Source organism: Ruegeria sp. BC8 (assembly GCF_056535705.1).
Genome location: NZ_JBQFIV010000002.1, coordinates 57,672 through 115,342 on the forward strand (window position 1 = coordinate 57,672; position 57,671 = coordinate 115,342).

Sequence of the window (57,671 nt, forward strand, 5' to 3'; positions counted from 1 at the left end):
CAGCAAAAAAAACCAAAACGCAACTTGTATCGATGGCAAATCAACGCCACGGAAAATCCAAAATGCCACGGTGCTCCGGCCCCAAGAAGACTTCAGCCGGGTGGGATTGCGACCAGCCATTGCAAGCAGTTGGCTATGTCGAAGCTTTTTGCTTCTGTCCTCCGAGAATAGTATGCAGCCTAGGTGGCGCATCGGCACCCGCCCAGTCGGTGATATCGATGCAGCGGAAATCCCCACATGCAACAGTGAATCTGGACCCGTTGACAGCTTGGACCTGCCCTGGCAGCCCAATGAAGTAACCGTCTTGTGGGTGCGGGGCAGCCAAGTTCAGGGTCAGACGTGTTCCGTCCGCGGTGTAAGTAAAAGCTCCTGGATAAGGCGGGCCTGCAGCGCGGATCAATCGCTCTATCTCCGCTGCGGGCTTTGACCAATCGATATACCCATCCTCAGGGCGCCGCCGTGCGCAGACACTGGCTTTGCTTTCGTCCTGGGGTTCCGAAGGGATCTCGCCTTCAGCAATTCGCGTAACCAACGGCGGCAACATCTCGGCCAGTGCGCTTATCTGTTTTGCATACAGGCTTGCAGCTGTTTCTTGGTTTGGATCAATTTTGATCAGGCGTTGATCTGCAATTGGCCCGGTATCTGCACCGTCGCCCAGCCAGAACAATGTCGCACCCGTTTCCCTCTCGCCCAAAAGGATCGTCCATGGAATTACGCCACGCCCGCGAAGACGGGGTAGAGCCGAAGGATGGAAACCTAGGCAGCCTATCCGTGGAATACCCAGAAGGGCTGGGCTGCAGAGTTGCGACCACCCGATCACAAGCACGAGGTCAGGATCGATGCTGGAGATGAGGGCCAGAGTTTCAGGTGCTTCGGACTTTGGCGTTCGATGCAGGGGCACCTCATACTCAGTGCAGATAGGCTCGAGGTCAAAAAAATCGGAATGCCGATGCGACAAGTCGAGCGGGAGTGTAATGACCAGATCTGGCACATGGCCCGCCGCACATAGGGCATTCAGCGCCTTTGCCGAACCCTCAACCGCACCGATAAAGACTGTTCTCAAAGTGATGGCCTCCTGATGTTCTGACATGGTGCCGGGACTAACCAAACCGCGACCGAGCAGGCGCTCTGTCCGATGAAAAATGGGAAGTCGTCAGCGCACTGCTTTGTTGATCCTAGCTATCACCTCTGACGCCAAGCTTTCGGGGCGGTACCCGTGCGGCTCGCGCGTTGAACTAAACACTCCATACTCCTGAAAGTTCTTGACCCGCGTTCGCAAGTTACAAAAAGCACTGCCAGCAACCAAAACGTCGCCTTTTCGATTTAACTGTATGAATTTACTCGGGTTAACCTGCCATGTAACGGAACCCCTGTAAACCGCTGTCCGCTGACACCAACTAAGGCGTGAAAGGCAACAAGGACCGAGGCAAAGTTGGTCTTAAAGGGTGAGATTTAATTCCGGACTCTGGTTGGCGACGCGTCTGATCTATTTTAGTCGCGAGACATCTAGCCTGTGCCTTTGTCGCTCTAATTCCTGAAAGCGCAGGACAATCCGCGGGCGAGTATCAGGGTACTTTGGGTTTGATTGTACAAACCAGCCGGGATGGTGAGTGCTGAGCTCCTCTAGTTGTTGTTTTGGATTTTCCGTGGCGTTGATTTGCCATCGATACAAGTTGCGTTTTGGTTTTTTTTGCTGGAAGCTTCTTGAGGTTTTTAGTGTTGCCGAGGTGGTCGCGTATGGCGAGCTCGGGTGGTTGTGGTGATGAACGGTGTTGCAGTTCCCAGTCTTGGACAGGTTTTGCCCTGCGAAATGATCGCGTTTCGCGCTCGTGGAGAGGGGAAGGCTGTGTCGGGACGCCTAAGTCCGGTTCGAAACGGTTTATTTTCTGAAGGTGGTCCGGTGTCGGCCATTGGCCTGGACCTTTCTCTTTCGCGATATGGACTGACCTGTGCCGATACTGGAATGGTCCGTGAGGGCCGTTTGCACCGACCTGTTCTGTCGCCGACGGATCCTATGATTCGAGGCAGAACGAATCCGAATGGGAAACAAAGAGCAATATGAGCAGGCATTGTGCGCGCGTGGTGCGTGTATGAGGGCTGAACAAGATTTGTTTACGGAGATCGATTTGAGATGAAAACGTTGGTGAAGAATTTTTTGCCGGAAAGCCAAGTCGACCGGCTGCGCAATGCCCGTCTTCTTTTGAAGGAGTCCGGAGCGGCCCGATTGGCCACGTCGGTTCAGACAAGCGGTCTGAAATTTGCCTCGTCCGCCAAACCCCTTGCCACGGCGTATTATTCCTTGTTGTCACGGCAATTTAGGCGCGAGGAACGAGCGGTTCTGCTTGGGCTCGCAAAATATCATGCGGAACTTCAAGAGGATGATGCCAACGTCTTTTTGATGCGCCGGAATGTGCACCGTCTGGAGAAAGGTCTGTTGATGCGGCCTCGGCGTCCGGTGTTTGCCAAGGACTACATTCTCGAAACGGTTAACGTTTACCGCAAGATCGTTTCCGAACCTTCGCACGCTGACGAAAGTACGGCCGAGTCTCTGCTTTGGGCTCACGACGTTTTGCGTGCTTATTTTGGTGCTGTGGCTGCTGACCCGGTCCTTGATCATGCGCGTGAGGTATTTGAGAAATGCCCGGCACCGGCCGGCAACAGCGCCGAGGCGAAACGGATCCCTTACAAGCGTCTTCTTGATGATCATCCGGTCTCGTACGAGCAGCTGGAGCAATTGGCTCTTAAGCGTCGATCGGTGCGGTGGTTCGAGCAAAAGCCAGTACCGCGTGAATTGCTGGACAAGGCGTTTACGGTGGCCGGTTTGTCGCCCAGTGCCTGTAACCGGCAACCTTTCCGCTTTCTCGTGTTTGATGATCCTGAAACTGTCGAACAGGTCGCATCGTTGCCCGGGGGAACCATTGGGTGGAAGCACAATATACCCGTGATGGTGGTCGTTCTGGGGTCGCTTGATGCGTTCTACAGCGAAAAGGACCGGCACGTGATTTACATTGATGGCTCCCTTGCTGCGATGTCTTTCTCATACGCGCTGGAAACCCTCGGATTGAGCTCTTGCATCTGCAATTGGCCGGATATTGAGGCCCATGAAAAGCGCGCGCAGGAAGTTCTGGGTCTGAAGGGGTACGAACGGCCGGTGTTCTTCATGGCGGTGGGTTACCCGGATCCCGAGGCTATGGTCGCCTATTCGCAGAAACGGCCGCTTGAGGTTATGCGCGAGTACAATCCGCCCATCAATCGATCGTAGGTTGCGGCATTCGGCCCGCGTTCGACCTTGGCGGTCAGTGCGGGTCAGGCATGCGCTCTTTGGTTCATGAAAGTGCGTTTGGGTGACCTTAGCGACTCCTTTATGGAGGCAGAGGTCTGCCTTGCTGCCACATCCATTGGCCTAAGGGTCGCACGGGGCGATACCAATGGTAACGGTTTAAGTTCCCGTGAAATATTGTGGCCACGTTCCAGTATCGCTGCAATTTCGAGGTATGACAGTATACGGTCCTCCTAAGGGGGAGCACGCATGAGGTTTCGATGAAAGAAACAGTCAAGGATCAAGTCGGCGTGTTGCTCACATCGGCAGGACGACGGGTTGAGTTGTTGGAGTGCTTTCGGACTGCCGCACGTGGGCTCGGGATCGACTCGCGTGTGTTTGCCTGCGATCTTGCACCTGATCTTTCGGCGGCCTGTGCGCGAGCCGACGGAGCATACGCGGTACCACGATGCGATGATCCTTCGTATGTTGATGTTGTTTTGGCAATTGCGGCTGAGACAGGTGCAAGACTGGTCGTTCCGACAATCGACCCGGAGCTGGCGCCGCTGGCCGAGGCGGCCGAGGACTTTGCTCAAATCGGCGCTCGGGTTCATGTCTCAGACCCCGAAACAATCTCGGTGGTCCGCGATAAGGCCCGAACCGCCGAGGTGCTGAGTGCCGCGGGTGTCCCAGTGCCCTGCACGCACGCATTGGAGGCTTTGCGCGCCAAGCCGGACCTCCTGTCCTGGCCGGTTTTTCTCAAGCCGTCGGGAGGCAGCGCAAGTCGTGGGTTGGCTGTGATCAACCATCCTGGGGATTTACCAGATCATACTGATGAACCCATGATCGCGCAGGATTGTCTCGGAGGACCGGAATACACAATCAACATGTTTGTCGACTCCCGTGGTGAACTCAGAACAGTGATCCCGCATATCCGGTTGTCGATACGCGCCGGGGAAGTCGAGAAGGGTCGCACTGAACGGCGTGCTGACCTGAAGGCGATTGCAGAGGGCATTTCTGCCGCCCTTCCTGGTCTGCGCGGTGTATCATGTTTTCAGGTGATCGACGATCCCGAGCATGGTCCAAAGGTCCTTGAAATCAATGCTCGGTTCGGCGGCGGCTATCCACTTGCCGATGCAGCAGGGGCAACCTTTGCCCGCTGGCTCTTGGAAGAAGTCACGATCGGTACTTCAGCTGCGCATGACAACTGGACCGACGGGGTTGAAATGCTGCGTTATGACGCCGCCGTTTTCCGGGGGCTATCTTGATCGTATTCGATTTGGACGACACGCTGTATCTCGAGCGGGATTTTGCGTTCTCCGGCTATGCATCTCTCGATAGTTACATTGAAGAAACAACGGGATGTGTTGGCTTTGGTGCTTGGTGCCGGGCCGCGTTTCTTGCGGGTTGGCGTCAACGGATTTTCGACGAGGCGCTGGCAGCGCTTGGCCTGCCTAAGGATGACGGGATGATCGATGATCTTGTTACAAGGTATCGCAACCATACCCCGCAGATTGCACTTTGCGACGATGCAAGGCGATGTCTTGACCGGCTTTCTCCGTGCACAGACCTAGGGCTGATCACCGATGGCCCTGAGCGGATGCAACGGGCCAAGGTTTCGGCGCTTGGGATTGCCCCGCAATTTAAGGTGTTGCGGCCAACCGCTGCGTGGGGGCCTGAATTCTCGAAACCGCATCCACGGGCATTTCTGGAAATGGAGGCGGCGGCTGGTGGGGCTCCTCTTGTTTATGTTGCTGACAACGCACTTAAGGATTTCGTCACACCGCGAGCGCGAGGGTGGCACGCGATCCAGATTTGCCGCGAAGGCCGCGTCCATACGGCACCACCGCCTGATAAGGCATACGCGCCCCATGCCCAGATAGAGAGCCTGGATGAATTGGAAGCAACGTTGGAAAAGCTTGGGAGAGCTATCCCGACGGCACGCTAGGCCGCCTCCGTCACGAGCTTCGTGAGATTGTCTGGCACCAAAAACCAATGATACGTCACGGCTTTCTGCCCATGAACTTGTGGATATCGTCGCGCTTCATGGCTTTGAGTATGGGGTGCTTGGCGGCTTCCTGTTGAATAACAGATCACCGGTCCCGCTTCGTTTCTCCAAGGGTGTTAAGAAGCGCATCCCATTGAGCGGCGACGCGTGGCACTGTGAATCTGGTGCTACTCTTTCGCGCTTCATTTGCCAGTTTTGCGCGGAAGTCCCGGTTGGACAGCAAACGGCGCAGCGCGTTTGCCAACTCCTCAACATCACCGTCGGGAACGAGCAGGCCGTCTACACCGTCGGTTACCATCTCGGCCGGTCCGAAAGGGCAGTCGAAACTCACTACGGGCATCCCTGCCGCCATGGCCTCGCCAAGAACGTTGGGAAATCCCTCAAAGCGCGACGAGAGCACAAAAGCATGACCTTCCCTGATCCATGCACCAGGCGTATCGGTCTGGCCAGCAAGGAAGATACGCTCGCTGCCGCCACATGCGGAAATTCTGGATGCTAGGCTGTCACGCAGTGGTCCATCACCAAAAATCTTGAGCTGCCAGTCGGAGAATTCATCCTGAATTAGGGCAAAGGCATCGATCAATAGGTCAAACCCTTTCTGCGACACCAGGCGGCCTACGGCCACAAGGATTTTGGGCTCGCTCTCTTCGGGCGGGAGTGCAGTTGGCGTCTCGATAGGATTGGGAATGACAAAGGCGGCACTTTCGACACCTTTCGGCAAACAAACGAGGCTTGCCCGTGTCTGCATCACGATGGCGTCTGCCAAAGGATAGAGGCGGGCCAGCAGCCTGCCCCAGAGGCTATTTGCCTCTTGGCGCATAGGGTTGTTGCGCTCGCAAACGACTGTGTGTATCGAGCGCCCCCACGTCGAAAGCAAAGCCAGGACATTGTTCTTGGTCAGAAATGAAATCAACGTATCTGGCTCAATTTTCACGAGAACCCGTCGGAGAGCCATGAGCCGGCGGAGGACTCGCAGCGGCCCCAGCCCAGGATGGGAAAGGTCGAGGCGGTGAAGCGCGACAGTCGGCGGCACGTCAAAGTAGACAGGGGCATCGGGCGCATCAAAGCTGATTATGTGAACCTCGTGACCTTGTGCCACCCAGTGATTTGCAAGCAACATCACTACCCGTTCGGCCCCTCCGGCACCGAGCCCCGTGAGCAGAATTGCTAGACGCTTCCCCATCATTCAGCAGCCACGACAAAATCGCCGAGGTTCGCGGCTGGAGGCCTGTTCCATTCGTCTGCGCTCGGGTTTCTGTCAACACAATGGTCGCTGGTACATACTGCTGGACGGTGCAATCCGCTTGCATCCCGATGGTGATCCAGCCTCACGCGCTCCGTTGTGATTTCACCAAAAACAGGAGGGCTCTCAAATACGTCGGCGCTCGGCGGCCACAGTTCACCAGAGTCTTTGCCGGGAAGGCACATCTCAACAAATGCCCGCAACTGTAACATGGTCGGGGCTGTTATGTGATAAGCGATATGTTCCGGCATGAGCGTCATGCATTCCGTGTAGGTTCAGGTGACAGCAGGAAATCGTATTCGGCTTGCTGGCGCGAGGTCGTCATATATTTGGCTGAGCTGTTCAATGTGGCGTTCTGTGCCGTAGCGACTGATGAGGTTCGCGCGGGCTTCCGCGACAATGGCTGCGCGGTTTTCCGGGTCGCTTTCAAGATGCATGATTGCATCTGCAATGGCTCTTGGGTCCCCTACCGGCACAAGCCGGCCTGTCTTGCCGTCCTGAATGGCTTCGATGTTGCCGCCGTGCCGGGTGGCAATCACCGGAACGCCCAAATGCATCGCTTCGATCAATGTTCGACCAAAAGGTTCGTTTAGAGCCGTCACAACTGTGGCATCCATTGCCGCCATCGGTCCGTTGATCGGTCGTCTGAAACCCATCAGGTGAATATTTTTGCCGATCCCGAGACGCTCGGCCAATGCCAGAGCTTCGCGGTCCAGCGGCGCGTGGGGCAAAATCGCCTCACCAAAAAATAGACCATGAACCTCGCGGCCAGGCAGAGCCTTTATCGTTTCTGCCACTGCTTCCACGAAAGCAATTGGTTGCTTGCGCGGGACCAGAGATCCGAAAAAGCCCAGGAGCAACGCGTTCTCTCCTGCTTTGATTTCTTTAAGCAGCGCGGCACGGGCCGCCACACGGTCAGGCTGTTCTTCGAATTCAAACGGGCTGTAGACGACATGGGTGCGGCGTCTGACTGGCAAGAGAGGGTGTGCCGGGCGCGCAAAATTTGAGACGGTCACGATCCGGTTTGCAAGAAAGGGTGCAATTGTGTTGACCCCAAAGCCTTTCGGATCCTCGCGATGATGCCAGAGCAAGCGGCACCCGGCGAGGCGTGCTGGGGCAGCCCAATTAACATGCATCCGCCCGTCGTTTGTGTGGACGATGTCATAGGCTCCCTCCTTGAGAAAGCGGCGCAACGTGGGCAACGTTCGGGTAAGATAGGTTCCTACCGATATAGACCTTTCGGTCTTGCTGTGCGACGGGGCAATGATCGCAACATCCGCCAGTGTCCGGTATTCAAGGCCCTGCGAATGGATATAGTCTCCCAGTGGTCCCGGACCTGACCCATCGAGGTCGTGTAACAAAACAGTTGGCTTGAAACGGTTTCGGTCCAGCCCAGTCACCAGCTTGAGGGCTGAGATATGGCTGCCGCCGATAGTTTTGCCCCCTACAAACGGGAGCAGAATGCGCAAACGGCTCAAGGAAACGACCTCACGAAATACTCTTGGGGGAACATTCAGTTGCCTGCGGAAGGTGGCAAGACCTCGACGGTGATTTCAAGTGTGTCGCGCGGTGCCAGACGTGTCGTGGGGTCGGCTTGGATACGTTCAAACGCGCCGTTTACCTCTCGTGAGATAACGTAGACGACTTTGACTGCCTCGTCTGACTCGACACCAGCGGTGCCCCGCACAGTCGCTTCGGCATAGAGTTTTTTGGCGGTCTCCAATTCCGCCCGACGATTGGTCAGGTCGTTTCTAACATCTCGCAGTGCAGCGAGACGGCTGAGGCGCGCCTCGTCGAAGAGCGTGATCTCATCGCGGCGCGCCAAGTTGAGCTGCTGTTGGGCATTTAGCCGTGCGACTTCCAAAGCACTCAATTGGACTTCCATACCGGCCAAGTCAGAAAGAACCGCCGTTTCTCGCGTGCGCGCGGCGAGACCGCGATCTTTCAGTTCGCCCATCACTTCGGCTTCTTCACGGGCAAGTGCGACTTGTTGCTGGCGCAGTTCAAGCTGGGCGTCAAGACGGAGCACTTGCTCGGCCACAACTTCCTGCAGTTCCTGGATATTGGCTTCTCGAGTGTCGAAAGACCTTTGTCGGGCGATGAAAAGCTCTCGCTCAATCCCATCAATACCTTCGCCGTTGACAGTTGGAGTACCGTCTGCCGCCCGTATCTCGATTGCAGCAACCTCTGCCACCAACCGCGCCTCCTCGGCTTCGAGGGCGGCGATCTCGTTCGTCAGTATGCGCATTTGGCCGCTCAGGCGGATCAGCTCTCTTTCGGTGTTTTCTTCAGTACCATCACTCGAGCCAACTCCTCCCGACTGCGCCACCGCTTGCTGAACAGTCATCCCAAGACGAAATGGATAAGCCCCCGGGTTTGTGACAAACCCACCAACATAGATCGGAGGGTGTCCTGCGATCTCGATTGCAACTTCCGGCGGCGACGTCAAACCAATCCGGCGCTGAATCTGAAGCGAAATCGCCGTGGACAGGTCGTCTGCCGTCTTGCCGCTGGCCATAATGGTTCCGGCCAGTGGTATCTGTATCTCACCGCTGGATGAAATGCGGTATTCGCCGCTGACCCCGTCCCAAAAACTGAAGTTCTGGGTGGAGTGGTCCCAACGTCCCGCCCGCACCAGCAAAGTATCCCCCGAAACAAAAGAATAAGGTTCTGCCATCGCAGAAGCGGGCATGAAAAAAATCAAAGCGAGGATCATCAGACGAAACAGCATAACCACCCTGCTACTATTTTACTATCAAACCAAACAAAAAGGTTATAATTGAAGAGGCTATCCCAAAAAGGGGTCTGCGTCGACCGCGAAACAGGGTTAATTTACAGACACCGTTTGCCGTCCGCTGGAGACCTTCATGCAATCTAGGATTATCTACATCGCCGGCTACGGACGCAGTGGATCGACTATGCTCGATATGATGCTGGGTATGCATCCCGAGATATTCGGGTCCGGCGAGATTTCAGCCATGTGTCGCCATGTTTGGCACGAGAACGAGTTTTGCGCCTGCGGCAGCCGGCTTAGGGATTGTGATGTGTGGGCACCGGTTATGGCTCGATGGACCGAAGCCTGTGATCCGAACGACCATCTTTCACTGCAGCGCCTTTTCGAGCCGCTTTATGCGCCTGCGCGTACGATCGGCGGCCGAAGGCTCAACGCATTTCTTGCCCAATCACGTGCGCTGTTTTCCGCAATTCGCGCCGAGACCGGGCGGCCGGTTGTTCTGGACTCGTCCAAGGCGCCGGGGCGTGCGCTTGCCTTGAGCCGGGACCCGGACGTCGATCTGCGCGTGATCCATTTGGTGCGCGACGCCCGCGCGGTGGCGCATGCAATGGGCCGCGCAATTCCTCTCGATGTCGCGAAAGGCGTTCAGAAAAAGATTGTGCCGCGTTCTGCCCTTCGAACTGCGCTGAGATGGCGGATGTATAACAGCGTCGCAGAGAAGTTGCGCACCCGCCTTCCAGCGGAACACTCGGTGCGTGTTCGATATGAAGACCTTATGCGCGACCCGCTGACCGAGATGATGCGAATTGCTACAGCGATCGGAGTAGATCTATCGGCAATCGCAGAACCGATCGCCGAGGGTGCAAAAGTCGTGCCTGCGCACCAGATGGCGGGCAGCCGGTTGCGGATGAAAGGCCCTGTTGCGCTGCGATATGACGACGCCTGGGAAGTCGAAATGTCGAACGCGGCGAGAAAACAGGCGGAAATGGCTGCCGGGGCTTTGCTCCGGCGCTACCGGTACATCGAATAGGCAACGCGTGGCAGGCTGAGACTCATCGCCAGTGCCAGGGGAACATGCCAGAACCGGGCATAAAAATGGGCGAAAGCGTTCAGCAAAAGAGCGAACAAAATAACTGTGACCAGTGTCAAAGCGCCCAACATGCGGCTTTCGGGGGACCTGTACGCAACTATCCCCAAGGCCAAAGCTGAAAGGAAAAACCGGAGAGGCCAAGTAGCGACAAGACCCCGCCTTCCGACAGAACCAGCAAATAGGTATTGTGCACCGGAGCGCCGTAGGAACTGAACGTCCGGTACTGGTCGGCGCCAAGACCGAGCCACACGGTTTCATTTGAAAGCTGAAACGCCTCCTGCATCAGTGCGAAACGGTCCATAAAGGTTCCCGCCTGCTCGATATCTACCGATGACAAGGCACCGAATACACGCCTCTGAAAAACCTCGGGCAGGAACAAATCGCCAAACTGCAGGACGGTCGCGGAAAAAATCGCCGCAAGGAGTGCAGCCGCGACGATGGTTCGAACGCCTCCCGCAAGCAAAAGTATCATGCCTGTCCCCAAAGTTGCCGCGCCAAACCCGGTATTTGATCCGGTAAGCATCAGCCCGTAGACCAAAATAGCCATAATGGCCACAAAATGCACGAGACCGAATATTCCCACTATCCGCAGATAGACGCTAAACGTGATCGCGATTGCCGCCATGGCGCCCGCTGCGTTTTCACGCTCCAGAAGCGAGCGGAGACGCCCGCTGCCCGAAACCAGCATTGGATTGGCGTCGGGCACAAAAACAATCAAGTAGATACCAAACAACATGATTGCTGAGACGGAGTAGATCAGAACTCGCATCAGCAGAAATGTCTCTTCCAGACGTCGGCACGAAATGATTATGGGAATGAGAACCAGCGAGTAGAAATATTGAACAAAGGCAATGAGCCCGTCGACTGGATCGCCCTGCACGATCGAACCGAGCAGCAACCCTCCGAGAAACAGCATGAGCGAGAAGAGCCAGAGCGATGTTGCCGGCCCAAAAAATCGCAACGGCACGCTGCGGTTCAGCAGCATAACTATCACCGTCAGAAAGCCAAAAAAATCACTGGCTGTAAAATAGGCCATTTCAAGACGGAAATAGTTCATCGGTGACAGCGCGACCGTAGCGCCCGCCAGATACAGTTCCAGCCGTCTGGCCTGCGTCTGCCGGTCGGGGGCATGACTGTTGGCGGGTATCAAATCTGTGACGGTCACACCGCGGACTTTTCTGGCAAGGGGCGCATCTCCAGATGCCACAAGCATCCCAAGAACCATACAGCGCTGAACAGCACTTGGCACAACATCGCACCGACCCCACCCCAAAGACTGACTGCAGGCACAAAGGCGACAGCAAAGAGGGCGGTACTGAGGATTGTGACATGCAACAGCTCTCGGTCCCGACCCATGCTCAGCAGCGCGGCATTGAACGCCAATCCGGTCACATTCAACACAATTGCCCCCCCCAGAACCCAGATCATTGGAATCGCGCCGGTGAAATCCTCACCAAAAAATGCATCCACAAGGCTTGGCACGGCAAAGGCCAACGGGATCGCAACCGCCGAACTGGAAACAAAGATCATAAGGGTAACATAGCGGACCATCCTGCGGAAACGCGAGCGTTCACCTTGTATCCAGAGCTTCGCCAGTTCGGGAAACAGCACCTGCGTCAATGTCCGGGCCAGACGCAACACGGCTCGCCCTGATCGCTTTGCGACCTGATACTGACCGACGATAGCGGGGCTGACCATAACACCGAGCGCCAGCACATCGAAGCGCTGGGTTGCGTTGCGAAGGATTTGGTAGATGTTCGAATTCCAAAGGAAACGAAAGATACGGGTGTTCTCCGTACATGCCGTGCGTGCCGAGGCCCTCCAAACGCCATCATATCCGCGCCGCAAAAGCTCCCGTATTGCCAAGGCAAAGGCCACAATACCATCGGCCAAGCTGTGTAGCAGCAGCATGACTATGAAAGCCCATATCCCCAAGTCGAACGCCAATGCCACTGCCGCAATCGCAAGCCGCATGACGGCCAAGCAGCATTCCGAGACGGCAAGCAATCCGAACCGATCGAATAGCCGTAACAGCGCAACCCCAGTGGGACGGAACGAGACAAATAGAGCAAGTGCAACAACCAGGATATAGTCGAAACCGTCGGGGCCGAGCCCAAACACAGGCGCAGCCAGCCACCCTACGGAGATTGCGATGAGGCCTGCCAGCACGCCGCCAGCAAGGTCGATGAGTATGGATAGTTTGATCAAACGCTCAAATCGGCCCTTGTCGTCCTTTTCCAAGGCCTCGGAGCCGTATTTTATCAGCACCTGCGTCGGCTGAAGGCGAAAGAGCATGTCGATCGTTCGCACATAAGCTTCGACGAGGGCCAGAATTCCAAGACCGGCTGGACCAAGCGCACGGGCCGTCAGCACCAGCGTCACGATTCCAATAAGTGAAACCGCCGTGGTTCCGGATACCAAATACCCGACGTTTCTTAGAATCCGGGGTACGAGTTCGTCGAAATGGATAAGGCGCCGGAAAGCATTCGACATGGAGCCCTCACTCAAGCCGCCCGTGTCGAGGACGGATGGCGGGCAGCGCCAAGATTCATTTCAGTCAACAGGTGAGAATTGACTTTGTGAATATCAAATACCGCCTCCGCGCGGGCGCGCGCCTCTTTCCCCATCTGCAGTGCAAGATCTGTGTCATCAAGAAACTTTCTCATCACATCCGCCAAGGCATTGGCGTCGCGAGGAGCAACCAGAAAACCAGACACACCGTCCTCCACGGTATCTCCGCAACCCGGTAGCGTAGTGGTAATAACCGGGCGCCCTGTTGCCATCGCCTCGAGTATCGAGCGAGGGATGCCCTCTCGATAGTAGGACGGCAGCACAAAGACCGATGCATCTGACAGATAGGGGCGGACGTCATCCGTCTCACCCAAGTATGTCACGATGCCGTCTTCAGTCCATTTCTCGATTTCATCCGGTTTTATGCCTTTGGGGTTGGGATCGAGCGGGCCAAGAATTCGAAACTCCGCGTCCGGATATTCAGGCTTGAGGCGTTTTGCAGCGGCAACGAATTCGCGAACACCCTTGTCAGCAAGAAGGCGTGCAATGACAAGAAACTTCGGAGCACCTTCGGGGAATGCCCTGTGTGCAAAACGCTCAAGGTTGACGCCCGTGCCTGCAACCCGGATGAGTTTGGAATTGTCATCCAGCATGGCAAACCGGCGTATGTCGTCCTCATCCGCGCCGTTATAGACAAAAGCGCGCCCCACACCGCGCAATCCGGCGCGATAGAGCCGCACGGAAACGTCCCGCAGTATACGCCGTTTGCCACGTGGATCCGGATCGGCAAAGACATAGCCGAGGCCGGTCATCAGGGCATGGCGTTCCGGCACCCCTGCGAGTCGCGCAGCGATACCGCCATAGATGACAGGCTTCATGGTGTAAGAGATCACGACGTCGGGGCGCAGACGCTGGAATGCACGTACCATACGCATCAAAAGCACAGCATCCGCCAGAGGATTGGTCCCCGTCCGCGCCATTGGCAACACCTCAAAGTCGCATCCAATATCGGCAAGCGTGTCGGCCACAGCGCGGTCGTTTTCGGGTGCGAAAGCGGTAACATGGTGCCCTTCGGCAATCAGGGCGCGGATCAGATCGAAACGGAACCGTGTCAGGCTTGGTGCGTAACTGCTGACCAGGGCGATCCGCTTTGGCGCTACCTTGCCCGTCATTTCGAAATTCCTGTTTTCGATGCCATGTTCAGGCTCCATGCGCCTCTCTGCCCTTGAGAGATCGCCTCATGATACCATTGATCATGGGCATCAATGTAGCGAGACATCGAAAAGTTTTGGCAAATCCGGTCTCGCGCAGCGCTCCCATAGCCTGGCGGCCAGATGGGCCGAGGTCCACCATTTTGGCCAACGCATTGGCTTGGGCCTCGGTGTCTGAGGGGAATGACCGCACCCGTTTCACCGACGATCAAACCGGTATCACCCACATCTGTGACGACGGATGGCACACCACAAGCCATGGCTTCGCACACCGCAAGTGGAAAAGCCTCACCCCATGCGGATGGCAGAAGAAAAATATCAAACCCGCTGACAAGCTTTGCAATGTCGCTCCGTTCACTCAGCGTGCTGATGCGATCCGAGATTCCGAGCTCGTGAGAGGCGCGACGCGCGCTGCCCACGTCTTGTCCAGTCCCGATCAGAACACCCTGAACGTCGTAACCCAGCTCAAGCAATCGAGCGATGGCAGCGACCATCCGGGCCTGGTCTTTCATTGGGTGGTCGCGACCCACATTGCCGATGATGATCCGGCCGTCGGGAATACCTGCAATGACCCCCAGCCGCGCCCGTGCCTCAGCATCGGGGCGGAATTCGTCGGTGTCGATCGCATTTGGGATGACAATCGATCGATCGGAAGCAAAGCCTATCGCCTCGTGCTGTGCTGCTGAGACTTGCGCACAATACGATATTCCGGAAACGCCACCGGAAAGCGCTGCACCGCTACGTATGAAGAAACGGCTTGAACGGCGTTCATTGTGGATATCCTGCAGCGAGTGGTGGACAGCCCAAAGTACAGGTGGCGCGGCCGTGGACGCGATGGTTGCCAGACGTGCCGCAAGATTTCCGTGATACATCCACCCATGAATCAGGTCCGGTCGGGTGTGCCGGACATGCTGCCTGAGAGTCTTCAACGCCCTTACGGAATACCTGCCCTGTTGCAGCCCCAAGTCATGGATCGGTACACCAAGGGACGCGATTTCCTGGCCAATTGCGCCCTGAGGCATCAGCGACAAAACAGAGTGGTCATACGCGCGCTGCCCAAGGGCGCGGAGATACCTCAGAAGCATGATCTGGGCGCCCCCGAAACCGGTGCTCGTGATGCAATGGAGAACCTTCATGTCGCTTCCTTTGGACTGCTTGTATCGTTGGAACCCCATCCGCTGGTTTTAAGTGCTTCCAAAGTCCGGGACCAATCTGTGCGTCACTGTTTTTCCAGGGCGCTTGGGAATGCCAGCAATCTGCCGCTCTGTGGCTTCAGCATGCTGGTGAGATTGACGCGCGCGCCTTCGGTCGGTTCTCCGGGTGTATTGACTGCGCCTGGCTCTGCTTCTCCTGCCCCGAACACCACCGATGCAGCAATCCGCTCAGCGTCTTTGCCCTCATTGGCGCGGTAACGGGGAACGATCTGGCGGAGTGTGTCAATGATCATTGACGAGTCACCCAGACGCGCAAAGGCCTCTAGCCGGCTCATCCACACCTTGGCGTCGGCCAGCGAAACCTCTGCCGAAGTTGCAACCATCACACCCTCCAGACCACTTGGTGCGCGGGTTTCGAGCTTGTCGAAGAGTTCTTCGAACAACTTCTCGCCTGGTCGCATACCAATGATCTTGATCCCGATGTCTTTGCCTGGCTCCAAGCCCGACAGGCGGATCATCCGCTCGGCTATGTCGATGATCCGGACCGGCTCACCCATATCGAGAACAAAGATTGCACCACGCGATGTTTTTTGCTCGATCCCATGAGCTGACGCCATAAGAGTGAGCTCCACCGCTTCGCGGATCGTCATGAAGAACCGCTCCATTCTGGGGTCGGTTACGGTGAGAGGTCCGCCGCTGGCGATCTGCTCTTTCAGAAGGGGAATAAGCGATCCTGAGGAACCGAGCACATTGCCAAAGCGCACAGTCATAAAGCGTGTGCCTTTTCCCTCGCGCTCCGCCTCCCGATCCAACGCGCCACAATAGAACTCTGCAACCCTCTTGGTCGCTCCCATAACCGACGTTGCATTGACTGCCTTGTCGGTCGAGATCTGCACCATTGCGGCAGCTCCTGCGTGGCGGGCTGCATCCGCGACATTGCGCGTTCCGATCGCATTGGTCAGCACACCTTCGCCAGGATTGGCCTCGACAATGGGCACATGCTTGAGCGCCGCAGCGTGGAAGACGATATCCGGACGATAGGTCATGAACAGATTCTCAACCCGCGTACGGTCGCGTACGTCGCAAATTTCACAGTTCTTGACCACCGACGAGAAATGACGGTCCAGATCCTGGCCGATCGAATATAGATTGAACTCGCAGTTATCGATGAGCAACAAGCTCTCGGGATGGTTGGCTGCAATCTGACGCACAAGTTCTCCGCCGATACTGCCGCCGGCGCCAGTCACGACGATCCGACGGCCAGTGACCAGCCGGGCCAGACGCTTGCGATCAACGACGTGGGCCGGGCGCTGAAGCAGATCGTTCGGCTGGACTTCTTCAATACTCAGCGGGCGAGATTCGTTGAGCCCGTGCAAGTCGCAGATCCCTGGCAAGCGACGTACACCGATGCCCTGGCTTTCGGCCCATGACACAAGCTTCCTCACTTCGTCCTCGTTGAACTGTGCGGGGGCTTCTGTCAGCACGATGTGGCGGGGCAGCGCGCGCGTCGCGAACCAGTCTTTGACCGCTTCGACGTCCAGAACCGAACCAACGATCGGGACATCGTGAAAAACCAAACCTCTTGTGTTCTCGACACCGTCAACGATGCCGATCGGCTGGTAAGGCGGATTGGGCATATTACGTACGGCCCGCAAAAACAGATCGCAGGCGGTCCCGGTCCCAACAAGCAATACCGGCTCCGCTGTTGCCGCCTGCAAATGATTGCCTCCGCCAAGAAGCGTTCCCAACAGGTTTTGGTTGATCCGCCGGACCAAGCGCGTCCCGCACAGAAACGGAAGCGCTACAAATAGAGCAATGACCATAACTTCGGGCGGGACGTTCACTGCTGCCAACCCAAGCGACCGGAGGATGCCTATTGCCAACAGCACCAATGTCGTTGCCGTTGTCACGATCACTGCGTCACGGATAGACGTTGTCTCCGGATGGCGCCGATACATTCCCAAAAGGGGAAAAATGACGGCTGCCGTCAGAACACCTGTCAGCACGAGACCCGTGATGCTTTCGCTGTGGGTCGCATCAAGTGGGAGCCCGCTACGCAGAATGTAGGACGCGGAAAGCGCAGCGGCGACCAGAAAAATATCGCTGAAAAACAGACGCTTGTGAGACTTCAACTCACCGGCGACACTCAAAAGGAATTCCCGGACCCCTGAACCAAAAGTGCGGAATTGAGAGGCAGGTGTATTTCTATGCCCAATAATGAACTTCACAACAAATTACCCCCAAAACAACAAACAACAGAACGCCAAAATGGAGCCAGTTTTGGCGCATACTAAAAAAACTTGTAGGTAGCTTAACGTTAAGTAGATTTTTCTCAAATCGATTTCATGCGCGTGAGCACACCAAATCCCTTAACCTTCCAAAAGCACAACTTAAGGCCGCATGTTATGTGGAGCTTCTACTTTTCCGGTACTCAGTTTTTACTTCACCCCACACTTGCTTAAAAATTAGGCAAATGCGGGCAGCAGCCATAGCCGAACTGTTGAGCCACCGTGGAGAATCCATGAAAAAACGACGGATTGGGGACGGCATGCCGGACGCCCGATTCGGCCACAAAACTACGGCGAAATTATGATCGAGCCATTTGCTGCAGCTAGGCGTCGCCAGCGAGCCTTGCGAGGTAGTGTTCGAGATTGGATGTTTCGGCTCCCGGAAGCTTTGCCCAGGCATCTTGAGGATCATAGAGATCAAACGAAGGGCGGAGCCCGTCCCGCGCATCAGCCAGGCCACTGCCATCGCTGCCTGCAGGCTCCCGGTCGGCTGAAATCTCCGGCCATCCGCCCAAGTCGGCCAATGGATCGTCTACAATTCGCCCGTCACAATTGCGCACATGATTGAGCACCCGCGCGTCGAGATCATCGGCTTCGCGCGTGCCGGGTATCTGATCTCCTGCTCTGTCCAGAACATAGGTCATGGTTTCACTTACCGAGAAGACAGGTGAAGCGATTGGGTCGGCTGGTGTGGCAACCTGATGATCCTTGGCAACTGGATCTAGAACCTCAAACGGTATCGCGGTTTTGCAATCCATTGCGATATTGTCCTTGGCAAAGATCTCAATCAGGTTTTGGGGGTCCATCAGGAACGCCTCAACAGCAAAGCGTCGATCCTTGCGCGTACTCGGGCCTGCCAGAACAACGTTGCCGACATAGTTCACGCGTGTAGTTCCGAGGTTGTTGTAAAACTCGCCGAACTGGCTCCCAGCATTGTAGAAGACGTTGTTGATAACCTCGATCGGACCAATATCCGTCGCCTTGAGATCAGGATTTCGATCCCGATTGTGGGCAAATAGGTTCCGCGTCAGCGTAATCCGCCCACAGGCATTACCCGAACCTTCGTGTGAGCAGATCAATGCGCCTTTCGAGTGCGCCCCCTTGGGATGGGTCGCTTTTTCCAGCCCATAAGCGAAAATACTGTTTGCAATGGTGATGTCAGCCGCAGTGCTGCTGCTCACATGAACATTAATGTTCTCATCCGTCGCAAACATTACCGAGACATGATCAATGTAGATCCGCTCTGCGTTCTCGATGGTGATCCCATCAACCGCCGGGCTATCCTCAATGCTCGGACCCGGGCGCACTTTGAGAAAACGGATGACTACGTCATGCGCGCCCTTGATCACGAGCGGTGATCGGATGCTGTCGCGCAACTTCAGCTGAATTCCATCCCCGGGCGCTGTCTGCCCGGCAACATAAACATTCGACCCCACCCTAAGCTCACTGTCGAGCTCGATTGTGCCACTGACTTGAAAGACACAAACGCGAGGTACATCAAGCTCTACACACGCACGTAAACTGCCCTCTCCTTTATCCTCAAGCGTGGTAACGGCAATAACTTCACCCCCACGCCAACCGGTTGCCCCGGCACCAAAGCCAATGGCACCGGGGAAGGCAATCGGTTCGGAGGAGGCAATTCCGGCAAACCCGACTGCCAAGAGGCAGGTTAGGAGTCTTAGGTACATCGCGACGCTCACCCTTATACTGTTTGCGACTGTGACGTGGGTGCCGAGCCGCGGCGTGATCCCATCGCTCATCGCTTGCCTACGGCGTTGAGTGCGACACCAACCAGCGGAATCATTTTGCTGCGCATGGCATGAGTTGCTGCACGCAGTGCCCGCTCTCTTGTTTGCCCCGCACGAGCAACAACAACGGCAACATCGGCAAACTCTGCAAATCGATTGGCGTTCTCTGTAGCCAGATACGACGGTGTGTCGATCACTATGAGATCATAGGTTTTGCGCAGGTAGTTCTCAATTCGGGTTTCCTCGCTTCGATCAGCCCGCAACTTGAGACCGAAATGCGAGGTTGGTCCAAAGTTGATCACGTCAAGCTGAGGGTATTGACTGCAGGTGCTTATGCCCCTCCTGAACGTTTCGAAACTGTCGAAAGCATCCTGCAGGGCAAGATCGGAATTCGGCACACCAAGCAGTGCGCTGGCACTCTGTTGCTGGACATCCAGATCAATCAGAATTACCCGCAGACCGTCGTGGGCAGCACAGGCGCTAAGGGCAACGGAAACGGTGGACTTGCCCTCGTTGGGCAGGGCGCTGAGAACCATCAGGGCAGCGCCTTTATCCGTATCCGTCCTGGCCAGTGCTGACGTAGCAAGTGACCGCGCTGCCTGCCCGAACGCCGAGTAGGGAGCCGCAGAAAGGTGCTCGATCAAGTGACCACGCGCGCCAGCCCCCGAACGCGGCAACCGGGGTATCTGCGCCAAAACGGGCAAACCACTTGCCTCCTCGGCACTGTCCACCGTCCAGATTTGCGCGTTCATCTGTTCGCGGAACAGAACATAAATAAAGGCAAAGAAGCTTAAGACCACAAACGCGACGGCCAGTGTTGCGACACGTTGCGGCTCGGAGGGCTTTCGAGGAGGCTGCGCCACGGTGATCTGGCGTGCCGTGGGTGTGAGCGATCTCGTTGCGCCTCATAATCGTTCAAGCGCTCGAAGATCGATTGATAGCGCTGCTGATCGATCTGCAATGCGAGTTCTAATTGCGCGCGCTCCAATTCAGCCCGGGTGCGTTGGCGAAGCGCATCAGTCCGCTGCTGTATCTGCCGCGCAAGATCCGAACCCTCGCCCTGTTCTTCTAGATCGGCAATTGCGCGCAGGCTTTCGAGTTCAGCCAGCATCGCTTCGGTGCGGTTGCTGTCATCGAGCGCATTCAACCGAATCAAAGCAGCAAGTTCAGCTTGCCGTGTTGTAAGGTTTTCGATGGCGGTCACAGACCGCTTGCGCAGAAAGTTGATAGCGCTGTCGATACCCAACCGCTGTCGGCGGAGCCCTTCCTCGATATAAGTCCTTGCGACAACATTGCTGACCCGCGCAGCAAATACAGGGTCTTCGTATGTGGACTCTATTCGAATCGCCAAGCCATGGCCTGGGTAATTGATCGAATAGATACCAAGGAGCTTGTCGATAACGGCTTCGCGCTGCAGGGCTTCGTACTGCGCAATGCGGTCTGCCTCACTCAGGGCTTCCAGATCACTTTCGTCGAGCGGTTCTGCCGGGTCGCTTGGCTCGGTCGTTACCACCGCCTCACCAGAGGTTGTGGCATTGATGGTGCTGCCGCTTCCCCCGGGTTGAAGAAAGCGAAACAGTCGCGACAAAAAGAAGTCATTATCCCCCAAGCTGGGCGCAAAGTCAGGATCGTCAAAAAGCTCCATGCGTTCCGCAATTGATTCGGCGAACTGGCGCGACCGCAGCACCTCGACCTCGGTTTGGGCCACACTTGGATCGATGACGCGCAGGCGGGAGCTGACCGTGTCAAAGGCGGTATTGCCTGTCTCCAGCACGATTACCGAGGTCGCCACGTAACGCTCACTGATGGAAAAAACGACGGCTGCAGTGAGCGCCATGCCTACCGCAACAAAACAAAAGATCAGGACAAAATTGTGTTTAAAAAGATGCCACAGATCCTGCAGACCCACACGCGAAGTGGGTTCCGACTTCGATATGTCGCTCTGGGGAGATACGTTCAAAAAACACCTCTTCGAAATCTGGATACCCTGATCGCGTGGATACTCGTGTATGTAAGAGCGGATGATGAAGTGTTTTCCGGCCAAGAAATAGCTCTCAGCAAAAAATGACCGCCCACCTTGACTGCAGAAACATCTGCAGGACATCTAGCATACCGCCGTGCATTTCAGAAAGAGTGAGTTGGTAGACCGCCGCCCGACGGGCTACTCGTTCACGAAGAGAGGCTTCAGGTTGTACGCTGCCCCCAAACCTGGACCACTGGAAGTTGGGTTTTTGCTACCCTGTCCCGGTGAGAAGCTGGTGACGCCATCAGGACAATGCACAGCAATCGACATGGTGTCTCCGATTGCGCCACGGCGTCGCTTCTCGTTGCCGGGCCAACGTCAATCCTCCAGCTTTTCATGGACCTCTGCACGGCTCATGAACGCATGGGCGTTCGACACCCCGCCTTTTGCCGGTTGTCGAAGGCGAAAATGTGAGTGGCTGGCCAAAACCTCGCAGCCTTTTCCAATCCGCAAAGGCGACAAACCCTTCGCCGGCCCGCGCCCGTTGATAAAATCCATCGCGCGGCACGGATGAATCGACACACAGCGCTTGCTTCATCGAAAATCCGCCGCATAATCAAGCCAACCGGACGCGCCAGACCCTTTTTTAGTTCAAGCAGCATTCAGTCCATAATCCCTGACGCACGGGTGACGGGTATGGGGCGCCGCAGTTCGCAAAACCGCCTGTGAGGCTTTCGCTCTCATCGCCACGCCATTTGACGGAGTGCACATTGTCTACCCCATCCTCACAAAGCTGGCCGCATTTCGATGAAATTCAAATTGAAGCCGTCGCAGAACTGCTCCGATCCGGAAAGGTCAATGCATGGACCGGGGCAGATGTAAGGTCTTTCGAAGATGAATATGCCGAAGCTTTGAATGTGAAGCACGCCGTAGCGTTCGCGAATGGCAGCGTCTCAATCAACACGGCTCTTGCCGCGCTCAAACTGGCCCCTGGCGATGAGGTCATCGTAACGCCACGCAGCTTTGTAGCTTCGGCGTCCTGCGTTCTGCTGTTTGGCGCGATACCCGTCTTTGCTGATATCGACCCAGACAGCGGAAACCTCACCCCCGAAACAATTCGGGCCTGCATAACCCCCAGGACAAAAGGCATCATTCCCGTCCATTTGGGCGGATGGCCATGCGACATGCCTGGAATCATGGAACTGGCTGCAGAGCACAAGTTGTGGGTCATCGAAGATTGCGCCCAAGCCCACGGCGCTTTGATCAACGGCCGCCCCGTAGGCACATACGGCGATTTTGGTTCCTTCTCGTTTTGCCAGGACAAGATCCTTACCACGGGTGGAGAGGGCGGTCTCCTCGTAACCAACAATACCGAGCTTTGGAAATTCGCCTGGAGCTACAAGGACCATGGAAAAGACTATGACAGAGTCTTCGCTACGGATCATCCACCGGGGTTCCGCTGGCTGCACACGCATCTCGGCACCAACCTGCGGATGACCGGAATATCTGCCGCGCTTGGCCGGATTCAGCTTCGTCGTCTGCCTGAGTGGCAGTCGGTCCGGGCACGCAACGCGCATATTCTCGCGCAAGCATTCTCAGACTGCCCGGTCCTTCGTACGCCGATGCCAGCCCCAAATCTAACCCATGCCTGGTACCGCTTCTATACTTACGTTCGACCAGAAAAACTGGCTGAAGGCTGGAGCCGCGATCGGATCATGACTGAGATCCAGGCGGCAGGATTCCCGGTTTTTTCTGGAAGCTGCCCGGAAATCTACCTTGAGGCCGTGTTTCCCGAGTCGATCAGACCGAAAGCTCGGCTGCCTGTCGCCCGCGATCTCGGCGAAACGAGCCTGGCCTTCCTGGTCGACCCGACCTGGTCCGAAAATGAGATCAGAGCGCTCGTTCAAGCCGCCCTCCCAATTCTCGAGGCCTCTGGAAAGCACTGAATTTGGTTCAATCAAGCGGGAGGGTCCTGGGCCGGTGATGGATGCAATGCAAATGGAATTCACCATTGAAGCGCGCAATCGTCGACGTGACCGCCAATTCCATCGAGGAACACTCCAAGCCATCCGCAAGGACAATCATTTTCTGTATCGTGACCGAGGCCTTTCTTGCTCTGGGCCGTGCCGCGCGAGAACACGGTCCCGCAGTACGTCCAAAAGACCACGTTTCCACATCACGAACAGTACGCTGGAGGCTTCGACACTGTTTGCCCAGCGGCTTAAGTTTGCCTCAATTCCGGCGCTATACTTGACTCATGAATATAGCCGCCATGATTGCGGATTAGCAGTTCTTACAACTCGCAAATCCGTATCCCAATTATGCGCTACAATCGGCGTTTACTGTCCATTTTCAAGCGCATCAACCGGAGACGCCCTTAGCCAATGCATTTCAAAGACATAAATTTCATCATCATAGGTGCAGGGAAGTCGGCGAGCACCTGGCTTCAAAAACAGCTGCAATCTGATCCGGAAGTCTACATGCCAGACCCGGAACTTCACTACTTCTCTCGGAATTACAGCCGAGGTGACGAATGGTACCTTTCTCAGTTCAAAGATGCGGGGGTGGGCCAGACCGTTGGCGAAAAGTCCAATTCCTACCTGTATGCGCCCGATGCAGCAGCCCATATTCACGACCGCATGCCTCATGTGAAGCTGATTGCACAATTGCGCAACCCCGTCGAGCGGGCCTACTCCAACTACTGTATGTTGTTCCAGCGCGGTGAGGTCGGACCAGACATCGAGTCCTATCTCGACCCTTCGCAGGGCGGCGGCAACAAATTGCTGATCTCCGGTCATTTTGCGTCACATCTGCAAACCTACATCGACCTGTTCGGACGCGAGAAGCTTCTCATCCTGTTCTTCGAAGGCGTGTTAGACGACCCAGAGGGGCAGATGTCGCAGGTTCGCACCCATCTTGATTTGCCACCGCACCCCCTGGCGCCGGAAGGATGGAGCAAGACAAAGGACAAATCCGCTCCCAATGTGCCAGCGCATTGGAAAAAGCGCCTTGGGTGGATGAAGCCGATAGTCCGCCCCCTAAGAGGGACCGCAACCTTTGAAACGGCACGCGGGTGGATTGCAAGCGAAACCCAGTACCCGCCGCTCACGGACGATCTAAGAAAACGGCTTAACGACTATTACGGCCCGTCTATCGAGGCCTTGGAGCAGATTAGCGGTCAGTCACTCAGCCATTGGTATGGGTCGATGGACGAGCCGGGGGGAATGACAGCCTGATGTCGCTCGGAGACTGAAGCGGAACGCGTACCCACATGAAGCACACATTGACTGAGAGGAGACCAAACCAGCGCGCGGGAACATCATGATCGATTGAGGAGCTTTTCCGTTTCCGCGGTACCTGAACCGCGGTAGTGGCCTGAATGGTTCAAACAATCATCGCTTTCGCTCAAATGGGTGCAGATTTTCGAAACATACCAACCGAGATCGGGAAAAACTGGCATTTTTTGCCAAATAAAAAGAAAGGAGAAAGGCGGATACATGCTGTATCCGCTGATTGATATGAAGAAGTTTATAATAACTGGTATTCAGATGAGAAACAAAGGCTCTCAGGCGATGTTTCTCACGCTTTATTATGGGTTGAAGTCGATTTACAAGGATTGCGAGGTGGTCGGCTTTTCCAACAAATACGACCCCTCCGAAGAATACACTTTCAAGTTGCTACCCTACGACGACTACACTCGGCTGGTTTTCAAATACCGGCTGAACAAGGTTCCGCTGCTGGAACCACTTTTGACCTCTTTCGTCGGCATGATGAAGAAAACCGACAAGTGGAAGGGCAAGATCCCGGAAATGGAAAAAGCGCTGCGGGAAGCGGATGCTGTGTTCGATGCGAGCGGGTATACACTTGGCTCAGGCTGGTCAAAGAAAGGCGGCGGGTTGCTGCTGGACACGATAAGATACGCCAAACGGTACAACACGAAAATCGTCCTGATGCCTCAGAGTTTCGGCCCCTTTGATTGGGACGATGACGACAACGGGGCTTTCCTCAAAGAGATGAAAGACGAACTGACCTATGCCACGAAAATATATGCCCGCGAGAAAGAGGGGTTTGGCTGCCTGAAATCCCTGGGCCTGGACAACGTTGAACTATCAACGGACATGGTTGTTCGAGAAAAATTCTTTCCAAAAGCAAGCGATATCTACCCATCCTACCAGGAGGACGAGACAAATTACCCAACCAAAGGATCTGTCGGGTTCATAATAAATGAGAACATCTTCAGAATTGGTGATCCCGAAGCAGTCTTCAATCTGTACGCAAAGCTGCTCGACAAACTGGTGGACAATGGAGAAAAAGTTTACATTCTAACCACCTCCACTGCCGATACGCACCTTGTTGAAACAGTTCTTGGAAAGACCAGAAACAAAGACAACGTGGGCGTGATTGCCGGTGAGTATTCGAGCCCGGAACTCATAAACATTATCAGCAGGTTCAAATACGTTGTGGCGTCACGCTACCATTCGGTCGTGTTCGCATACAGAAGCGGCGTGCCCGCAATCATTCTCGGGTGGGCCAATAAATACATAGACCTGGCCGAGCACTTCCAACAGCAAGACTACGTGTTTGACATAAGAAACCCAGGCGTCGATCGTATCATCGAACAAATCGACAAAATGGCGGCGAACCACGAAAACGAGTCACGCACCATAAAAGATCGCTTGAAAAGCCTGCAAGAATCTTCCGTTGTCGCCGAAGCTGCAAACGAAATCGCCCCCCAAAACTCAACAGCCACCTAGCAGAAGGACACCCGGCAAATAGCCGGCACTCACACAAAAACGACACACAGCCAGCGGCGAACAAGTGTATCGGATATCGTGGGCCGTTGCACCTCTTTGCCTCCGCGAAAAAGGAGACCTGCGCCACTGCGCCATCAATTTAGGCGCTTGGAGTGCGAAAGCGGGTCTCACATTACTATTCAAGTGGGTATGCTCGTGCAGTGTTTTTTTGTTTTTCAGAGAGTTGAACAAAATCACTGCACCACAAGCACGGTTCCACAGCCGCTCTTCGTTCGGCCAATGCGAACCGCTCGCCCAACTGTTTACTCTCTTCAACGGCGGCCCAATTACCTATCCATGGCAATCCCTAGCTCGAATCCACCATGTTCAAGCATCAACACTGAAGTTCCCAACCGCAGTCGGGAAAAGCTCCGTGCTAGAACCCGAGCATCCAAGTCAGAAACAGTTTCAGACTTTGGCTCGAATCGTTGACGCAACACGGAGGGCAAATCAGCGTCAGCGTCTAGTCAGCCCTGCATTCTCAGCCCCTGCATCCCGCGACGGCATCGACGGCTTGCAAACAGAATCCGTTTCGACCAATCTTGCTGCATCGCCGCTTGTCGACCCGGGTTGTCGGTATTTCAGTCGCGGTTGCTCGGGTGGCGTGTCGCGTCCCTTTGTATTGGTTGATTTTTTGTGTGTCGCGGGACCCCGCGTGTTGCGAGTTGGATTTGATTTGTGAACCGGTTGCTTGAAATCCTGATCTGCCTGCTTCTGGGCCTGCTCGCGCTTCCCTTCTTTGTCATTGCGTGCGTCGTGGTGCTTTTGTCCATCGGCCGTCCATTGATGTTTTCGCAAATCCGAGCCGGACGACAGGGTCGCAATTTCCGGCTCTACAAACTACGCAGCATGAAAGAGACGCGCGCGGCGGATGGATCGTTGCACCCCGATGCGGATCGCCAGACGCGCGCCACCGCAATGATCCGACGCCTGCGCCTCGACGAGATCCCGCAAATCGTCCTGATCCTGCAGAACAAAATGGCTCTGGTTGGGCCTCGCCCCTTGCTGCCTGAGACGATCGAAGATTTCGGACCCGCCGGACAATACCGATGTTCCGTTCGGCCGGGGCTGACCGGGTGGGCGCAGGTCAGCGGCAACACCAACCTCAGCAACAGTGAAAAGCTGAGCCTTGATCTATGGTACGTGGCGCATCGGTCACTGGCGCTGGACCTGCAGATTCTGGGCGAAACAGTCGGAGCGGCCCTGCACAACGAACCCCGCCGCGACGACCGGGTCGAGGCGGCCCGGAAATGGATGGACTCGAATGGCCCGCTGGCCCAGTACATGCAGGAGATGAACGCGTGAATATCGTACTTGTCGGCGCCGTCGAGACCACGCTTGCAGCCCTGATGTCGATGTGCGGTGCCGGGCATGTGCCGGCCCTTCTGGTAACCCTGTCGCCACGCCTGTCCGCGCGGCATTCGGATTTCGTCGACCTGTCACCGGCGGCCGAGAAGTATGGTGTCCCGGTTCTGCATATCGAGAAAACCAACGATCCCGCAACTCTCGAACAGATTGCCAAGGTCAAACCCGACCTGATCCTGGTGCTTGGTTGGTCACAGATCTGCGGCCCCGAGTTCCGGGCGTTGGCGCGGATTGGCTGCATCGGATTTCACCCGTCGGCCCTGCCCCGCCTGCGGGGGCGCGGTGTCATCCCCTGGACGATCCTGTTGCAGGAACGAAACGTCGGGTCCTCGCTTTTCTGGTTGGGCGAAGATACCGATGACGGCCCTATTGCCGCTCAGGCCATCTATGCGGTGGATCCCGAAACCGTCACCGCACGCGAATTGTACAATCGAGCTTTGCGTGCCGTCTCAGGACTGCTGCCGCCTTTGCTGAACCAGATTTACAATGGCGACATCCCGGCCGAACCGCAACGCACCGACGGAGCCAGCCGGTGCGCCCGCCGCCGCCCCGAGGACGGCCTAATAGACTGGACCAATCCTGCTGCGGACATCCACCGCCTGATCCGTGCTTCGGGTCCGCCCTACCCCGGCGCCTACACCTATGGCCCCGATGGCGCGAAACTGGTTCTGACAGGGGTCAGGTATACAGAGCCGGAGGGCTACTTCATCGGCTTGCCCGGCCAGATCCAGGCCATCGGCAACGGCGGCTTTACGGTGGCCTGCGGCGACGGGCGCTGTCTGGACATAACTGAATGGTCAGGGGCCGACACACCCCCTGCCCTTCACGCGAAACTGAGGACACATCCATGATCGCTTCCGACCTGACCACTGGCCACGCCGGCCCCGCGCTGATCGTCGCCCCGCATCCCGATGATGAGGTTCTGGGCGCCGGCGGCACGATGGCCCGCATGGCCGATGCTGGGCGCGAAGTGCATGTGGTTGTCGTCACCCGTGGCAAACCCCCGAAGTTTACCGATGAACAGGTCGCAACCACACGGCGCGAGGCACGCAATGCGCATGATCTGCTGGGCGTCACCGAGACACATTGGATGGACTTCGACGCGGCGGAGTTGTCGGAACATGCCCATTCGGACCTGAACGGTGCGCTGGGAAAGCTGGTCCGCGACATCGCCCCCAGCCTGATCCTGGCTCCGCATCCGGGCGACATCCATATGGATCACCAGCTGAGTTTTTTGTCCACGCTGGTGGCAAGCCGCCCGCATCAACATGACTATCCAGCCAATATTCTGGCCTACGAAACCCTTTCCGAAACAAATTGGAACGCCCCCTATCTGACCCCGGCCTTCGTGCCAAACGTGTTTGTCGACATCTCGGACACGATCGAGCGGAAGCTGGAGGCGTTCGGCAAGTTCGAAAGCCAGGTCAAACAGGCCCCGCACGAACGATCGGTCGACAGCTTGCGCGCACTGGCCACCCTGCGCGGCGCGACGGTGCACCGGTCGGCGGCTGAAGGCTTTGTTCTGGTCCGATCGGTGATTTGACAGGAGGTGCGAAATGCAGATGTGGCCACCTATGACCAGGAACAGATTGACGCCGTAGCCTAGGTATTTCACTTCGATCATCTTAGTCTTTGATCAATTCAAGTCATCGGTAGCGGCTTCTAAGACCAATGGATCGAAAACAATTCACCAGACGCTGAGCACTCAGCTTACATCCGCGCATTCCACCTAAGCCAAAGGTCCATGGGGACAGCGCTGTGTGTCCAAACGACGGACTTGTTTCAACTTCACAGTTGAAGTCTTGCCGTGGACATAAGCACATTTAGAGAGCGGCAATCACAGCGCCAAAGTGAGAAAGTCGGAAGTATGAGTAACTGCAGGACCAATTCTCAAGGTACCTGTGAGCTTGGTGCGGGTGCCCTGCAGTACTCCCTTCTGCCTCTTTTTGAGCCGGGCGTTTTCCACCAAGTAACGCCTCTGCCATTGGCAGCGCCCTCGACTTGCAAGAACGTTGCCAAGAACTATTGTGCCTAATCGGCATCGACACAACCCGCATTGTTCGATGCCGACTTTAGCTTTGATCTAACCCGGCCTTCTGAATTCAGCCAATGATCGCGTTCAGTGTCGCGCTGGGACGCATCACCGCCGTAGTTTTGGTGCGATCGCCGTGGTAGTAGCCGCCCAGATCTGCAGGTTTGCCTTGAGCGGCCAGCAGTTCGGAGAGTATCTGCTCTTCCTTCTCCGCCAGTTCTTTGGCGATCGGTGCAAAATGCGCCGCCAGTTCAGCATCATCCGACTGCGCGGCCAGTGCCTCAGCCCAGTAGCGGGCGAACCAATAGTGGCTGTCGCGGTTGTCCGGCTCGCCAACCTTGCGGCTGGGCGAGCGGTCATGGTCCAGGATCCCCTGCGTCGCGGCCTCGGCCGTAGCGCCCAAAACGGCGGCCTTGGCGTTTCCGCGGCTGTCGGCCAGGAAGTTCAGCGATTCACCCAGCGCGCAGAATTCGCCCATCGAGTCCCAACGCAGGTGGTTTTCCTCGACCAGCTGCTGAACGTGCTTGGGCGCCGAGCCACCTGCACCGGTTTCGAACAGGCCGCCGCCATTCATCAGCTTGACGATCGACAGCATCTTGGCCGAGGTGCCCAGTTCGAGGATCGGGAACAGGTCGGTCAGATAGTCGCGCAGCACGTTGCCCGTGATCGCGATGCTGTCTTTGCCGGCGGTGATGGTTTCCAGCGATTTGCGGGTCGCCTCACGCGGGGCCATGATCAGGAACTTGTCGGCCACGCCCGCGGCCTCCAGCACCGGTTTGACGTATTTGATCAGCTCGGCGTCATGGGCGCGGTTCGCATCCAGCCAGAAAATCGCCTCGGACCCGGTCAGGCGCTGGCGGTCCATTGCCAGCTGGATCCAGTTCTCAATCGGGGCTTTCTTGGCGGTGCAAGCGCGCCAGATGTCACCCTTTTCGACCTCATGCGAATGCAGGGTTTCGCCATTGGCCAGAACGACGCGGATTGTGCCGTCTGCGGGCGCTTCGAAGGTGGTCGGGTGGCTGCCGTATTCTTCTGCCTTCTGCGCCATCAGGCCCACATTGGCGACCGAACCGACGGTGGCCGGGTTCAGCGCACCGTTGGCTTTGAAGAACTTGATGGCCTCGTCATAGACCGGGGCGTAGCAACGGTCGGGGATCACGCAGTTGGTGTCGCCCTTCTTGCCGCTCTCGTCCCAGCCCTTGCCGCCCGCGCGGATCACGGCGGGCATCGAAGCGTCGATGATCACGTCCGACGGCACGTGCAGGTTGGTGATGCCCTTGTCACTGTCCACCATGTACATCGAGGGTCGATCGGCCTTGACCGCTTCGATCGCGGCCATGATCTCGGCATCGTCCTTGACGCGGTTCAGCAGATCGCCCAAGCCGGAGTTCGGGTTGACGCCCAGCTGTGCCATGCGGTCGCCGAATTTTTCGAACACCGGCGCCAGCCACGACTTTACGGCGTAGCCGAAAATGATCGGGTCACTGACCTTCATCATCGTCGCCTTCATGTGCAGCGAGAACATCGTGCCGTCTTTCTTGGTGTCCTCGATCGCGGCATCCAGGAACTCCGACAGGGCCTTGACCGACATGAAAGTGGCGTCCGCAACGGTGCCTTCCTCCAGTGTCCAGCCGTCTTTCAGGACGGTAACACCACCATCCTTGCCCACGAATTCGATCCGCGCATCACCGGTCTGGTCTGCGGTGATGGTGGCCGATTTCTCGTTGGCATAGAAATCATTGCCCGGCATCGACGACACCTTGGTCTTGCTGTCGGCCGACCATTCGCCCATCGAATGCGGGTGCTGCTGGGCATAGCGTTTCACCGCCTTGGCGGCGCGGCGGTCGCTGTTGCCCTCGCGCAGAACCGGGTTCACGGCCGAGCCCTTGATCGCGTCATAGCGGGCGCGGATCTCTTTTTCGGCGTCGGTCTTGGGGTCCTCGGGATAGTTGGGGATGTCGTAGCCCTGCCCCTGCAGTTCCTTGATGGCAGCGACCAGCTGCGGCACCGAGGCCGAGATGTTGGGCAGCTTGATCACGTTGGCCTCGGGGGTCTTCACCAACTCGCCCAAGGCGGCCAGATCGTCGGGCTGACGTTGCTCTTCGGTCAGGTTTTCGGGGAAGGCCGCGATGATGCGCCCGGCCAGCGAAATGTCTTTGGTACCAACGCTGACGCCCGCGGCCGCGGCGAATTTGCGGATGATGGGCAGGAACGAGGCACTGGCCAGCTCCGGCGCTTCGTCTACGATGGTATACAATATGTCGAAGTTCGATTTTTCTGCCATGTTCCCTTACCTTTTTTAAGCCTTTCAGGGGCGTGCGAGCCGAGAGTTGTGCCGCGTGCAGCGCGGCGTGCGAGGAGCGTGAATGCTGTTCCGCTCCGGGGTGACTCTGATTTGACAGGGCCTCCCTTAAATCACCCGAGGCCCGGGATCAATCGCATCTGAACGCGCATTTTGACCCAGTTTGCGCAAAACCGCGCATATGCCCGTATTTTCAGCCCGCCGACGATACGCGACGCCTTTCCCTTGGCGCGGGCGCTGGCTAAGACGGTCCTCCAACCCGAGATCAAGGAGGCCCCGTTGGACCGTATCGCCCGCACCATCGCCACGGAAATCAATGCCCGCCCCGAACAGGTGGACGCGGCGGTCAAGCTGCTGGACGAAGGCGCCACCGTGCCCTTCGTGGCGCGCTACCGCAAAGAGGTGACGGGCGGGCTGGATGACAGCCAGCTGCGCACCCTGTCCGACCGGCTGGCCTATCTGCGCGAGCTTGAGGCGCGGCGCGAGACGATCCTGAACTCGATCAAGGATCAAGGGAAGCTGACCGACGATCTGGCCAAATCCATTGCCCGCGCCGAAACCAAGGCACAGCTGGAAGACATCTACCTGCCCTACAAACCCAAGCGCCGCACCAAGGCGATGATCGCGCGGGAAAACGGGCTGGAGCCGCTGGCCGACGCGATCCTGGCCGACCGCAGCGCCGACCCTGAGGGTCTGGCCCAGGCCTATGTGACCGAGGCCGTGCCCACCACCAAGGACGCGCTGAATGGCGCGCGCGACATCATCACCGAGCGTCTGACCGAAAACGCCGCCCTTCTGGGCGAGCTGCGCAGCTTCATGCAGGCCGAGGCGCTGCTGACCTCGAAGGTGATCGAGGGCAAGGAACAGGAAGGCGCCAAGTTCAGCGACTATTTCGACCATGCCGAGCCCTGGGCCAAGGTGCCCTCGCACCGGGCGCTGGCGATGCTGCGCGCGTCGAAAGAGGGGATCGTGACGCTGGACATTGCCCCCGACCCCGAAACCGGCGCCGCCCGGGCCGAGGCGATCGTGGCGGCGCATCTGCAGACGCGTGGCGACGGCCCGGGAGACGCCTGGCTGCGCAAGGTCGCGGGCTGGACTTGGCGGGTAAAGCTGTCGCTGTCGATGATGGTCGAGCTGATGGCCGATCTGCGTAGCCGCGCGCAGGAGGAGGCCATTCAGGTTTTTGCACGCAATCTCAAGGACTTGCTTTTTGCCGCCCCTGCCGGACCTCGCCCCACTCTGGGGCTGGACCCGGGCATCCGCACCGGCGTCAAGGCCGCGGTGGTGGACGCCACGGGCAAGCTGGTGGCGACCGATACGCTGTATCCGTTCCAACCCAAGAACGATCTGCGCGGCGCACAGGCCACCATCCTGAACCTGATCGCCACCCACAAGGTCGAACTGATCGCCATCGGCAACGGCACCGCCAGCCGCGAGACCGAACGACTGGTGGCCGACACGCTGAAACTGCAACCCAAAGGGGTGCAGGCACCCACCAAGGTCGTGGTGTCCGAAGCCGGGGCCTCGGTCTATTCGGCCTCGGAACTGGCCGCGCGCGAGTTTCCCGACCTGGATGTCTCGTTGCGTGGGGCGGTGTCGATCGCCCGCCGCCTGCAGGACCCGCTGGCCGAGCTGGTCAAGATCGAACCCAAGAGCATCGGCGTCGGCCAGTATCAACACGACGTTGATCAACACCGGCTGAGCCAGTCTCTGGAAGCGGTGATCGAGGACGTGGTGAACGCCGTTGGCGTCGATCTTAACACCGCCTCGGCGCCGCTGCTGGCCCATGTCTCGGGCCTGGGCCCCGGTCTGGCCGAAGCCATCGTGGCGCATCGCGACCAGAACGGCGCGTTCCGATCGCGGCAGGATCTGCTGAAGGTCGCGCGCCTCGGCCCCCGCGCTTTTGAACAATGCGCGGGCTTCCTCCGCATCCGCGACGGGGATGAGCCGTTGGACGCCTCGGCCGTCCACCCCGAGGCCTATGACGTCGCCCGCCGCATCGTACAGGCCTGCGGCCGCGACATCCGTCAGATCATGGGGCATGACGGTGCCCTGCGTGGTCTGCGCGCCGAACAGTTCGTGGATGACCGGTTCGGCCTGCCCACGGTGCGCGACATCTTTGCAGAATTGGAGAAACCCGGACGCGACCCGCGCCCCAGCTTCGTGACTGCCAGCTTCAAGGAGGGAGTCGAAGAGATCACCGACCTCAAACCCGGCATGGTGCTGGAAGGCACCGTGACCAACGTCGCTGCCTTTGGCGCCTTCGTCGATATCGGAGTGCATCAGGACGGTCTGGTGCATGTCAGCCAGCTGGCCGACCGGTTCGTGAAAGACCCGCATGAGGTGGTCAAGGCCGGTCAGGTCGTGCGCGTCCGGGTCGTTGAAGTGGACGTGCCGCGCAAGCGGATCGGGTTGAGCATGCGCAACGATGGCGGAGCTTCTGCCCGGCAAGATCGCGACGTCAAAGGCCAGAACGCGCGCGAAAGGAATAAAGGCACCCCGAAATCACAACGCGCAAAATCTTCTTATAATGCGCAGCACAGCGCGATTGGGGACGCGCTGCAAAATGCACTGAAAAATCAATAAGCCCCCTGCCCCGCCTGAGCCTCAGGCGGGGGTTTCCGTCTGGAACGCATCGGGCTCCAACTCTTCCCAAAAGGCAAAAATGGCGTTGGCGTTCAAACCTGATCGCCATCCGTGTTGCCGGAAGTTCTCTCGGTCTAGCTCATCCGACAAAGTCGACATGAACAAGCGTTTGTCGGCATCCCGTTGAGTGGGGTTTCGCCGCGAAACCAGGTCTTCGACGATTGTCAGCTTGCGGGCACGCTCGGCGCGCTCCGCCACGCGCGCGGCATAAGCTTGATCTTCGCGTGCCTTCTCTTCCTCCCGCTGCTTCGCTGCGGCCAGCGCCTTGGGATTAGGCGGTTTCACTGTCTCTGCCGCAGGGGCCTTGTAGTCATCGCGCAGGGCGGCCGAAAGATATCCCAATGTTGATTTCACGTCCCCCTGCCCGGCTACATAGTCCAGCTTCTGCTGCACGTAATCCTCACCATGCTCAGAGATCCACTGACGCGCCAGCCGATCGGACACCCCTTGTTTGCGCAAGGTCTTGTAGACCGCCAGGTTGCGCACCCCATCGCTGTCGTCGATCTCGAACATTGCCTTCTGCGGGTTCGCATTGATCAGGAACCGAATGTCGGTGACGCTGCGGCCCTTCTTGCGGAACTCGGGCTCGATCAGAATATCCGAGCTTTTGTTCACCTCGACCACTGCGGGTTTGATGATCTTGGCATTCAGGTGTTTGAAGCTCGTGTAATAGTCGCTGCCGTCCACACCCATCAATTTGCGGAACACCTCGAGCGTCCACCACCCGGTCGACCCGGTACGGACGAAACGATAACAGTTTTCATACAAGGCCAGCCCGTGCCCCGAGCTGAAATTGCGCTGGATATGCACATTGATCAACGCATAGATCTTCGGATCGTACAGCTTCTGCGCCAAGGCCGGAGAATAGGCGTATTCGCAGATCCCGCCCTTGAGCTTGGCGAAACTCAGCAACGACGACACGCCCCACTCTTGCCGCCCTTTTTCATCGAGCATGTCCCATTCGGCCACTGTCTCGGCAAGCGCTCTCAGGCTGGCGCGCAAAGTGTCGAAGTCGTTCGAGTTGTAGCCCACCATCATCGCCAGGGTGCGGGCATCAATCGTATGGGTCTGCGCCGTGGTCAGAGAGTCGTAGGCATTGAGAAGCAACACGTTGGACAGCTTGCGCTGCAACAGCGTCAGCTTGCCGCTGATATGGATCGCGGCCACATTCTTTTTCACCGTTTCCCGACGCAAAGCGCCTGAAAGGTGATCCGTGTCCAGTTGTGTATCCGGCATGATTCTGCCCGGCTGCTCGTTTCCCAAGTTTGTGACACAAAAGGTACCCGTGGATCAACCAAATTTGGGTCCCCATATGCAGGATGGAGTGAATCCCGTAGACAGGTACCTATCCGAATCGGCGACCCAGTTATCCACAGAAGCGGGCGCCAATTGGTTCAAACTTGGAGTCGTGACCCGCGTAGGCGGCGATCAACGCACTCGGATTAGACCCTAAATAGTCCACGATAGAGCCGAACCGCGAATCGGTGCCCTTCTCCCCGGATTCGGGACCCTTTGATCCTGTATACAGGTCCCTTTTAACCCGAAGCCAGGAACCCTTGGTCCTGTATCCGGGTGCCGATGCGACCACAAATATATGATTTATTTATGTTTTCTGTCGTCAAAGAATCTAAAACCCTTAAAGAAAATAAACTCTTTGGTGTGCCCTTTTCTGAGAATAAATGCCGGTTTCGTCGCGAAACCGAACTCTTCGGCATTCTTCTGTGGAAAACTGCTCTTTCGAGGATAGCGCAGAAGGAAAATGTTCGGTACATTTCCTGATATACGCCGGAAAGGCGAACATTATTCGAGGCATCGACAGTGACAAAATCTAAACAACCTGCTCTACCGCCGTACTTCAACCTGGATCCGGCCAAGGCTGCATCAAAGTTACCCGATCCTATCGGGACATCACGATTCGCAAAAGCTGCAACCTTCTGTGCCAAAGGGCGCGAAGATCTAGCCCGCCGCGGGTATGCGCCCGATGGCGAAAAGCGCCTCCGCCGGTTTTCGATTTGGGAGATTACCAAATACCTGATCCCGGTGGCTCCGGCCCACCTGCGCCGCGTCCTCAAGGCAAATCCTGACCTCCCGCAAGGCGAAGGCGAAGCAGGATCGAAATGGTTCACCCTCGAAGAAGTTCTGACCTTGAGGCGCCATTTCGCGGCCGAAGGTGTAAGCACCAAGGAATACCTGCCCTACCGGCCGGAAAATCTGCCGGCAAAAGTTGTTGCCGTTGCCAATTTCAAAGGTGGCGTGGGCAAGACGTCCACCGCTGCTCATCTGGCAATGTCGGCCGCGTTGGACGGTTATAAAGTGCTGGTGATTGATCTTGATAGCCAGGGATCCATGACGTCGATCCTGGGTGGTCGCGTCGCGGATGAATGGCAGACAGTCTTCCCCTTGATCGCAAAAGACTATGCGCGCGCGGTTCAGGAAGAGAACAGGGTCCGCGCCGCTGCCGGTCAACCCGAAATCCCATTGGATGAAACTCTGCAAGAGGCACTGAGAACCCAACCTCAAGATGTCATCCAGAAGACCCATTGGCCCAACATTGATCTCATTGGTGCTCAACTGAACCTCTATTGGGCTGAATTTCAGATCCCGGTCTGGCGGATGGGCCTTCGCAGTTGGCCGCTGTGGGACGGGCTCACCAACTTTTTGCAGGACGAGGCCGTATTGAATGATTACGACATCGTGTTCCTCGATACTCCTCCTGCACTTGGGTACCTAACGATCAATGCGCTGGCCGCAGCGGATATTTTGCTGGTGCCGCTCGGAGCTTCATTCCTGGAATTTGATTCCACCGGGCGCTTCTTCGACATGCTCTACACCACGTTCGCCAGTATCGAGGATGGCGAGAACGCGGCACAAAGGGCAGCTGGCTTGCCCGAACTCAAGTTCGAATGGGATGTCGTGCGCGCGATCATCACCCGGTTCGACGCCAGTCAGCAGACGGACATGGCCAACGTGATACAGGCGTATTTCGGTGATTTCATGAACGCCTATCGGCAGGATTACACCGCTTTGGTAGGGCAGGCCGGAGAACAGGTGAACGGAATCTACGAAGCGGACTACCGTGACTTTAACCGCGACACCTATGTCCGGGGGCGAGAGACCTTCGATCGAACTTACGCGGAATTCAAAGAAGTGCTGATCGGGTGTTGGTGGCGCGACGCCCAGATGGGAGGACAGGCAGATGGCTAAACGCAGAAGACTGACGGCGCCGGATGCGGCGGAGCTTGAACAACTCGAGGCTGGTTTCGCCGCGAAACCCTCGATCAGTCCGTTCGAGGCCAACCCGTCAACTCCGCCAATCGCGCAGGTCGCGGCCGAGGCCGCGACGCTGAATGGCATGGCAGCAGTGACCGACCGTGCAACCCTTGCAAAAGACCAAGGCGACGCTGCGCGTTGGCGGGATGCCCAGGACGCCGGTCTGGTCGCAGAGATGGTGCCCATAGATCAGATCGATGCCGATTTCTTGCGGCGCGACCGCATGGTCGATGACGAAGAGGCAATGTCCGAACTGCTGGAATCTCTGCGCTCCAACGGGCTGCGGACGCCGATCGAGGTGACCAAAACCGAGGATGGCTATGGCCTGATATCGGGCTATCGCCGGTTGGACGCCTTCCGCCGTTTGGCCGGCGGTGACCCGAAATTCGCCCAAATTCCCGCGTTCGTGCGCCAGGCTGGCGCAGGGCAGGGGGCGTATGTTTCGATGGTCGAGGAGAACGAACTTCGATCAAACCTCAGCCCGTATGAACGTGGGCGCATCGCTGTCCTCGCTGTGGGGCAGGGTGTGTTCCCGTCGACCGAAGCCGCCGTGGATGTTCTGTTCGCCGCAGCCTCCAAGGCCAAAAGGTCCAAGGTCCGCAGCTTTGCGGTGGTTCACGAGGCCTTGGGCGACTTACTGCAGTACCCGGTTGCGTTGTCGGAAAAGGCAGGTCTCAGGATTGCCGCGGCTATCCGGGATGGCGCGCAGGCCAAGCTGAGGGAGGCCTTGTCCCGGGGTGAGGCGACGGACCCGAAATCGGAACTGGCCGTGATAGAGGCTGCGTTGAAGGAAGCGCCAGCGCCGACTCAGGAAAAGCCGCGTGGGGGCCGCCCGAAACAGATTCAACGGCTGCCTATTCAGACGCTGCCCAAAGGCGGAGAATTGCGAGCAGAAGTATCGGCGGGCGAATTGCGGATACATCTTCGCGGCCGGACTCTGGGCGTAGACGAAGCCGCGCAGTTGTTGGAGCGGTTAGCCGAGCATTTGGGCTGACCATTTTTACCATTGGTTTGGCCTGTGCTTCCACCGGCCAAACCTTCCTGTAAACAGGTACTTTTCCGCCACTTTCCATGTAGTGTGCAAAAAGACATAATTATGATCATTATGACCGGCGCTCGGTTTGTTTCCAATAAGCCGGCGTTTGACCATTTTGACGCCGGACCGCCGCCGCTATGAGTAGCGGAGAGACAGACTGAAACTTGGGTAGTGTGAACGTCGGCTGGGCCAACTCTGGCTGGATGCGTTCTTGATTGAATCCCGCTTGGCCCGAAGGTGCATTTTGCCAGCCAGTAGACGCAAATTCCGACTTGGGATAGGTTCGTGTTGGGGCAACAATGCGGGCGTTCTGCCTTGCATAGGAAATTTGTGCGCAACGCGCTGACTATAAAGGCCGGCATACGGTCGGACATATAATAGCTTCGTCAGAAACCAGGTCCCTCTGACTGACGCCGATTGAACAAAAGGCAAGACACATTGAAGTAATTTCGACCGAGGACTGAAGATGGCTGACATCAAGGAGTGGTTGGAGAGGCCCCCGGAATGTCGGCGCTAATGGCGCAGTCCCTAGAAGGCGGTTTTGCGTCGTCCTTTTCGGACATGGTTCTGACGGAACTTGCGGTGCTGCAGAAAAATTGTGTCGTCAACGGTGCTCCGATCCAAAGTGCCACCATCAAGCCGGTTTACAGCGTTCTGAGGCTCCACACGAACCCGATTAGAACAAACGCCGTGCTGAACATTTTTTCGTACAAGTTGCTGGAATGCAGTGAAGACGGAGTTGATATTTCCATCCCGCTCAAGCGCCGGTGGGTCATCTCGATTGGGTCCGGGTTGGAACAGGGGCCGATCGACAAGACAATCGGTGGGGTCCAGATAACCTACAAGACGTTCGCGCAGGGAAAATCGATCAAGCTGATGGCTTATTACTCCAATCTGACACTGCATGGCGAAAGATGGGGACCGAATATGCGTCTAATTTCCGGGTTTGACCAACTCGGCAATGTCGACCCCAGAAACAAGTACTACACTCCGAAGGCCGCAAGTTGCCTTGATATCGACTTCAAGAACAAGCCGCCGAATGACGTTGACGTTTGGTCCGTTGCGCCCAGCGACATGAGGTTCTGCGCCCGTGGGTGCATCCCCGGAGATGTGAGCGCCACCAAGTAAGGCTGCTTCTGTTCAGGTTTGACCAAACCGCAGACCCTGCGCCCGCGACATTTGTCGACTGATCAAGGCGCGGGGTTTTCCAAAGATTACCTCCTTCCGCGATCGGGCGGGCACACACTGATCGGAGATCGAGACATTTTCGGGCATGGCGCCTGTTTGCCAGGACAGGTCGATCGGAATGCCGCATGTGGATACCAGTAGCCTCCAATCCACAACCATCGATGCGTCAGGAACCTGACCCGGCGCCGGGCGATGGAAACGGAGCAGTCCTCTCGGAAGGCGCCGTGGTTTCGGAAAGACCACACGGAGAGCTTCAAAGACTTCGACCTGACAAGCCAGCTTCCCGGAATACAATCGATCACCAGATGACCAAAGTCAGCCTGTCCCTTCATCGGGCAGAGCGAAGTGAGTTCGGGCGCGGTGAACCTCACGCATTATTCGAAATCGGCTTGTGGAATCTGAACCCTTGTTTTGCAACTCGTTTACGCTGCAACCGGGATGCGCAGTGTTTAACGGTGGGCAAGCTACTTCCAAGCCGATATGTTTCGTGGTCTCTGAGTTTCCTGCCGAGGTTTACGCATTTTGAGGTGGCCGGCGGGTCAGCGCATGACAAAAGGATCGGGAATGGGGTCGTCGCTGGTGCGCAGCCAAACGGACTTGATTTTGGTGTAGTCCAATGCAGCCTGCAGCCCGCCCTCGCGCCCATGCCCCGACAATCCATGCCCCCCAAACGGAGCGATCGGACTGACTGCGCGGTAGGTGTTGACCCAGACAATGCCGGCTCGGATTGACCGAACCATCCGATGGGCCCGCGTGAGGTTTTGCGTGAACACGCCCGAGGCCAGGCCAAACCGGGTATCGTTTGCGATCGCGATGGCCTCATCCTCTGTTTCGAAGGAAACGACCGACAGGACGGGGCCGAAGAATTCGTGCGTCAAGCAATCAGCATCGCGCGCCCGACTGCAATCCAGAATGGTCGGTGGAAAGTAGAATCCCGCGCGATCAAGTGGCTGGCCGCCAGTAATCATTTGCGCGCCTTGGGCCTGCGACCGGGTGACAAGTTCGGCGGCCCATTTCTGCTGCCGCTGCGTGCACAGGGGCCCGACTTCGGTCGCCATATCATCCGGTGCGCCGATCACGACCGCTTCGGCCTTTTGCCGCAGACGGTCCAGGACCGCGTCCTTGATCGATGCCTGAACCACAAGCCGCGACCCGGCAACGCAGCTTTGACCCGACGCCGCGAAAATTCCGGAAACCTGAGCGTTGACCGCACTGTCCAGATCCGCATCCTCGAACACGATAAAGGGCGACTTTCCACCCAGCTCCAAAGAGGTAGACGCCAGATTCTCTGCCGAGTTTCGCACGATATGCCGAGCCGTTTCCGGCCCACCGGTAAAGGCGACATGGGCAATTCTTTCGTGCCGGGTCAAGGCAGCGCCGACATCGGGCCCACCCGTCAGAACATTCAGAACGCCTTCGGGAAACCCGGCCTTGTGAAAGATCCGCGCGAACTCCAGCATTGGGGCAGGGGCCTCTTCCGAAGCCTTCAGCACCACTGTGCAACCGGCCGCCAGGGCCGGGCCGATCTTGACCGCCGACAGGAACAATTGTGAGTTCCAGGGCACGATCGCCGCGACAACCCCCACGGGTTCTCGCCGCAGCCAAACTTCCATATCTGGCTTGTCGATGGGCAAATGGGCGCCTTCGATCTTGTCCGCGAGGCCCGCGTAGTAACGATAGTAATCCGCGACATAGGCAATCTGCGCCGAGGTTTCGCGGATGATTTTTCCAGTGTCGCGGGTTTCCAGCTCGGCCAGTCTCGGTGCGTTTTCAGCAATCAGATCTGCCAACCGGTATAGCAGCTTGCCCCGCGCCGTTGCGGTCAGTGACGCCCATTCCGGGGATCTGAAAGCCTGGTCCGCTGCCATCACGGCCTGGTCCACATCAGCTTGGCTGGCGGCGGGTATCTGCGCCCAAGCCTCACCTGTGGATGGGTCGACACTTTCGAACCAGGTGTCGCCATCGCGGAAAGTGCCGCCGATATAGTTCTGAAACCGTTGCATCCCGAATTCCCCTATTGAAAGGCCGGCATCACATCCTTGATGAAACGCTCCAACGAGGCCTTTTTGCGTTCAAACGGCATGCTGGAGTCGATCCAGAATGAATACTCGTCATACCCCAGTTCCTCGCATCTCCGAAGCCGGTCGATCACGGTATCGGCTGTTCCGATGACAAGGTCGCGCTCCATGTTCTGGGGCGAATAGAACGGATGCTCGGCGATTTCGGGATCACTCAGCGGGGCAATCAGCCCCTGGGTAACGTCACGCTTGTTCATGAACCATGCACCGAAATAACAGTAGAACCGGTTCAACTCGATGGCGGCCTGTTTCACGTCGTTCTGATCTTCGGCCACGTAAGTGTGGCGCAGCAACATGATCTTGGGGCGCGGCATGTCAGGAAACTTTGTGCAGGCGGCATTGAACTTGGCCATCAGGTCGATGACCTCGTCGTCGCCGTTCCACAATGGCGTGACCTGTACGTTGCACCCTGAGCTTACGGCGAATTCGTGGCTGTTGGGGTCGCGTGCGGCCACCCAGATGGGCGGCCCACCAGGTTGCAGGGGCAGGGGCGACGAGGTGGTCTTGGGAAATTGGTGGAATTCGCCGTCATGGGCGTAATCTCCCTGCCAGAGCTGTTTCACGGCAGGGATGAGTTCGCGCATGCGCTGCCCGGCTTCCCACGCATCCATGCCAGGCATCATGCGTTCGTATTCGTAACTGTAGGCACCGCGGGCAATGCCCAGATCCAGCCGTCCGTCGGTGATGATGTCCGTCATTGCGGCCTCACCGGCCAAACGGATCGGATGCCAGAAGGGCGCGATCACGGTGCCGGTGCCCAGCCGGACATTCCGGGTGTGCCGAGCCACGTCAATCAGGCTGAGAAACGGGTTGGGTGCGATTGTAAAATTCATCCCGTGGTGTTCGCCCGTCCAGACGGCATGCATCCCGCCGTCGTCGGCGATTTTGCACAGTTGGATGAACTCGTCATACAACTGCTTCTGGTCCTGCTCTGGCGAAATCCGCTCCATATGCGCAAACAGCGAGAACTTCATGTCAACTCCCCCGAACCAACGGTTTGACCCGTCCGCTGGTTTCATCTCCGTAGTATATGCCGAAATTGCCCATGCGGCTTTCCCGGGCGAAACGTTCCAGCATCGTACAGATCGCCGGGTCCGCGACATCCATCAGCGTCGACTCGACGATCTGCGTAAAAGCCCCGTTGGCTGGGGTGTCGTCCTCGGCTTGGCAAAGGAACGAGATATGCTGTCGTCGCGACTTGTCCTGATAGACCGAATAGATGAAGCCCGGTTCTGCCTTGATCCCACATTCCGCGATCAACTGGGCCAATGCAGTATCGGCGCCGTTGGCCACGTCCTCGGTCGCCGGAATGGTCAGCCCGCCGTTGCCATCGTCCAGCAGAAGGATCTGCCCGTCCCGCTCGATCAACGCGGAAACCACGACGCCCGCACGACGGTTCAGCGCCCGGGCTTCGGCGGCAGGCGTCACATAGGCGCCGCGGGCATAGCCCAGGCCAGGTGCGATCGAGTGGTCGAAGGCCTCGACCCGACCGATCAGGATCAGGTGGTCGCCGGCTTCGACCGTCTTGAAAACCGAGCAGTCGAACCAGGCTGAAACCCCGTCAAGGATTGGTGCGCCGTTGGGTCCTGGCTTCCAATCGACACCGGCAAACCGGTCCTGCGAAGGGCGTGCGAAGGTGTTCGAAACGCCGATCTGATCCTCCGACAGGATGTTGACGGCGAAACCGGCGGCTTCAGAGAATGTGTTGAAATTGCTGGAGGTATTGGCAAGACAGACCGATATCAGCGGAGGGTCCAGCGAAACCGAGGAAAAAGAATTGGCGGTAAAGCCGATCGGTCGGCCGGACTCGTCATGTGTCGTGACCACCGTGACACCGGTGAGAAAGGTTCCGAACGCGCTGCGCAGGGCGCGAGGGTCGAAATCGGTCATGCGGGCGACCTTTCGTGCGTTGGGGTCTTAAGCCATTGAACAAGGGCCGCGTTGACAGTCTTTGGATCAGTAAGGTTCACCATGTGCCGATGACCCTCGACGACAACCGCCTGTCCCTTGGCGGCCGCGGCGATGGCGCGGGTCATGTCGGGTGTGGAATTCGGATCCTCAGCACCTGTCAACGCCAGCAAGGGGCAAGAGATCTGAGGGTAGCGATCGGCGTAGACCATGTCGCCCCGGGCAAAGGCATCGTAGGCCGTCGCATAGCCGTTTATGTCGACCGCGGCCAACCATGCGGCGACCCTGTCCCGAGCGGCGCGGTCGGCCGGACCGTTTGCGAACCAGCGTTGCAGTGGAGTTTCCAGATCAAACCTTCCGGCGCTGATCAAGCCGGCGCGCGCCAGCACAGAGTCCCGGGCCTCGTCGTCCCGACGAAAGACTCCGTTCAGCAAGGCGACGCGCCGGACCCGATCGGGATGTTCGACCGCAAACCCGCCGGCAATCAGTGCGCCCATCGAATGACCGGCAAGGTTCACGCGATCCAGGTTCAAAGCGTCCAGCGCCGCCCGCAGCCACTCCACAAATGCTGGTAGCTGCGCCCCCACAGCGATCGGATCGGATTGGCCATGCCCTGGCAGATCCAGTGCGTAGACCGCGTGCAAGTCGGACAAGGCATCGATCTGCGGCGCCCAGGCCTCCGACTGCATACCGACCCCGTGCAACAGGACCAGAGGTTCGCCATCGGGGGGGCCGGCAAAGCGCAAGCCAAGGCGTCCGAATGGTTCAGACAGCTGCCGGATTGTCGACGTCATGTCCCAAATCCTTCAGATCCTGATAACGATCTCCGATGCGGTGATGCGGGCGCCCTCCGATCGAAGCGCCCAAAGCGATCATGATCTCATCCGGGGCCGGAGCGTCGGCGACCTGCAGGTGGATGGTCAGATAGTGGCTGCGCCGCCCACCATCATTCTTGTCCATCAGGGGAATTTGCATGGCTGCATTTGCCGGTCCGCGCGTGTTGGTGAAGGCAAGGTAGGATTTTGCGCCGACCGCCTCGCGATAGGCATTTCCGAACCTCAGGGTATGGATCAGGGCCGACCCGTGCTCGACCTCGCCATTCACTCCGACAACGGCGGCTTTGCCATAGGCTTCAACCCGGTCACCGCCGCCGGCCGCCTCGAGAATCATCTCGGTCAGCATGTGGCCCAGCCCCGGAGCACAATCGTGTATCTCTGGATGCAGGTCTTCGACAAAGCCGCGGCCGGCCCAGGGGTTGGTCACAACGGCGACCGCCGCGATCAAGGTCAAAGGGCGCTCGGCGGCTTTGCCACCTTCGATCAGTGTGTTTTCGACATGCAGCAGTGTTTTACGGATGGTGGCGGGCATCGCAAAGGTCCTGTGATTCCGTTTCCGGCATGATGGTATACCATAAGACAGGATGTCAATCATTCCTTGCTGAGGCAACGCGCGACCGATAGATTCCCGTCCATGACATCGCCAAGACTGACCAAGATCGATCATCCCCCGGCTACCCTGCGCGACATGGTGCAGGAGCGCATGCGCGAGGCCATCATCGAAGGTGTTTTCCAGCCCGGCGAACGGCTGGTGGAACGTCCGCTATGTGATCAGCTTGGTGTCAGCAGGACAGTCATCCGGGAAACGATCCGCTATCTCGAGGCCGAGGGGCTGGTCGAAATTCTGCCCGGGCGCGGGCCGATCGTGGCTTCGATCACACGGGACGAGGCACGGCAGATCTACGATATCCGCCGCATGCTGGAAACCGCGGCCGCCGAGAACTGCGCGCGCAATATCACATCAGACAGGGCCAGCAGCCTGCATGGGGCGCTGGTGCGGCTCAAGCAAGGTTTCGTGGACAAGACACCGGGCTCGATCTTCCGCGCCACTTCCGATTTCTACTCAGAGATTTTTGAGGGGGCAGGGCATCATGTGGCTTGGGATGTAGTCCAGCGCCTGAATGGTCGGATCAGCCGGTTGCGGATGATGACCTTGGCGGCAACAGAACGCGACCGCCCCGGGATCGAACATATGGAGGCCATCTGTTCTGCGATTCAGTCCGGCGACCCCTCCGCCGCGCGCCGAGCCGTCGAACGGCATCTGGACGATGCGGCGTCGGTTGCCGAGACCCTGTTCGATGCAGAAGAGGGCTTGGGCAAAGCCGCACACTGCTAGATCCTGCACCGGTCAGGTTTGGTCGCCCAGATACGTCGTCAGGGCCTGGCGCGCTCCCTGATCCCAGATCACCCTGAGCCACCGGTCAAACGCGTCGCGAAACACGCCGGATTGTGACAGGTCCTGATAGTACTGGGTCTGCTCAAGCCAGGTGGTCGGGTTGTCACGGGCCGCGTTGGCCGAGGTGACCAGATCGGACCAGTTGGGATCGTTGGGTTCGACAATACTTCCATCCTCGCGAGTGCCGGCACACATGCGGGCCCACAGCGCCTCGACCAGGGCCAGCCCATTGATCGGCGCGCTGGCGGCCAATGCATCATAGACGGTGGGAAGCACAAATCCCACATGCCGGGATGATCCGTCAAAAGCAACGCGCCGCGTGGTGTCGACGATGGATGGATTGCGGAACCGCTCCTCGATCAAGGTTATGTAGTCCGCAACCGACTGATTGGGCACCGGACGCACGAAAGGCGCGATTTCTTCGACCAAAACCTTTCGGAAGAATGCAGAAACCAGCGGATCGGCCATGCAGTCTGCGATCGTATTCAGGCCCAGGATCTCGCCGACATTGGCCAGAACCTGGTGGCCCGCGTTCAGAATGCGCAGCTTCATGACCTCATAGTCATGAACGCGGACAGTAAATGTGGCGCCGACCTTGTCCCAATCCGGGCGACCGGCGCAAAAGGCATCCTCGATCACCCATTGGCGGAAGCTTTCATGGGTGACGGGGGCGGCGTCGTCGATCCCCAGCGCGCGCACCAGCTCCAGCTCGGTCGGGCCGGTGGCGGGCACTATGCAATCGACCATCGAATTGGGAAAGGTGCATTGCGTGTTGATCCAGTCGGCCAGATCCACGTCCGATAGTCGCGCCAGCCCCACCACCGCCTGACGCAGAACCTGCCCGTTGCCGATCAGGTTGTCGCAGCTCAGCCCGGTCAGCGGACCAACGCCTGCATCGCGCCGCCGTCGCAGGCCCGCGACGATGGCACCGAAGGCGGTGCGCGGACGGTCGGGGTTGGCGGCATCGTGGCGGATGTCGGGGTGGTCGGTGTCCAGCCCTTTGGTCACAGGGTGCACGAAATAGCCGCCCTCGGTCACGGTCAGCGAGACGATGCGGATCGCCGGATCGGCCAGTTGCGCGATCAGCGGGCCGTTGTCCTCTTGCGGGGGCAGGTAATCGATCATCGCGCCCGTCACCTCGGCACGACGCTGGCCCTCGGTCAGCTCGACCAGCGTGGTCAGACAGTCCTGCGCCAGCAGCTTGCGCCGCATCTCGGCGTCATAGGCGCGCACGCCGGCGCCGATGATGGCCCAATCCTGCGCCGCGCCCTGTTGCATCAGCCGGTGCAGGTACCAAGCCTGATGCGCGCGATGAAAATTGCCCACCCCGATATGCACGATCCCCGGCGTCAGTGCCGCGCGATCGTATTCGGGCCGCAGCACGCCCTTGGGCAACGCGTCCAAATTGGCCTGACACAACCGGACCGGTCGGGTATCCGCGGGGCGCTCCACCATCAGCTCATCCAATTTCCACCATCCACGTTGTATGTCTGGGCCACGATGTAGTCGGCCTCGGACGAGGCCAGAAAGACCGCCATTCCGGTCAGGTCCTCGGCCCGGCCCATCCGGCCGAAGGGCACCGCTTCGCCCACTTCCTTCTTTTTCTGACCCGGCGCCTTGCCCTCGTATTTGGCAAAGAAGGCATCGACGCCGTCCCAGTGCTCGCCATCCACCACGCCGGGGGCGATGGCATTCACGTTGATCCCGTGTTTGATCAGGTTCAGCCCCGCCGATTGGGTCAGGCTGATCACCGCCGCCTTGCTGGCGCAATAGACCGCCACGAGCGGCTCGCCCCGGCGGCCGGCCTGGCTGGCCATGTTGATGATCTTGCCGCCGGTACCCTGCTCGATCATCTGGCGCGCGACTGCCTGCATCGTGAACAGGGTGCCGGCGACGTTGATGTCGAACACGCGCTGGTAATCCGCGCGGATGATTTCCACGATCGGGGCGGCGGTGAAGATCGCGGCGTTGTTGATCAGGATGTCGACCCCGCCCATCCGCGCCGCGGCGTCGGCCACGCCCGCCTCGATGCTGTCCTGCTGCGAGACATCCATTTCGACCGCAATCGCCTGCGGCCCGATCTCGCGCGCGGCCTTGCGCGCCTGCTGCACGTCGATGTCGGCCAGCGCTACCTGCGCGCCCTCGGCGGCATAGGCCTGGGCAAAGGCCAGCCCGATGCCCCGCGCCGCCCCGGTGATCAGGGCCCGTTTTCCAACCAGCCGGTTCATGCGATCCGCAGCCCCGCCGCGTCGAACCGGTGGATCTTGTCCTCCTCCGGCGTCAGATGGATCGTGTCGCCGTGACGCAGGCCGACCTCGCCGCCGGCGCGCACGGTCATCGGCTCGGCGAAGCCGTCCACATGGACGTGAAAGAACGTGTCCGAACCCAGATGTTCGGACACCCCGACCGTACCTTTCCACAGGCCCTCGCTGGGCGAGGCGGCAATGTGCTCGGGGCGGACGCCGATCGTGTGGGCGCCGTGTTTATCGGCCTCGGGGCCTTCGATGAAATTCATCTTGGGCGAGCCGATGAAGCCGGCCACGAACTTGTTGCGCGGCGCGCGGTACAGTTCGAGCGGCGAGCCCACCTGTTCGATCACGCCTGCCTGAAGGACCACGATCTTGTCGGCCATGGTCATGGCCTCGACCTGGTCATGGGTGACGTAGATCATCGTGGTTTCCAGCCGGTTGTGCAGCTCGGATATCTCCAGCCGCATGCCTACGCGCAGCGCCGCGTCCAGGTTCGACAGCGGCTCGTCGAACAGGAAGGCCGCCGGTTCGCGCACGATGGCGCGACCGATGGCGACCCGCTGGCGCTGGCCACCCGAAAGCTGGCCGGGGCGGCGGTCCAGATAGTCGGTCAGGTTCAGAACCTCGGCCGCCTGTTCGACGCGGCGGTCCTGCTCGGCCTTGTCCAGCCCGGCCATGCGCAGCGGAAAGGCGATGTTCTTGCGCACGGTCATGTGCGGATAAAGTGCGTAGGACTGGAACACCATGGCCAGGCCCCGCTTGGCCGGCGGCACCGCGGTGGCGTCCTGATCGTCGATCAGGATGCGGCCGCCGCTGACGTCCTCTAGCCCCGCGATCAGGCGCAGCAGGGTGGATTTTCCGCAGCCCGATGGGCCCACGAACACCACGAATTCGCCGTCGTTGATTTCCAGATCCAGCGGCGGAATGACCTCCACGTCGCCAAAGCTCTTGCTGACTTTCTCAAGTACGATGCGTCCCATGTGTCTTTCCTTACTTCACGGCGCCGAAGGTCAGGCCGCGGACCAGTTGTTTCTGACTGAACCACCCAAGGATCAGGATCGGGGCGATGGCCATGGTTGATGCCGCGCTGAGCTTGGCGAAGAACAGGCCCTCGGGGCTGGAATAGCTGGCGATGAACGCGGTCAGCGGGGCCGCGTCGACGGCGGTCAGGTTCAGGGTCCAGAACGCCTCGTTCCAGGCCAGGATGAAATTCAGCAGCACGGTCGAGGCGATGCCCGGCACCGCCATCGGCGTCAGGATGTAAAGGATTTCCTCTTTCAGCGTGGCGCCGTCCATGCGCGCGGCTTCCAGGATGTCGCCGGGAATTTCGCGGAAATAGGTGTACAGCATCCAGACGATGATCGGCAGGTTGATCAGCATCAGCACCACCACCAGCCCGGCGCGGCTGTCCAACAGGCCCAGTTGGATGAACAACAGGTAGATCGGGTACAGAACCCCCACCGCCGGCAGCATCTTGGTGGACAGCATCCACAACAGGATATCCTTGGTGCGCGCCGAGGGCACGAAGGCCATGGCCCAGGCGGCGGGCACCGCTACGATCACGCCCAGAAGGGTGGACCCGCCCGCGATGATGATCGAGTTCCACAGATACCGCATGTAGTTCGACCGTTCCTGAACCACGGCATAGTTCTCCAGCGTCCAGTCGAAGTTCAGAAAGATCGGCGGGCTGGCGATGGCCTGGGCCTCGGTTTTGAAGCTGGTCAGGATCGTCCAGAGGATCGGGAAGAAGATCAGCAGGCCGACAGCCCAGGCAAAGGCGGTGTTGATCAGCTTGCGTGGTGTGGTGACGGTGCGGGCCATGTTTTCGTCCTCCTCACGCGTCCAGGTTTTTGCCGACGATGCGCATCAGGAAGATGGCGACGATGTTGGCAAGGATGATGGCATAGACCCCGCCGGCCGAGCCCAGCCCGACATTCTGGCTTTCCAGCACGCGCTGGTAGATCAGATAGGTCAGGGTGCGGGTGCCGAAGGCGCCGCCGGTGGTCACGAAGATCTCGGCGAAGATCGACAGCAGGAAGATCGTCTGGATCAGGATGACGATCGTGATCGCGCGGCTCAGATGCGGCAGGATGATGAAAAAGAAGCGTTTCAGCGGCGGCGCGCCATCCATTTCGGCGGCCTCCAGCTGTTCGCTATCCAGCGACTGGATCGCGGTCAGCAGGATCAGGGTGGCAAAGGGCAGCCATTGCCAGGACACGATCATCACGATCGACGGCATCGACGCCTCGGACAGCCACGAGATTGGCTCGGCCCCGAAGAACCGCCACAGGTGGGCGAACAGGCCGTTGACCGGGTCCATGAACATGTTCTTCCAGACCAACGCCGAAACGGTGGGCATTACGAAGAACGGGGCGATCACCAGAATGCGCACCACGCCCTGGCCCCACATCGGCTGATCCAGCAGCAGCGCCAGCAGGATGCCCAGCACCACGGTGATGGCCAGCACACCGCCCACGATCACCAGCGTCGCCTGAACGGCGGGCCAGAAGGAACTCGAGGTCACGAACCGGACGTAGTTGTCGAACCCGACCCAACCCAGGTCACCGCCGCGCAGCGGCAGGTATTTCTTGAAGGAAAAATACAGAGTCATCGTCAGCGGAACCAGCATCCAGCCCAGCAGCAGGACCACGGCGGGCGCCATCATCAGGCGTGCGACGGATCGGGAGTGTTGAGTTGCCATGACGCAAGACCTCTCTGTTCAGGCGACTTGTTGCCTGCGAGACTAACACGGGTTGTGGAAGGGGGAGAGCGGGGGACAGAAACCTGCCCACCCGCCGGGAGGAGGCCTCAGTACCCTGCGGCTTCCATTTCTTCGGCCGTGAAGGCCTGTGCCTTGGCCAGAGCTTCGTCAACCGACTGCTGTCCGGCATAGACCGCCGAGAATTCCTGGCTCACCTGGGTGGCGATGCCCGCGAATTCGGGGATGGCGACGAACTGGATCCCGGTATACGGCGTCGGCTTGACGCAGCAGTTTTCCGGATCGGCCGCAAGGATCGACTTCAGCGTCATCTGCGCGAAGGGGATGTCCTTGTAGTCGGGGTTCTCGTACAGCGAGGTGCGCGCACCCGGCGGAACGTTGGCCCAGCCCTCGTTCTCGGCAACCAGTTCGATGTATTCCTTCGAAGTGGCCCATTCGATGAACTGCTTGGCGGCGTCCTCTTTCTGGGTGCCGGCCGGAATGGCCAGGGCCCAGGCCCACAGCCAGTTGGCGCGCTTGTCAACGCCTTCCGAGTTCGGCGCCAGAGCAAATCCAACCTGATCGGCGACAGTCGAGTCGTCGGGGTTGGTCACGAAAGACGCGGCAACGGTGGCGTCGATCCACATGCCGCATTTGCCCTGCTGGAACAGCGACAGGTTCTCGTTGAAGCCGTTGGTGGCATACCCGGCGGGGCCGGATTCGTTCATCATGTCGACGAAGAAGGTCAGCGCCTCTTTCCACTCGGGCTGATCGAACTGGGGTTTCCAGTCTTCGTCGAACCAGCGCGCGCCGAACGAGTTGGCGGTCACGGTGATGAAGGCGCCGCCCTCACCCCAACCGGCCTTGCCGCGCAGGCAGATGCCGTTGATGTCGTTGTCGCGGTCCGTCATCGCAGCCGCCGCTTCGCGGATGAACTGCCAGGTCGGCGCCTCGGGCATCTCCAGACCGGCCTTCTCCATAAGGTCGGTGCGGTACATGATCATCGAGCTTTCGCCATAGAACGGCGCCGCATACAGCGTGCCGTCGTGGCTGAGGCCGCCGCGCATGGCGGGTAGGATGTCGTCCACGTCATATTCCGCGGACATTCCGTCCAGCGGCACAAGCCAGCCGTTCGCGCCCCAGATCGGCGTTTCGTACATGCCGATGGTCATGATGTCGAACTGGCCGCCCTTGGTCGAGATGTCGGTGGTCACACGCTGGCGCAATACGTTCTCTTCCAGAGTGACCCATTCCACCTCGTGGCCGGTCGCTTCGGTGAACTTGTCGGTGTATTTCTGCATTCGGATCATGTCGCCGTTGTTTACGGTGGCGATCGTGATCGTCTCTGCAGTTGCGGCGCCGGCGGTCAAAGCCGCTGCGCTTGCCGCCCATAGAACGGATTTCAGGTACATTCTTTCCTCCCTGGTGTCGAATTACCTGGAGGAAAGCATCACGAATTATTTGGCGCGCGTCAACTAAAATTTTACGCGCGTAAAAAAGGTGTCGAAAATCAGGCCGAACTCCGCAGTATCAGACGTGCGGGAAACAGGGTTTCGGTGCGGGCGCTCAGCCGCCCACCGGATTCGACCAGTTGCGTCAGCGTCTCGACGGAGCGATTCGATACTGCGGTGTAGTCATGCGCCGCGGTGGTCAGCGACGGGCAGGTGAACTTGGAAAACGGATGGTCGTCATGCGAGGCGACGCGCAGGTCGCAATCCTCGCCCAACCCGACCCGCAGGCCCTTTTCATAGCAGGCCGACAGGAACCCGATGGCCAGCCGGTCATTGCTGCACAGGATGGTGCGAGAGGGCAGGCTGGGCTGTTCCAACAGCTTGAACGCGCCCTGACGGCCGATTTCCTCGAACCCCCAGCCGCGACCGTCGACCTTGATCACCTGCGGCTCAAAGCCCAGGCTCTCCATTTTTTTGATGTAGGCGATGCGGCGTTTGTTGGCGTTGGGGTTGGCGGGGTGCCGCATCTCGAAGAACGCGGGCGGTTCGCCGCTGCGGCACAGGTAATCGACGGTCTGTTCAATGAAGCTCGCGTTGTCCGACCCGACAAAAGCCGCGCCCATGCCTTCCAGGTTGCTGTCGAACAGGATGGTGGGGATGTCCTTGCAGAATTTCTCGATGAACGACCGGTCGGAATCGCGCCCCAGCGGCGCCAGCAGCACGCCCGCCGGTTTCAGCGCGCGCAGGCTGTCGAGGATCTCGGCCTCCTGCGCGGGGTCGCCATAGGCGCTGTAGAGCGTCGGGCGGAACCCGGCCTCGATGCATTTTTCTTCGATGTTGCGGGCGATCTCGGCAAAGAACGGGTCGGCCAGATAGGGCACCACGATGCCGACATTCTTGGTCAGCTTGCGGTTCTGGTTCATGGCAAAGATGTTGGGGCGATAGTCGAACCGCTCCAGCGCCTGCTCGATCCGTTCGCGGGTCGACCGTCGGACGCTGTCGGGATCGTTGAAATATTTCGATACCGTCGGGCGCGAGATCCCGCTGACCGCCGCAAACTCCTCCATGTTCCGGATTTTTCTGGGTGCCATGCCTTGCCTCTGGCGTGGGGCCAGGCCCGCGCCGCTCTGAATTTGTCGCTGTTTTACCTTTTCTTATCGCGCGACAAATTTCAACGGCAGAGTTCCGGGACGGTCATTCCGGTCAGATCAGCATCTCGAGCCGGGCCTCGGGGAAGCGTTGCAGAACCGGCGCGATCCGGTCGGCGGGCAGCAGGCACAGCGCGGTCGAAAGCCCGTCGGCCAGCGCCGCGTCAGGGGCCGAGACCGAAACCGCCCGATGCCGGACCGGCTGACCCTGCGGGCCCAGAATGTGGCCATGACGCCCGGCCAGCTGTGTCGCATCAGGGGCCGAGGTCGCCACCGCCCGGTCGCGCAGTTCGATGCGCCGGGTCACGCCCTCGGGGCCGGCCAGGCCGACGCGCCAGTCCGACCCGTCGGCGCGGGTGCCGATGGCGGCTATCTCGCCCATGTCGACCAGCACATCGGTCAGCCCCTGCGCCCGCAGCAGCGCCGCGATCCGGTCGGTCACGGCGCCCTGCGCGATGCCATTCAGCGTCAGCGCCGAACGGCCCGGATGGGGCAGGCGGATGCCGTCGGCCGAGACCGAAACCCCCTGCCAGCCGACCAGCGCCCGGGCCTGCGCCGCTTCGGCATCCGTCGCGCCGGTCGCCAGCGCCATCCACAGCGGTTGAACGGTCGGGTCGAACGCACCGCCGGTCGCGTCGTGCAGGGCGGCGCTTTGGGCCAGCACCTGCAGCAGCTCCGGCGCCGGGGCGGGCAGGGTGCCGTCCCGGTTCAGGCGGCTCAGCTGCGAGTCCGGCCGGTACAGGCTGAAGATATTCTCCAGACGGTCCAGTTCGGCCTCGAGCGCGGCGATGATCGGTTCGGCCTGCGCGTCACTCAACCCGACCAGTTGCAGGCTGGCGGGTGCCCCCAGCGCGGTGCCGCGCCAGCGGGCAACCGGTGCGGCGCGCGCCACGGTCGGCAAGGCGGCGCAGGCGGCCGAGATGGTCAGGAAACGGCGTCGGGACAGGCGGGTCATGCGGGTGTCTCCAGGGATTGGGTCAGATCGACGGGGCCAAGCGCCGCGTCGTCGGGAATGTCGGTCAGGGGCAGGGCGGTGCCGCCATAAGTTTCGATGAACCGCGCGGCGGCGTCCGGCGTGGCAAAGGGCACGATCTCGGGCGCGCCCATGCCGCCGGCCACGCCGGCGCCCACCACGAAGGTGGCCTGATCGGCGGTGATCCAGTTCGAGATGCCCGGCTCGTGCCAGCTGGGGGCCGCGCCCATGTCGCTGACATAGACCGCGGTGATTTCGGCATCGCGCTCGGGACTTTTGAGATAGGCCACCATGTCGCGCACCTGGGCAAAGAACAGCGGCGCGGGATAGCCCTCCAGATGGATCTGCCCCTTGGGCCCGCCGTGTTCGGCCACGTTCATCTGGCAGAAATAGCTGAGCGCGGTTTCGGTCAGATCGACCGGATCCGGCAGGGCGGCTGCCTGCTCTTCCTTGCAGGCCGCCAGCGCGATAAAGGCAATCAGGGCAAGGCGTGTCATGGTTCGACCCTCCGGAACGCCAGCCGGGCCAGGGCAAAGCCCAGCACCGGCCAGATCAGCAGCGAGGCGGGCGCCGCCCAGACGGGCAGGGCCTGCGCCGCGCCGGTCATGCCGGACGCCATGGCCACGCCCTCGGTGGCGGCGATGTTCCACAGACGGAAAGCGTCGGCCGGGTTGGCCACCATCACCCAGGGAAAGACGGATTGGGTGAAGACGCCGCCCTTGTCCATGACGACGGCTCCCAACAGCCCAAGATCATAGAGGACGACGAAGACCAGCCAGAGCCCGGCCGACAGACCTGCCGCCGCCGTTGCGCCCCTCGCCAGGGCGGACAGCAGGTATCCCAGCGCCAGAAACACGGCGCCCAGCAGGATCGAGGTGACGATCAGCCGGCCAAGCGCGAACAGGCTGTCCGCGCCCGCGCCGCCGAACCACGCGGCGACCGCCCCGGCGGTGCCGAAACCGACCGTCATGGCAAAGGCCAGCGCCGCCAGGTGGGCGGTGAATTTGCCCAGCAGAATTTCCCCTCGCCCCGCCGGATAGGACAGCAGCAGCGACAGGCTGCCCCGGTCCACGTCACCGGCGATTGCGTCAAAGGAAATCATCAGCGCCAAGAGCGGCGCCAGATATACCGACAGCGTGGTCATCGAGGCGACCGACACCGTCAGCATGTCGACCCCCAGCGTGCCGGTGGGCGCGCTGCCGGCAAAGGTCAGGGCCAGAGCGAACAGGACCATGATCAGCGTCGCCACCAGCAGCCAGCGGTTGCGGCGCAGGATCAGCATCTCGGTCCGGGTGATGGCAAGGAAACGGGTCATTGCAGCGCCTCCTGAGCATAGTGGCGATAGAGGTCTTCCAGCTTGGGCGGGGTCATTTCCACGTCGGCCACCGCATCGCCCAGCCCGGCGATGCGGCGCAGCGCCTGCATCTTGTCGGCGGGCGAACACAGCAGCTCGACCGAGGCGCCGTTGATCCGGTTGCCGCCCAGTTCGGCGGCCAGCGCGTCGGCATTGGCGCGGGCGCGGACCCGCAGCCGGATCGGCAACCCTGCCAGAGCCGACAGGTTGGCCAGCGTGTCATCGGCCACCATCCGGCCCTTGCGCATTATGGCGATCCGGTCGGTGCGGGCCTCGACCTCGGTCAGGGCGTGGCTGGCGATCAGCACCGCGGTGCCCTGCGCGGCCAGCTCGTCGATGATGGCGTACAGGTCTTGGCGCGAGATCGGGTCCAATCCCGATGTCGGCTCGTCCAGCAGCGCCAGTTTCGGCTGACCCAGCAGCACCTGCGCAAGGCCCAGCCGCTGCCGCATCCCCTTGGAATAGGCGCCGATCCGACGGTCCATCGCGTCGCCCAGCCCGACACGGTCCAGCAAGGCGGGCACGTCGGCGCGGGTGCCTGACAGCTTGGCAAACAGGGTCAGTTGCTCGCGCCCGGTCAGGGCCGGGTGGAACGAGACCGCCTCGGGCAGATAGGCCGTGTCGCGACGCGCCTGCGCGCTGCCGGGGGCGGCGGTGCCGATGCGGATCGTGCCGGCCTGGATGGGCGTCAGGCCCAGGATCGACTTGATCAGGGTGGATTTTCCGGCGCCGTTGTGGCCCAGCAGCGCCACGCGCTGTCCGGGGTCGAGCGTCAGGGAGATATCGCTCAGAACGCGGGTCTTGCCGCGATCTTTGCAGACCGTTTCGATGGTCAGGGCCTTATCCGTCATGAGGCACCTTTTTCATGGCTGGGGGTTGAGGGGCTTGCATCAATGGGTGGCTGTCGATCACGCCGCCCGGCAGCAGCGCCGGGAAGGCCGATTGCGACCAGCGCACCAGCTGCACGGCGGGCGAGCCGAGCAGCAGCTTGGCTGCGGGTTGGGTCCACAGCACATGGTCCATGCTATCGTTGGGGCGATAGGGGGCGTCGGCGATGCCGTCGCCGTTCACGTCATAGGCGGCAAAATCGGACCAGTAGTTGCCGCGGCCGTCTTCCGACCACTCGACCCATTTGGTCGAGACGTATTTCACCTGTGTCCGGTTGCCGACAAAGGCGTTGCCGACGATCCGGTTGCGTTCGCTGCCGGCGGTGAAATGGATCCCGATACCGCAGCCTTCGAACCAGTTGTCGGTGAATTCGTTCTTGTTGGAATTGTACAGAAAGGTGCACTTTTCCTTGGCGCCTTTCACCACGTTGCCCGAGATCACGCTGTCATTGGCATAGTTCAGCATGACCCCGTGTTCGCGGTCGCCGACCGAGACGTTGTTGATCACCTGCACGTTCGAGGTGAACATCACCGCATAGCCCAGATCGTTGCCGATCGAGACATTGTCGCTGACGATGGAATCGTCGGCATACATGTAGTGCACGGCAAAGCGCAGGTCGCGGAAGCTGTTGCCGGTGAAGGTGTTCTTCTTCGACGAGTTCACGAAGATCCCGTCGCGGCCAAAGCGGATGTTATTGCCTTCGACCACAGCGCCGGGCGCGTTCCAGACATAGACCCCGTTGCCGCGGTCGTTCATCCGGCGGTCCTGCCGGCCCTCGATCCGGTTGCCGCGCACGATGCTGTCATCGGCGCCGTGAATGTCGATGCCGTAGAGATTGCCCAGCAGCACGT

Annotated in this window: 46 protein-coding genes and 1 pseudogene (1 of these 47 only partly in view); 15 read left to right on the forward strand and 32 right to left on the reverse strand. The window is 59.0% G+C overall.

Annotation, left to right across the window (positions count from 1 at the left end; translation table 11 throughout):
- Positions 1-133: 133 nt before the first annotated feature.
- Positions 134-1,090, reverse strand: a complete 957-nt coding sequence (locus ACR3EK_RS17555) for a methionyl-tRNA formyltransferase (protein ID WP_480634089.1) — start codon at positions 1,088-1,090, stop codon at positions 134-136.
- Positions 1,091-2,131: 1,041 nt separating this feature from the next.
- Between ACR3EK_RS17555 and ACR3EK_RS17560 the strand changes: the two genes are divergently transcribed.
- The 3 genes from ACR3EK_RS17560 (at position 2,132) to ACR3EK_RS17570 (ending at position 5,207) form a co-directional block, all read left to right on the forward strand.
- Positions 2,132-3,262: a nitroreductase family protein gene (locus ACR3EK_RS17560; RefSeq protein WP_170442374.1), complete on the forward strand. Its 1,131-nt coding sequence runs from the start codon at positions 2,132-2,134 to the stop codon at positions 3,260-3,262.
- Positions 3,263-3,540: 278 nt separating this feature from the next.
- On the forward strand, positions 3,541-4,527 hold the full coding sequence (locus ACR3EK_RS17565; RefSeq protein ID WP_480634090.1) for an ATP-grasp domain-containing protein: 987 nt from the start codon (positions 3,541-3,543) through the stop codon (positions 4,525-4,527).
- Positions 4,524-5,207 (forward strand): HAD family hydrolase, encoded by a 684-nt coding sequence (locus ACR3EK_RS17570; RefSeq protein ID WP_480634086.1) that lies wholly within the window; start codon positions 4,524-4,526, stop codon positions 5,205-5,207. The genes ACR3EK_RS17565 and ACR3EK_RS17570 overlap by 4 nt, the downstream gene beginning before the upstream one ends.
- Positions 5,208-5,352: 145 nt before the next feature.
- Here the strand turns inward: ACR3EK_RS17570 and ACR3EK_RS17575 are convergent, their stop codons facing one another.
- The 3 genes from ACR3EK_RS17575 to ACR3EK_RS17585 all read right to left on the reverse strand — a co-directional run bounded on the left by ACR3EK_RS17575 (position 5,353) and on the right by ACR3EK_RS17585 (position 9,241).
- A complete protein-coding gene (locus ACR3EK_RS17575) occupies positions 5,353-6,453 on the reverse strand; it encodes a glycosyltransferase family 4 protein (RefSeq protein WP_480634091.1) in 1,101 nt (366 codons plus the stop codon).
- Between the two features lie 332 nt (positions 6,454-6,785).
- Positions 6,786-7,988, reverse strand: a complete 1,203-nt coding sequence (locus tag ACR3EK_RS17580) for a glycosyltransferase family 4 protein (protein ID WP_480634084.1) — start codon at positions 7,986-7,988, stop codon at positions 6,786-6,788.
- Positions 7,989-8,023: 35 nt separating this feature from the next.
- Positions 8,024-9,241 (reverse strand): polysaccharide biosynthesis/export family protein, encoded by a 1,218-nt coding sequence (locus tag ACR3EK_RS17585; protein WP_480634083.1) that lies wholly within the window; start codon positions 9,239-9,241, stop codon positions 8,024-8,026.
- A 136-nt stretch (positions 9,242-9,377) separates the two neighbouring features.
- On the opposite strand from ACR3EK_RS17585, the gene ACR3EK_RS17590 reads away from it, so the two are divergent.
- Positions 9,378-10,274: a sulfotransferase gene (locus ACR3EK_RS17590; RefSeq protein WP_480634082.1), complete on the forward strand. Its 897-nt coding sequence runs from the start codon at positions 9,378-9,380 to the stop codon at positions 10,272-10,274.
- 157 nt (positions 10,275-10,431) lie between these two features.
- Here the strand turns inward: ACR3EK_RS17590 and ACR3EK_RS17595 are convergent, their stop codons facing one another.
- The 8 genes from ACR3EK_RS17595 to ACR3EK_RS17630 all read right to left on the reverse strand — a co-directional run bounded on the left by ACR3EK_RS17595 (position 10,432) and on the right by ACR3EK_RS17630 (position 21,206).
- Positions 10,432-11,499 carry an O-antigen ligase family protein gene (locus ACR3EK_RS17595; protein WP_480634092.1) on the reverse strand — a complete coding sequence of 356 codons (1,068 nt, stop codon included), beginning with the start codon at positions 11,497-11,499 and terminating at the stop codon, positions 10,432-10,434.
- Positions 11,496-12,827: a lipopolysaccharide biosynthesis protein gene (locus ACR3EK_RS17600; RefSeq protein ID WP_170442393.1), complete on the reverse strand. Its 1,332-nt coding sequence runs from the start codon at positions 12,825-12,827 to the stop codon at positions 11,496-11,498. Before ACR3EK_RS17600 ends, ACR3EK_RS17595 begins: the two co-directional genes overlap by 4 nt.
- Before the next feature lie 11 nt (positions 12,828-12,838).
- Positions 12,839-14,056, reverse strand: coding sequence for a glycosyltransferase family 4 protein (locus tag ACR3EK_RS17605; RefSeq protein WP_170442398.1), 1,218 nt, complete (start codon positions 14,054-14,056; stop codon positions 12,839-12,841).
- Positions 14,014-15,192, reverse strand: coding sequence for a glycosyltransferase (locus tag ACR3EK_RS17610; RefSeq protein ID WP_480634093.1), 1,179 nt, complete (start codon positions 15,190-15,192; stop codon positions 14,014-14,016). Before ACR3EK_RS17610 ends, ACR3EK_RS17605 begins: the two co-directional genes overlap by 43 nt.
- Positions 15,193-15,275: 83 nt before the next feature.
- Entirely contained in the window at positions 15,276-17,438 is a 2,163-nt protein-coding gene (locus ACR3EK_RS17615) for a polysaccharide biosynthesis protein (protein WP_260066601.1), read from the reverse strand.
- Positions 17,439-17,821: 383 nt separating this feature from the next.
- Positions 17,822-19,258: a pectate lyase family protein gene (locus tag ACR3EK_RS17620; RefSeq protein WP_480634094.1), complete on the reverse strand. Its 1,437-nt coding sequence runs from the start codon at positions 19,256-19,258 to the stop codon at positions 17,822-17,824.
- Positions 19,255-20,109 carry an AAA family ATPase gene (locus ACR3EK_RS17625; RefSeq protein WP_480634095.1) on the reverse strand — a complete coding sequence of 285 codons (855 nt, stop codon included), beginning with the start codon at positions 20,107-20,109 and terminating at the stop codon, positions 19,255-19,257. Before ACR3EK_RS17625 ends, ACR3EK_RS17620 begins: the two co-directional genes overlap by 4 nt.
- A complete protein-coding gene (locus tag ACR3EK_RS17630; protein WP_480634096.1) occupies positions 20,037-21,206 on the reverse strand; it encodes a Wzz/FepE/Etk N-terminal domain-containing protein in 1,170 nt (389 codons plus the stop codon). Before ACR3EK_RS17630 ends, ACR3EK_RS17625 begins: the two co-directional genes overlap by 73 nt.
- Positions 21,207-21,979: 773 nt before the next feature.
- Here ACR3EK_RS17630 and ACR3EK_RS17635 point away from each other — a divergent pair.
- The 6 genes from ACR3EK_RS17635 to ACR3EK_RS17660 all read left to right on the forward strand — a co-directional run bounded on the left by ACR3EK_RS17635 (position 21,980) and on the right by ACR3EK_RS17660 (position 28,910).
- A complete protein-coding gene (locus tag ACR3EK_RS17635) occupies positions 21,980-23,155 on the forward strand; it encodes a DegT/DnrJ/EryC1/StrS family aminotransferase (protein WP_480634072.1) in 1,176 nt (391 codons plus the stop codon).
- Positions 23,156-23,593: 438 nt separating this feature from the next.
- The gene (locus ACR3EK_RS17640; RefSeq protein ID WP_170422123.1) at positions 23,594-24,445 is read left to right on the forward strand and encodes a sulfotransferase family protein; all 852 of its coding nucleotides are present in this window, start codon (positions 23,594-23,596) and stop codon (positions 24,443-24,445) included.
- A gap of 261 nt (positions 24,446-24,706) precedes the next feature.
- Complete coding sequence (locus tag ACR3EK_RS17645) at positions 24,707-25,963, forward strand: polysaccharide pyruvyl transferase family protein (RefSeq protein WP_480634070.1); 1,257 nt, start codon at positions 24,707-24,709, stop codon at positions 25,961-25,963.
- Positions 25,964-26,680: 717 nt separating this feature from the next.
- The gene (locus tag ACR3EK_RS17650) at positions 26,681-27,307 is read left to right on the forward strand and encodes a sugar transferase (RefSeq protein ID WP_480634097.1); all 627 of its coding nucleotides are present in this window, start codon (positions 26,681-26,683) and stop codon (positions 27,305-27,307) included.
- Entirely contained in the window at positions 27,304-28,218 is a 915-nt protein-coding gene (locus ACR3EK_RS17655) for a methionyl-tRNA formyltransferase (RefSeq protein ID WP_480634098.1), read from the forward strand. Before ACR3EK_RS17650 ends, ACR3EK_RS17655 begins: the two co-directional genes overlap by 4 nt.
- Positions 28,215-28,910: a PIG-L deacetylase family protein gene (locus tag ACR3EK_RS17660; RefSeq protein ID WP_170366108.1), complete on the forward strand. Its 696-nt coding sequence runs from the start codon at positions 28,215-28,217 to the stop codon at positions 28,908-28,910. Before ACR3EK_RS17655 ends, ACR3EK_RS17660 begins: the two co-directional genes overlap by 4 nt.
- Positions 28,911-29,469: 559 nt before the next feature.
- Here ACR3EK_RS17660 and ACR3EK_RS17665 read toward each other — a convergent pair.
- A complete protein-coding gene (locus tag ACR3EK_RS17665; protein WP_480634099.1) occupies positions 29,470-31,683 on the reverse strand; it encodes an NADP-dependent isocitrate dehydrogenase in 2,214 nt (737 codons plus the stop codon).
- A gap of 297 nt (positions 31,684-31,980) precedes the next feature.
- On the opposite strand from ACR3EK_RS17665, the gene ACR3EK_RS17670 reads away from it, so the two are divergent.
- Positions 31,981-34,287 (forward strand): Tex family protein, encoded by a 2,307-nt coding sequence (locus ACR3EK_RS17670; protein WP_480634100.1) that lies wholly within the window; start codon positions 31,981-31,983, stop codon positions 34,285-34,287.
- Between the two features lie 21 nt (positions 34,288-34,308).
- Here the strand turns inward: ACR3EK_RS17670 and ACR3EK_RS17675 are convergent, their stop codons facing one another.
- On the reverse strand, positions 34,309-35,583 hold the full coding sequence (locus ACR3EK_RS17675; RefSeq protein WP_480634101.1) for a replication initiation protein: 1,275 nt from the start codon (positions 35,581-35,583) through the stop codon (positions 34,309-34,311).
- A gap of 582 nt (positions 35,584-36,165) precedes the next feature.
- On the opposite strand from ACR3EK_RS17675, the gene ACR3EK_RS17680 reads away from it, so the two are divergent.
- The 3 genes from ACR3EK_RS17680 (at position 36,166) to ACR3EK_RS17690 (ending at position 39,781) form a co-directional block, all read left to right on the forward strand.
- Complete coding sequence (locus ACR3EK_RS17680; RefSeq protein WP_170341760.1) at positions 36,166-37,551, forward strand: AAA family ATPase; 1,386 nt, start codon at positions 36,166-36,168, stop codon at positions 37,549-37,551.
- The gene (locus ACR3EK_RS17685; RefSeq protein ID WP_480634102.1) at positions 37,544-38,611 is read left to right on the forward strand and encodes a ParB/RepB/Spo0J family partition protein; all 1,068 of its coding nucleotides are present in this window, start codon (positions 37,544-37,546) and stop codon (positions 38,609-38,611) included. Before ACR3EK_RS17680 ends, ACR3EK_RS17685 begins: the two co-directional genes overlap by 8 nt.
- A gap of 558 nt (positions 38,612-39,169) precedes the next feature.
- Positions 39,170-39,781, forward strand: coding sequence for a hypothetical protein (locus ACR3EK_RS17690; RefSeq protein WP_480634103.1), 612 nt, complete (start codon positions 39,170-39,172; stop codon positions 39,779-39,781).
- A 108-nt stretch (positions 39,782-39,889) separates the two neighbouring features.
- On the opposite strand, the pseudogene ACR3EK_RS17695 reads toward ACR3EK_RS17690, so the two are convergent.
- The 6 genes and pseudogenes from ACR3EK_RS17695 to ACR3EK_RS17720 all read right to left on the reverse strand — a co-directional run.
- Positions 39,890-40,212 (reverse strand): annotated as a pseudogene (locus tag ACR3EK_RS17695) (preQ(1) synthase); the annotation flags it as partial.
- Positions 40,213-40,380: 168 nt separating this feature from the next.
- Positions 40,381-41,844 carry an aldehyde dehydrogenase gene (locus ACR3EK_RS17700; protein WP_480634104.1) on the reverse strand — a complete coding sequence of 488 codons (1,464 nt, stop codon included), beginning with the start codon at positions 41,842-41,844 and terminating at the stop codon, positions 40,381-40,383.
- An 11-nt stretch (positions 41,845-41,855) separates the two neighbouring features.
- A complete protein-coding gene (locus ACR3EK_RS17705) occupies positions 41,856-42,893 on the reverse strand; it encodes an LLM class flavin-dependent oxidoreductase (RefSeq protein WP_480634105.1) in 1,038 nt (345 codons plus the stop codon).
- A gap of 1 nt (position 42,894) precedes the next feature.
- Positions 42,895-43,809: a flavin reductase gene (locus tag ACR3EK_RS17710; RefSeq protein WP_480634106.1), complete on the reverse strand. Its 915-nt coding sequence runs from the start codon at positions 43,807-43,809 to the stop codon at positions 42,895-42,897.
- Positions 43,806-44,621: an alpha/beta fold hydrolase gene (locus tag ACR3EK_RS17715; protein ID WP_480634107.1), complete on the reverse strand. Its 816-nt coding sequence runs from the start codon at positions 44,619-44,621 to the stop codon at positions 43,806-43,808. The genes ACR3EK_RS17710 and ACR3EK_RS17715 overlap by 4 nt, the downstream gene beginning before the upstream one ends.
- Positions 44,593-45,195 carry an amino acid synthesis family protein gene (locus tag ACR3EK_RS17720; protein ID WP_170359655.1) on the reverse strand — a complete coding sequence of 201 codons (603 nt, stop codon included), beginning with the start codon at positions 45,193-45,195 and terminating at the stop codon, positions 44,593-44,595. The genes ACR3EK_RS17715 and ACR3EK_RS17720 overlap by 29 nt, the downstream gene beginning before the upstream one ends.
- A 102-nt stretch (positions 45,196-45,297) precedes the next feature.
- Here ACR3EK_RS17720 and ACR3EK_RS17725 point away from each other — a divergent pair, with 102 nt between their 5' ends.
- Positions 45,298-45,999 carry a GntR family transcriptional regulator gene (locus ACR3EK_RS17725; RefSeq protein ID WP_170435883.1) on the forward strand — a complete coding sequence of 234 codons (702 nt, stop codon included), beginning with the start codon at positions 45,298-45,300 and terminating at the stop codon, positions 45,997-45,999.
- A 12-nt stretch (positions 46,000-46,011) separates the two neighbouring features.
- Here the strand turns inward: ACR3EK_RS17725 and ACR3EK_RS17730 are convergent, their stop codons facing one another.
- The 12 genes from ACR3EK_RS17730 to ACR3EK_RS17785 form a co-directional block, all read right to left on the reverse strand.
- Complete coding sequence (locus ACR3EK_RS17730; RefSeq protein ID WP_480634108.1) at positions 46,012-47,514, reverse strand: mannitol dehydrogenase family protein; 1,503 nt, start codon at positions 47,512-47,514, stop codon at positions 46,012-46,014.
- Positions 47,514-48,287: an L-iditol 2-dehydrogenase gene (locus ACR3EK_RS17735; protein WP_170367441.1), complete on the reverse strand. Its 774-nt coding sequence runs from the start codon at positions 48,285-48,287 to the stop codon at positions 47,514-47,516. Before ACR3EK_RS17735 ends, ACR3EK_RS17730 begins: the two co-directional genes overlap by 1 nt.
- The gene (locus tag ACR3EK_RS17740; RefSeq protein WP_170359663.1) at positions 48,284-49,288 is read right to left on the reverse strand and encodes an ABC transporter ATP-binding protein; all 1,005 of its coding nucleotides are present in this window, start codon (positions 49,286-49,288) and stop codon (positions 48,284-48,286) included. The genes ACR3EK_RS17735 and ACR3EK_RS17740 overlap by 4 nt, the downstream gene beginning before the upstream one ends.
- A 10-nt stretch (positions 49,289-49,298) precedes the next feature.
- The gene (locus ACR3EK_RS17745) at positions 49,299-50,129 is read right to left on the reverse strand and encodes a carbohydrate ABC transporter permease (RefSeq protein WP_170341115.1); all 831 of its coding nucleotides are present in this window, start codon (positions 50,127-50,129) and stop codon (positions 49,299-49,301) included.
- Between the two features lie 13 nt (positions 50,130-50,142).
- Entirely contained in the window at positions 50,143-51,009 is an 867-nt protein-coding gene (locus tag ACR3EK_RS17750) for a carbohydrate ABC transporter permease (RefSeq protein WP_149775359.1), read from the reverse strand.
- A gap of 107 nt (positions 51,010-51,116) precedes the next feature.
- Positions 51,117-52,418 (reverse strand): ABC transporter substrate-binding protein, encoded by a 1,302-nt coding sequence (locus ACR3EK_RS17755; protein WP_170341744.1) that lies wholly within the window; start codon positions 52,416-52,418, stop codon positions 51,117-51,119.
- Positions 52,419-52,516: 98 nt separating this feature from the next.
- Complete coding sequence (locus ACR3EK_RS17760) at positions 52,517-53,548, reverse strand: LacI family DNA-binding transcriptional regulator (protein ID WP_170359665.1); 1,032 nt, start codon at positions 53,546-53,548, stop codon at positions 52,517-52,519.
- Positions 53,549-53,660: 112 nt separating this feature from the next.
- Positions 53,661-54,560: an FAD:protein FMN transferase gene (locus tag ACR3EK_RS17765; RefSeq protein ID WP_170359667.1), complete on the reverse strand. Its 900-nt coding sequence runs from the start codon at positions 54,558-54,560 to the stop codon at positions 53,661-53,663.
- Entirely contained in the window at positions 54,557-55,075 is a 519-nt protein-coding gene (locus ACR3EK_RS17770) for a nitrous oxide reductase accessory protein NosL (RefSeq protein ID WP_170440976.1), read from the reverse strand. Before ACR3EK_RS17770 ends, ACR3EK_RS17765 begins: the two co-directional genes overlap by 4 nt.
- Positions 55,072-55,893 carry an ABC transporter permease gene (locus ACR3EK_RS17775; protein ID WP_170435895.1) on the reverse strand — a complete coding sequence of 274 codons (822 nt, stop codon included), beginning with the start codon at positions 55,891-55,893 and terminating at the stop codon, positions 55,072-55,074. Before ACR3EK_RS17775 ends, ACR3EK_RS17770 begins: the two co-directional genes overlap by 4 nt.
- The gene (locus ACR3EK_RS17780; RefSeq protein ID WP_170589088.1) at positions 55,890-56,783 is read right to left on the reverse strand and encodes an ABC transporter ATP-binding protein; all 894 of its coding nucleotides are present in this window, start codon (positions 56,781-56,783) and stop codon (positions 55,890-55,892) included. The genes ACR3EK_RS17775 and ACR3EK_RS17780 overlap by 4 nt, the downstream gene beginning before the upstream one ends.
- Positions 56,773-57,671, reverse strand: the 3' portion of a protein-coding gene (locus tag ACR3EK_RS17785; protein ID WP_480634109.1) for a nitrous oxide reductase family maturation protein NosD. The gene runs 358 nt beyond the window's last position; only the last 899 of its 1,257 coding nucleotides appear in the window; its start codon lies off the right edge, out of view; it ends in the stop codon at positions 56,773-56,775. The genes ACR3EK_RS17780 and ACR3EK_RS17785 overlap by 11 nt, the downstream gene beginning before the upstream one ends.

Excerpts from the sequence above, each read along its gene's own strand:
- ACR3EK_RS17555 (WP_480634089.1), bottom strand. The coding sequence starts at position 1,090 with ATGTCAGAACATCAGGAGGCCATCACTTTGAGAACAGTCTTTATCGGT.
- ACR3EK_RS17560 (WP_170442374.1), top strand. The coding sequence starts at position 2,132 with ATGAAAACGTTGGTGAAGAATTTTTTGCCGGAAAGCCAAGTCGACCGG.
- ACR3EK_RS17565 (WP_480634090.1), top strand. The coding sequence starts at position 3,541 with ATGAAAGAAACAGTCAAGGATCAAGTCGGCGTGTTGCTCACATCGGCA.
- ACR3EK_RS17575 (WP_480634091.1), bottom strand. The coding sequence starts at position 6,453 with ATGATGGGGAAGCGTCTAGCAATTCTGCTCACGGGGCTCGGTGCCGGA.
- ACR3EK_RS17585 (WP_480634083.1), bottom strand. The coding sequence starts at position 9,241 with ATGCTGTTTCGTCTGATGATCCTCGCTTTGATTTTTTTCATGCCCGCT.
- ACR3EK_RS17590 (WP_480634082.1), top strand. The coding sequence starts at position 9,378 with ATGCAATCTAGGATTATCTACATCGCCGGCTACGGACGCAGTGGATCG.
- ACR3EK_RS17600 (WP_170442393.1), bottom strand. The coding sequence starts at position 12,827 with ATGTCGAATGCTTTCCGGCGCCTTATCCATTTCGACGAACTCGTACCC.
- ACR3EK_RS17605 (WP_170442398.1), bottom strand. The coding sequence starts at position 14,056 with ATGGAGCCTGAACATGGCATCGAAAACAGGAATTTCGAAATGACGGGC.
- ACR3EK_RS17610 (WP_480634093.1), bottom strand. The coding sequence starts at position 15,192 with ATGAAGGTTCTCCATTGCATCACGAGCACCGGTTTCGGGGGCGCCCAG.
- ACR3EK_RS17620 (WP_480634094.1), bottom strand. The coding sequence starts at position 19,258 with ATGAGCGATGGGATCACGCCGCGGCTCGGCACCCACGTCACAGTCGCA.
- ACR3EK_RS17640 (WP_170422123.1), top strand. The coding sequence starts at position 23,594 with ATGCATTTCAAAGACATAAATTTCATCATCATAGGTGCAGGGAAGTCG.
- ACR3EK_RS17645 (WP_480634070.1), top strand. The coding sequence starts at position 24,707 with ATGCTGTATCCGCTGATTGATATGAAGAAGTTTATAATAACTGGTATT.
- ACR3EK_RS17660 (WP_170366108.1), top strand. The coding sequence starts at position 28,215 with ATGATCGCTTCCGACCTGACCACTGGCCACGCCGGCCCCGCGCTGATC.
- ACR3EK_RS17665 (WP_480634099.1), bottom strand. The coding sequence starts at position 31,683 with ATGGCAGAAAAATCGAACTTCGACATATTGTATACCATCGTAGACGAA.
- ACR3EK_RS17675 (WP_480634101.1), bottom strand. The coding sequence starts at position 35,583 with ATGCCGGATACACAACTGGACACGGATCACCTTTCAGGCGCTTTGCGT.
- ACR3EK_RS17685 (WP_480634102.1), top strand. The coding sequence starts at position 37,544 with ATGGCTAAACGCAGAAGACTGACGGCGCCGGATGCGGCGGAGCTTGAA.
- ACR3EK_RS17690 (WP_480634103.1), top strand. The coding sequence starts at position 39,170 with ATGGCGCAGTCCCTAGAAGGCGGTTTTGCGTCGTCCTTTTCGGACATG.
- ACR3EK_RS17700 (WP_480634104.1), bottom strand. The coding sequence starts at position 41,844 with ATGCAACGGTTTCAGAACTATATCGGCGGCACTTTCCGCGATGGCGAC.
- ACR3EK_RS17705 (WP_480634105.1), bottom strand. The coding sequence starts at position 42,893 with ATGAAGTTCTCGCTGTTTGCGCATATGGAGCGGATTTCGCCAGAGCAG.
- ACR3EK_RS17710 (WP_480634106.1), bottom strand. The coding sequence starts at position 43,809 with ATGACCGATTTCGACCCTCGCGCCCTGCGCAGCGCGTTCGGAACCTTT.
- ACR3EK_RS17715 (WP_480634107.1), bottom strand. The coding sequence starts at position 44,621 with ATGACGTCGACAATCCGGCAGCTGTCTGAACCATTCGGACGCCTTGGC.
- ACR3EK_RS17720 (WP_170359655.1), bottom strand. The coding sequence starts at position 45,195 with ATGCCCGCCACCATCCGTAAAACACTGCTGCATGTCGAAAACACACTG.
- ACR3EK_RS17725 (WP_170435883.1), top strand. The coding sequence starts at position 45,298 with ATGACATCGCCAAGACTGACCAAGATCGATCATCCCCCGGCTACCCTG.
- ACR3EK_RS17730 (WP_480634108.1), bottom strand. The coding sequence starts at position 47,514 with ATGGTGGAGCGCCCCGCGGATACCCGACCGGTCCGGTTGTGTCAGGCC.
- ACR3EK_RS17735 (WP_170367441.1), bottom strand. The coding sequence starts at position 48,287 with ATGAACCGGCTGGTTGGAAAACGGGCCCTGATCACCGGGGCGGCGCGG.
- ACR3EK_RS17740 (WP_170359663.1), bottom strand. The coding sequence starts at position 49,288 with ATGGGACGCATCGTACTTGAGAAAGTCAGCAAGAGCTTTGGCGACGTG.
- ACR3EK_RS17745 (WP_170341115.1), bottom strand. The coding sequence starts at position 50,129 with ATGGCCCGCACCGTCACCACACCACGCAAGCTGATCAACACCGCCTTT.
- ACR3EK_RS17750 (WP_149775359.1), bottom strand. The coding sequence starts at position 51,009 with ATGGCAACTCAACACTCCCGATCCGTCGCACGCCTGATGATGGCGCCC.
- ACR3EK_RS17755 (WP_170341744.1), bottom strand. The coding sequence starts at position 52,418 with ATGTACCTGAAATCCGTTCTATGGGCGGCAAGCGCAGCGGCTTTGACC.
- ACR3EK_RS17760 (WP_170359665.1), bottom strand. The coding sequence starts at position 53,548 with ATGGCACCCAGAAAAATCCGGAACATGGAGGAGTTTGCGGCGGTCAGC.
- ACR3EK_RS17765 (WP_170359667.1), bottom strand. The coding sequence starts at position 54,560 with ATGACCCGCCTGTCCCGACGCCGTTTCCTGACCATCTCGGCCGCCTGC.
- ACR3EK_RS17770 (WP_170440976.1), bottom strand. The coding sequence starts at position 55,075 with ATGACACGCCTTGCCCTGATTGCCTTTATCGCGCTGGCGGCCTGCAAG.
- ACR3EK_RS17775 (WP_170435895.1), bottom strand. The coding sequence starts at position 55,893 with ATGACCCGTTTCCTTGCCATCACCCGGACCGAGATGCTGATCCTGCGC.
- ACR3EK_RS17780 (WP_170589088.1), bottom strand. The coding sequence starts at position 56,783 with ATGACGGATAAGGCCCTGACCATCGAAACGGTCTGCAAAGATCGCGGC.